This window comes from Burkholderia sp. 9779_493, assembly GCF_015712215.1.
In the GTDB taxonomy this organism is placed as follows: Bacteria; Pseudomonadota; Gammaproteobacteria; order Burkholderiales; family Burkholderiaceae; genus Burkholderia; species Burkholderia cenocepacia.
In genome coordinates, this window is record NZ_JACCQA010000016.1 from 54,557 (window position 1) to 110,453 (window position 55,897).

General features: G+C 66.5%; 57 protein-coding genes and 1 riboswitch (2 of these 58 cut by a window edge). Of the genes, 49 read left to right on the forward strand and 8 right to left on the reverse strand.

Features of this window, described 5'->3' with window-relative positions:
• The 10 genes from H0X95_RS18265 to ugpQ all read left to right on the forward strand — a co-directional run.
• On the forward strand, positions 1-34 hold the end of the coding sequence (locus tag H0X95_RS18265; protein ID WP_059723958.1) for a hypothetical protein. The gene continues 833 nt to the left of window position 1, outside the view; the window shows 34 of its 867 coding nt (coding positions 834-867); its start codon lies beyond the left edge, outside the window; it ends in the stop codon at positions 32-34.
• A complete protein-coding gene (gene pilQ / locus H0X95_RS18270) occupies positions 31-1,656 on the forward strand; it encodes a type IV pilus secretin PilQ (protein WP_059723956.1) in 1,626 nt (541 codons plus the stop codon). The genes H0X95_RS18265 and pilQ overlap by 4 nt, the downstream gene beginning before the upstream one ends.
• A 40-nt stretch (positions 1,657-1,696) precedes the next feature.
• Positions 1,697-2,251 carry a shikimate kinase AroK gene (gene aroK / locus H0X95_RS18275; RefSeq protein ID WP_034201082.1) on the forward strand — a complete coding sequence of 185 codons (555 nt, stop codon included), beginning with the start codon at positions 1,697-1,699 and terminating at the stop codon, positions 2,249-2,251.
• Positions 2,248-3,327 carry a 3-dehydroquinate synthase gene (aroB, locus tag H0X95_RS18280; RefSeq protein WP_059723955.1) on the forward strand — a complete coding sequence of 360 codons (1,080 nt, stop codon included), beginning with the start codon at positions 2,248-2,250 and terminating at the stop codon, positions 3,325-3,327. Before aroK ends, aroB begins: the two co-directional genes overlap by 4 nt.
• 41 nt (positions 3,328-3,368) lie before the next feature.
• Positions 3,369-4,577 carry a deoxyguanosinetriphosphate triphosphohydrolase gene (locus tag H0X95_RS18285; protein ID WP_006494444.1) on the forward strand — a complete coding sequence of 403 codons (1,209 nt, stop codon included), beginning with the start codon at positions 3,369-3,371 and terminating at the stop codon, positions 4,575-4,577.
• Positions 4,578-4,665: 88 nt separating this feature from the next.
• Positions 4,666-6,000, forward strand: coding sequence for a sn-glycerol-3-phosphate ABC transporter substrate-binding protein UgpB (gene ugpB / locus H0X95_RS18290; protein WP_006481865.1), 1,335 nt, complete (start codon positions 4,666-4,668; stop codon positions 5,998-6,000).
• A gap of 96 nt (positions 6,001-6,096) precedes the next feature.
• Positions 6,097-6,981, forward strand: a complete 885-nt coding sequence (ugpA, locus tag H0X95_RS18295; protein ID WP_006481867.1) for a sn-glycerol-3-phosphate ABC transporter permease UgpA — start codon at positions 6,097-6,099, stop codon at positions 6,979-6,981.
• Positions 6,978-7,823: a sn-glycerol-3-phosphate ABC transporter permease UgpE gene (ugpE, locus tag H0X95_RS18300; protein WP_006481859.1), complete on the forward strand. Its 846-nt coding sequence runs from the start codon at positions 6,978-6,980 to the stop codon at positions 7,821-7,823. Before ugpA ends, ugpE begins: the two co-directional genes overlap by 4 nt.
• Before the next feature lie 31 nt (positions 7,824-7,854).
• Positions 7,855-8,940, forward strand: coding sequence for a sn-glycerol-3-phosphate import ATP-binding protein UgpC (locus H0X95_RS18305; protein ID WP_006481861.1), 1,086 nt, complete (start codon positions 7,855-7,857; stop codon positions 8,938-8,940).
• A gap of 26 nt (positions 8,941-8,966) precedes the next feature.
• Positions 8,967-9,737, forward strand: a complete 771-nt coding sequence (gene ugpQ, locus H0X95_RS18310) for a glycerophosphodiester phosphodiesterase (protein ID WP_006491785.1) — start codon at positions 8,967-8,969, stop codon at positions 9,735-9,737.
• A gap of 176 nt (positions 9,738-9,913) precedes the next feature.
• Here the strand turns inward: ugpQ and H0X95_RS18315 are convergent, their stop codons facing one another.
• Complete coding sequence (locus H0X95_RS18315; RefSeq protein WP_006490624.1) at positions 9,914-10,645, reverse strand: OmpW/AlkL family protein; 732 nt, start codon at positions 10,643-10,645, stop codon at positions 9,914-9,916.
• Positions 10,646-10,838: 193 nt separating this feature from the next.
• Here H0X95_RS18315 and H0X95_RS18320 point away from each other — a divergent pair, with 193 nt between their 5' ends.
• The 3 genes from H0X95_RS18320 (at position 10,839) to H0X95_RS18330 (ending at position 18,096) form a co-directional block, all read left to right on the forward strand.
• Positions 10,839-11,552 carry a transposase gene (locus H0X95_RS18320; protein WP_006494443.1) on the forward strand — a complete coding sequence of 238 codons (714 nt, stop codon included), beginning with the start codon at positions 10,839-10,841 and terminating at the stop codon, positions 11,550-11,552.
• A 288-nt stretch (positions 11,553-11,840) separates the two neighbouring features.
• Entirely contained in the window at positions 11,841-16,544 is a 4,704-nt protein-coding gene (locus H0X95_RS18325; protein WP_006490631.1) for a glutamate synthase-related protein, read from the forward strand.
• A gap of 85 nt (positions 16,545-16,629) precedes the next feature.
• The gene (locus H0X95_RS18330; protein WP_006494441.1) at positions 16,630-18,096 is read left to right on the forward strand and encodes a glutamate synthase subunit beta; all 1,467 of its coding nucleotides are present in this window, start codon (positions 16,630-16,632) and stop codon (positions 18,094-18,096) included.
• A gap of 60 nt (positions 18,097-18,156) precedes the next feature.
• On the opposite strand, the gene H0X95_RS18335 is transcribed toward H0X95_RS18330, so the two are convergent.
• Positions 18,157-18,555, reverse strand: a complete 399-nt coding sequence (locus tag H0X95_RS18335; protein WP_080403611.1) for a hypothetical protein — start codon at positions 18,553-18,555, stop codon at positions 18,157-18,159.
• 76 nt (positions 18,556-18,631) lie between these two features.
• Positions 18,632-19,765: a lipid II-degrading bacteriocin gene (locus H0X95_RS18340; protein WP_080403610.1), complete on the reverse strand. Its 1,134-nt coding sequence runs from the start codon at positions 19,763-19,765 to the stop codon at positions 18,632-18,634.
• A 979-nt stretch (positions 19,766-20,744) separates the two neighbouring features.
• Here H0X95_RS18340 and H0X95_RS18345 point away from each other — a divergent pair.
• Entirely contained in the window at positions 20,745-22,238 is a 1,494-nt protein-coding gene (locus H0X95_RS18345) for an alanine/glycine:cation symporter family protein (RefSeq protein WP_059723953.1), read from the forward strand.
• A complete protein-coding gene (thpR, locus tag H0X95_RS18350; RefSeq protein ID WP_059723951.1) occupies positions 22,235-22,819 on the forward strand; it encodes an RNA 2',3'-cyclic phosphodiesterase in 585 nt (194 codons plus the stop codon). Before H0X95_RS18345 ends, thpR begins: the two co-directional genes overlap by 4 nt.
• Positions 22,820-22,892: 73 nt before the next feature.
• Here the strand turns inward: thpR and H0X95_RS18355 are convergent, their stop codons facing one another.
• From H0X95_RS18355 to H0X95_RS18370, 4 genes are all read right to left on the reverse strand, one after another.
• Positions 22,893-24,194, reverse strand: a complete 1,302-nt coding sequence (locus H0X95_RS18355) for a D-amino acid dehydrogenase (protein ID WP_059723950.1) — start codon at positions 24,192-24,194, stop codon at positions 22,893-22,895.
• Positions 24,195-24,219: 25 nt separating this feature from the next.
• Entirely contained in the window at positions 24,220-25,482 is a 1,263-nt protein-coding gene (locus tag H0X95_RS18360; RefSeq protein ID WP_059723948.1) for an MFS transporter, read from the reverse strand.
• Positions 25,483-25,610: 128 nt separating this feature from the next.
• Complete coding sequence (locus H0X95_RS18365; RefSeq protein ID WP_059723946.1) at positions 25,611-26,387, reverse strand: SDR family NAD(P)-dependent oxidoreductase; 777 nt, start codon at positions 26,385-26,387, stop codon at positions 25,611-25,613.
• Positions 26,384-28,153: an ABC transporter ATP-binding protein/permease gene (locus H0X95_RS18370; RefSeq protein ID WP_006488528.1), complete on the reverse strand. Its 1,770-nt coding sequence runs from the start codon at positions 28,151-28,153 to the stop codon at positions 26,384-26,386. The genes H0X95_RS18365 and H0X95_RS18370 overlap by 4 nt, the downstream gene beginning before the upstream one ends.
• A 270-nt stretch (positions 28,154-28,423) precedes the next feature.
• Positions 28,424-28,547, forward strand: a riboswitch (TPP riboswitch).
• Between the two features lie 225 nt (positions 28,548-28,772).
• Here H0X95_RS18370 and H0X95_RS18375 point away from each other — a divergent pair.
• From H0X95_RS18375 to tatC, 29 genes are all read left to right on the forward strand, one after another.
• Positions 28,773-29,909 (forward strand): FAD-dependent oxidoreductase, encoded by a 1,137-nt coding sequence (locus tag H0X95_RS18375; RefSeq protein ID WP_006488532.1) that lies wholly within the window; start codon positions 28,773-28,775, stop codon positions 29,907-29,909.
• A gap of 32 nt (positions 29,910-29,941) precedes the next feature.
• The gene (gene thiS / locus H0X95_RS18380; RefSeq protein ID WP_006488534.1) at positions 29,942-30,139 is read left to right on the forward strand and encodes a sulfur carrier protein ThiS; all 198 of its coding nucleotides are present in this window, start codon (positions 29,942-29,944) and stop codon (positions 30,137-30,139) included.
• A gap of 38 nt (positions 30,140-30,177) precedes the next feature.
• Positions 30,178-30,993 (forward strand): thiazole synthase, encoded by an 816-nt coding sequence (locus tag H0X95_RS18385; protein WP_006488530.1) that lies wholly within the window; start codon positions 30,178-30,180, stop codon positions 30,991-30,993.
• A complete protein-coding gene (gene thiE / locus H0X95_RS18390) occupies positions 30,990-32,114 on the forward strand; it encodes a thiamine phosphate synthase (RefSeq protein ID WP_063889505.1) in 1,125 nt (374 codons plus the stop codon). Before H0X95_RS18385 ends, thiE begins: the two co-directional genes overlap by 4 nt.
• A gap of 84 nt (positions 32,115-32,198) precedes the next feature.
• The gene (locus H0X95_RS18395) at positions 32,199-33,020 is read left to right on the forward strand and encodes an ABC transporter ATP-binding protein (RefSeq protein WP_006477138.1); all 822 of its coding nucleotides are present in this window, start codon (positions 32,199-32,201) and stop codon (positions 33,018-33,020) included.
• Positions 33,017-33,784: a lipid asymmetry maintenance ABC transporter permease subunit MlaE gene (mlaE, locus tag H0X95_RS18400; protein ID WP_006486220.1), complete on the forward strand. Its 768-nt coding sequence runs from the start codon at positions 33,017-33,019 to the stop codon at positions 33,782-33,784. Before H0X95_RS18395 ends, mlaE begins: the two co-directional genes overlap by 4 nt.
• A 24-nt stretch (positions 33,785-33,808) precedes the next feature.
• Positions 33,809-34,366 (forward strand): outer membrane lipid asymmetry maintenance protein MlaD, encoded by a 558-nt coding sequence (gene mlaD, locus H0X95_RS18405; protein ID WP_059723943.1) that lies wholly within the window; start codon positions 33,809-33,811, stop codon positions 34,364-34,366.
• Positions 34,367-34,397: 31 nt separating this feature from the next.
• Positions 34,398-35,360 carry an MlaA family lipoprotein gene (locus tag H0X95_RS18410; RefSeq protein ID WP_020979879.1) on the forward strand — a complete coding sequence of 321 codons (963 nt, stop codon included), beginning with the start codon at positions 34,398-34,400 and terminating at the stop codon, positions 35,358-35,360.
• 111 nt (positions 35,361-35,471) lie between these two features.
• Positions 35,472-36,101, forward strand: coding sequence for an MlaC/ttg2D family ABC transporter substrate-binding protein (locus H0X95_RS18415; protein WP_012492305.1), 630 nt, complete (start codon positions 35,472-35,474; stop codon positions 36,099-36,101).
• Positions 36,098-36,373: an STAS domain-containing protein gene (locus tag H0X95_RS18420; RefSeq protein WP_006485329.1), complete on the forward strand. Its 276-nt coding sequence runs from the start codon at positions 36,098-36,100 to the stop codon at positions 36,371-36,373. Before H0X95_RS18415 ends, H0X95_RS18420 begins: the two co-directional genes overlap by 4 nt.
• 192 nt (positions 36,374-36,565) lie before the next feature.
• Positions 36,566-37,492: an ABC transporter ATP-binding protein gene (locus tag H0X95_RS18425; RefSeq protein WP_006485348.1), complete on the forward strand. Its 927-nt coding sequence runs from the start codon at positions 36,566-36,568 to the stop codon at positions 37,490-37,492.
• Positions 37,489-38,310: an ABC transporter permease gene (locus H0X95_RS18430; RefSeq protein WP_006485346.1), complete on the forward strand. Its 822-nt coding sequence runs from the start codon at positions 37,489-37,491 to the stop codon at positions 38,308-38,310. The genes H0X95_RS18425 and H0X95_RS18430 overlap by 4 nt, the downstream gene beginning before the upstream one ends.
• Before the next feature lie 53 nt (positions 38,311-38,363).
• Positions 38,364-38,603 (forward strand): BolA family protein, encoded by a 240-nt coding sequence (locus tag H0X95_RS18435; RefSeq protein ID WP_006477131.1) that lies wholly within the window; start codon positions 38,364-38,366, stop codon positions 38,601-38,603.
• A 14-nt stretch (positions 38,604-38,617) separates the two neighbouring features.
• Entirely contained in the window at positions 38,618-39,967 is a 1,350-nt protein-coding gene (gene murA, locus H0X95_RS18440) for a UDP-N-acetylglucosamine 1-carboxyvinyltransferase (RefSeq protein ID WP_059723941.1), read from the forward strand.
• Positions 39,964-40,617 (forward strand): ATP phosphoribosyltransferase, encoded by a 654-nt coding sequence (hisG, locus tag H0X95_RS18445; RefSeq protein WP_006477129.1) that lies wholly within the window; start codon positions 39,964-39,966, stop codon positions 40,615-40,617. Before murA ends, hisG begins: the two co-directional genes overlap by 4 nt.
• 24 nt (positions 40,618-40,641) lie before the next feature.
• Positions 40,642-41,958, forward strand: coding sequence for a histidinol dehydrogenase (gene hisD, locus H0X95_RS18450; RefSeq protein ID WP_006494431.1), 1,317 nt, complete (start codon positions 40,642-40,644; stop codon positions 41,956-41,958).
• Between the two features lie 97 nt (positions 41,959-42,055).
• Positions 42,056-43,129: a histidinol-phosphate transaminase gene (gene hisC, locus H0X95_RS18455; protein ID WP_006485351.1), complete on the forward strand. Its 1,074-nt coding sequence runs from the start codon at positions 42,056-42,058 to the stop codon at positions 43,127-43,129.
• 65 nt (positions 43,130-43,194) lie between these two features.
• On the forward strand, positions 43,195-43,782 hold the full coding sequence (gene hisB, locus H0X95_RS18460; protein WP_006477126.1) for an imidazoleglycerol-phosphate dehydratase HisB: 588 nt from the start codon (positions 43,195-43,197) through the stop codon (positions 43,780-43,782).
• 61 nt (positions 43,783-43,843) lie between these two features.
• On the forward strand, positions 43,844-44,464 hold the full coding sequence (locus tag H0X95_RS18465; RefSeq protein ID WP_006485349.1) for a YchE family NAAT transporter: 621 nt from the start codon (positions 43,844-43,846) through the stop codon (positions 44,462-44,464).
• Positions 44,461-45,102 (forward strand): imidazole glycerol phosphate synthase subunit HisH, encoded by a 642-nt coding sequence (gene hisH, locus H0X95_RS18470; RefSeq protein WP_034201074.1) that lies wholly within the window; start codon positions 44,461-44,463, stop codon positions 45,100-45,102. Before H0X95_RS18465 ends, hisH begins: the two co-directional genes overlap by 4 nt.
• 163 nt (positions 45,103-45,265) lie before the next feature.
• Positions 45,266-46,021 carry a 1-(5-phosphoribosyl)-5-[(5-phosphoribosylamino)methylideneamino]imidazole-4-carboxamide isomerase gene (gene hisA / locus H0X95_RS18475; protein WP_006477123.1) on the forward strand — a complete coding sequence of 252 codons (756 nt, stop codon included), beginning with the start codon at positions 45,266-45,268 and terminating at the stop codon, positions 46,019-46,021.
• Positions 46,022-46,127: 106 nt separating this feature from the next.
• Positions 46,128-46,901 (forward strand): imidazole glycerol phosphate synthase subunit HisF, encoded by a 774-nt coding sequence (hisF, locus tag H0X95_RS18480; RefSeq protein ID WP_006485327.1) that lies wholly within the window; start codon positions 46,128-46,130, stop codon positions 46,899-46,901.
• The gene (gene hisI / locus H0X95_RS18485; RefSeq protein ID WP_006494429.1) at positions 46,901-47,317 is read left to right on the forward strand and encodes a phosphoribosyl-AMP cyclohydrolase; all 417 of its coding nucleotides are present in this window, start codon (positions 46,901-46,903) and stop codon (positions 47,315-47,317) included. Before hisF ends, hisI begins: the two co-directional genes overlap by 1 nt.
• Positions 47,314-47,679, forward strand: coding sequence for a phosphoribosyl-ATP diphosphatase (locus tag H0X95_RS18490; RefSeq protein WP_006485344.1), 366 nt, complete (start codon positions 47,314-47,316; stop codon positions 47,677-47,679). Before hisI ends, H0X95_RS18490 begins: the two co-directional genes overlap by 4 nt.
• A 70-nt stretch (positions 47,680-47,749) precedes the next feature.
• The gene (locus H0X95_RS18495) at positions 47,750-48,142 is read left to right on the forward strand and encodes a DUF4870 family protein (protein ID WP_006485332.1); all 393 of its coding nucleotides are present in this window, start codon (positions 47,750-47,752) and stop codon (positions 48,140-48,142) included.
• Positions 48,143-48,173: 31 nt separating this feature from the next.
• Positions 48,174-48,539 carry a histidine triad nucleotide-binding protein gene (locus H0X95_RS18500; RefSeq protein WP_006485352.1) on the forward strand — a complete coding sequence of 122 codons (366 nt, stop codon included), beginning with the start codon at positions 48,174-48,176 and terminating at the stop codon, positions 48,537-48,539.
• Positions 48,540-48,632: 93 nt separating this feature from the next.
• Entirely contained in the window at positions 48,633-48,863 is a 231-nt protein-coding gene (tatA, locus tag H0X95_RS18505) for a Sec-independent protein translocase subunit TatA (RefSeq protein WP_006477115.1), read from the forward strand.
• A gap of 26 nt (positions 48,864-48,889) precedes the next feature.
• A complete protein-coding gene (gene tatB, locus H0X95_RS18510) occupies positions 48,890-49,429 on the forward strand; it encodes a Sec-independent protein translocase protein TatB (RefSeq protein WP_058902245.1) in 540 nt (179 codons plus the stop codon).
• A 41-nt stretch (positions 49,430-49,470) separates the two neighbouring features.
• Positions 49,471-50,259: a twin-arginine translocase subunit TatC gene (tatC, locus tag H0X95_RS18515; protein ID WP_006485341.1), complete on the forward strand. Its 789-nt coding sequence runs from the start codon at positions 49,471-49,473 to the stop codon at positions 50,257-50,259.
• A 209-nt stretch (positions 50,260-50,468) separates the two neighbouring features.
• Here the strand turns inward: tatC and H0X95_RS18520 are convergent, their stop codons facing one another.
• Entirely contained in the window at positions 50,469-51,674 is a 1,206-nt protein-coding gene (locus H0X95_RS18520) for a Do family serine endopeptidase (RefSeq protein WP_006494427.1), read from the reverse strand.
• A 21-nt stretch (positions 51,675-51,695) separates the two neighbouring features.
• Here H0X95_RS18520 and H0X95_RS18525 point away from each other — a divergent pair, with 21 nt between their 5' ends.
• From H0X95_RS18525 to H0X95_RS18545, 5 genes are all read left to right on the forward strand, one after another.
• On the forward strand, positions 51,696-52,442 hold the full coding sequence (locus H0X95_RS18525) for a Nif3-like dinuclear metal center hexameric protein (protein ID WP_006485336.1): 747 nt from the start codon (positions 51,696-51,698) through the stop codon (positions 52,440-52,442).
• Between the two features lie 218 nt (positions 52,443-52,660).
• Positions 52,661-53,281: a ubiquinol-cytochrome c reductase iron-sulfur subunit gene (gene petA, locus H0X95_RS18530; RefSeq protein ID WP_006491868.1), complete on the forward strand. Its 621-nt coding sequence runs from the start codon at positions 52,661-52,663 to the stop codon at positions 53,279-53,281.
• A complete protein-coding gene (locus H0X95_RS18535) occupies positions 53,281-54,663 on the forward strand; it encodes a cytochrome b (RefSeq protein WP_006485333.1) in 1,383 nt (460 codons plus the stop codon). The genes petA and H0X95_RS18535 overlap by 1 nt, the downstream gene beginning before the upstream one ends.
• A 21-nt stretch (positions 54,664-54,684) precedes the next feature.
• Positions 54,685-55,443, forward strand: coding sequence for a cytochrome c1 (locus H0X95_RS18540; protein WP_006477108.1), 759 nt, complete (start codon positions 54,685-54,687; stop codon positions 55,441-55,443).
• Between the two features lie 94 nt (positions 55,444-55,537).
• Positions 55,538-55,897: the 5' portion of a glutathione S-transferase N-terminal domain-containing protein gene (locus tag H0X95_RS18545; protein ID WP_006400565.1), read on the forward strand. It continues 252 nt past the right edge of the window; only the first 360 of its 612 coding nucleotides appear in the window; it begins with the start codon at positions 55,538-55,540; its stop codon lies off the right edge, out of view.

Sequence of the window (55,897 nt, forward strand, 5' to 3'; positions counted from 1 at the left end):
GCGGCTCGTCCTGGACGACGGAGGTCGGCCATGACGAAACACCGTTGTTGGGTGCTTGCCCTCTGGGCCGGCGTGACGGCGGCCGGCGCAAGCGCGTCGTTGCCGCCGCTGCCGGCGGTCTGGCCCGCCGGGTCGACGGATGTGTCGGTGCCGGGTCTGCCGCTGCGTGTGGCCGACGGCGTGGATAGTGCGGCAACGGAAGACGCCGGCCCGCCACCGTTCGATCAGGCGGCGCGCGCGGCACGGCAGACGGAAACCGCCGCACCGGGCCCCGCGCTGGAGGGACCGCCGATCCCGCTGGCGCCGCCGGTCCGGATGAGCGACGCCGCGGCCCGCCAACCGGGCGATGCGGACGACGCACGGCGGATCTCGCTGAATCTGCAGGGCGTCGGGCTCGCGGCGGCATTCGACGCGATCGCGCGGTTCACCGGGCTCAATATCGTCGTCGGCGAGCAGGTGCGCGGCACGGTCACGTTGCGTCTGAACAATGTTCGCTGGCGCGAGGCGTTCGACACGCTGCTCGACATGCACGGGCTTGCGATGTCCCGGCGCGGCAACGTGATCTGGGTCACGCCGGCAGCCGAGCTGGCTGCGCGCGAACGCGAGCGCTTCGACATGCACGCGCGGGCCGCCGATCTCGAGCCGCTGGCGAGCCGTACCTTCATGCTGCACTATCCGCGCGCGCAGGACGTACAACGGCTGCTGGCCGGCGCGACCGGCCAGCGCCTGCTGTCGAAGCGCGGCGCCGCGGCGGCCGATCCGCGTACCAACCTGCTGTTCGTCACCGATCTCGCACCGCGTATCGTGCAGATCGCCGGCCTGATCGACGCGATCGACCGGCCGTCGCGGCAGGTCCGGATCGAGGCCCGCATCGTCGAAGGCGAGCAGGGTTTCTCGCGCAACCTCGGCGCACGTGTCGCGCTGCGTGCGCAGGGGCGGCCGCCGTCAGCCGAGGGCACGTCGTTCACGGCGGACGCGCGCAACGCGCTCGACCTTGCCGCGCGGCCGCTCGGCGGTTTCGACGCGGCCACCGCCGGCTTCACGCTGTTCGCCGCGCCGCTCAGCCGCGTACTCGACATCGAGCTCAGCGCGCTGGAGGCGCAGGGCCGGGGCCAGATCGTTTCGCGTCCGCGGGTGGTCACGGCCGATCGCGTCAAGGCCATCGTCGAACAGGGTTCCGAGCTGCCGTACCAGGCGAAGGTCGGCAATGGCATGAGCGGCGTGCAGTTCCGCCGCGCGACGCTCAAGCTGGAGGTCGAGCCGCAGATCACGCCGGACGGGCGCGTGGTGCTCGATCTCGACGTGACCAAGGACAGCGTCGGCGAGCCGACCGCGGCCGGCCCCGCCATCCATACGAAGCATGTGCAGACGCGCGTCGAGGTCGAGAATGGCGGGACGGTCGCGATCGGCGGTATCTATGAACAACTGAACCGGAACGATGTGACGCGCGTGCCGCTCTTGGGCAAAATACCCATTCTGGGCGCGTTTTTCCGGCACCGCGCGCAGCGCGACCAGCGCAACGAACTGGTCGTCTTCATCACGCCGACCGTCGTCGATCCGCGGTGCGGCGCACCCGGCGCGGGGGACGAGGATGCCGAGAAAACGGGGCCGGAAGCCGCCGACGCAGGCTCGACAAGGCAGCCGCTTTGCCAGTAAGCTGCGCCACACACCAGCAAGATTGAAGCAGAGGAAGCCGTTGCAAGCGCGGGACCCACATGCAAACGTATTTTTCGTCGGCCTTATGGGAGCGGGTAAGACCACCGTGGGCCGTGCGGTCGCGCGTCGTCTCGACAGGACGTTCTTCGACTCCGACCACGAAATCGAGGCCCGTACGGGCGCGCGCATCCCGGTGATCTTCGAACTGGAGGGCGAGGCCGGGTTTCGCGACCGCGAAACGCAGGTGATCGCCGATCTCACGCAGCGCGAGAACATCGTGCTCGCGACGGGCGGCGGCGCGGTGCTGCGCCCGGAAAATCGCGACAGCCTGAAAACCAACGGCATCGTCGTCTACCTGCGCGCCAATCCGCACGATCTATGGCTGCGCACGCGCAAGGACAAGAATCGCCCGCTGTTGCAGACGGACGATCCGAAGGGGCGTCTCGAAGCGCTGTACGAAGTGCGCGACCCGCTGTACCGCGAATGCGCGGATTTCGTCATCGAGACCGGCCGTCCGTCGGTCAACGGTCTCGTCAACATGGTGCTGATGCAACTCGAACTGGCCGGCGTCATCGCCAAGCCGCTACAAGCATGATTACTGTCAACGTCGATCTGGGCGACCGCGCCTATCCGATTCATATTGGCGCCGGCCTGATCGGCCGCACCGAGCTGTTCGCGCCCCACATCAAGGGTTCGTCCGTCACGATCGTCACGAACACGACGGTCGATCCGCTCTATGGCGACGCGCTGCGCGCGGCGCTCGCGCCGCTCGGCAAGCGCGTGTCGACGGTCGTGCTGCCGGACGGCGAGGCGTACAAGAACTGGGAAACGCTGAACCTGATCTTCGACGGCCTGCTGACGGACCACGCCGATCGCAAGACGACGCTCGTCGCGCTCGGCGGCGGCGTGGTCGGCGACATGACCGGTTTTGCCGCCGCGTGCTACATGCGCGGCGTGCCGTTCATCCAGGTGCCGACGACGCTGCTGTCGCAGGTCGATTCGTCCGTCGGCGGCAAGACGGGCATCAACCACCCGCTCGGCAAGAACATGATCGGCGCGTTCTACCAGCCGCAGGCCGTGATCGCGGACATCGGCGCGCTGACGACGCTGCCCGATCGCGAGCTGGCGGCCGGCGTCGCCGAAGTCATCAAGACGGGCGCGATCGCCGATGCCGAGTTCTTCGACTGGATCGAGGCGAACGTCGAGGCGGTGAACCGTCGCGAGCCCGCCGCGCTCGCGCATGCAGTGAAGCGTTCGTGCGAGATCAAGGCGAGCGTCGTCGCGGCCGACGAACGCGAAGGCGGCCTGCGCGCGATCCTGAACTTCGGCCACACGTTCGGCCATGCGATCGAGGCCGGGCTCGGCTACGGCGAATGGCTGCACGGCGAAGCGGTCGGCTGCGGGATGGTGATGGCGGGCGACCTGTCGGTGCGGCTCGGCCTCCTCGACGAAGCATCGCGGCAGCGCCTCGATGCGGTGATCGCGGCCGCACATCTGCCGACCCGCGCGCCCGCGCTCGGCGATGCGCGCTACATGGACCTGATGCGCGTCGACAAGAAGGCCGAGGCCGGCGCGATCAAGTTCATCCTGCTGAAGCGATTCGGCGATACGCTGATCACGCAGGCGCCGGACGAAGCGGTATTCGCTACACTGGCGCAGACGACCCGCTAACGGCGGCCCGGATGCGCCGGCGCCCCTGACATGGAGGAGACGTGAGCGAGACATCCAGCAGCACATTGCCCGAAGCCAGCCGCGCATCCGCTGCGCCGGTGGCCGAGCCGCCGACGCTGGCGGCGCTGGAAGCCCATCTTGCTCCGTATGCCGCGCACGCGTCGCAGTCGCGCGGCCGCCGCCATCCTGAAACGCCGCCGGCGGCGCGCACCGAATTCCAGCGTGATCGCGATCGGATCGTCCACTCGACCGCGTTTCGCCGGCTCGAATACAAGACGCAGGTCTTCGTCAATCACGAAGGCGACCTGTTCCGCACCCGCCTCACGCACAGCCTCGAAGTCGCGCAGATCGCGCGCTCGGTCGCGCGCAACCTGCGCCTGAACGAGGATCTCGTCGAAGCGATCTCGCTCGCGCACGACCTCGGCCATACGCCGTTCGGCCATGCCGGGCAGGACGCGCTGAATGCGTGCATGCGCGAGCACGGCGGCTTCGAGCACAACCTGCAGAGCCTCGCCGTGGTCGACGAGCTCGAGGAGCACTACGGCGCGTTCAACGGGTTGAACCTGTGCTTCGAGACGCGCGAAGGCATCCTGAAGCACTGCTCGCGCGAGAATGCGCGCAAGCTCGGCGCGCTCGGCGAGCGCTTCCTGCAGGGCCGCCAGCCGTCGCTCGAAGCGCAGCTCGCGAACATCGCCGATGAAATCGCGTACAACAACCACGACGTCGACGACGGCCTGCGCTCCGGCCTGATCACGATCGAGCAGCTCGCGGAAGTCGAGCTGTGGCAGCGTCACTACGAAGCGGCGCTCGCCGAATTCCCGCACCTCGAAGGCCGCCGTCTCGTGCACGAGACGGTGCGCCGCATCATCAACACGCTGATCGTCGACCTGATCGACGAGACGACGCGCAATCTTGCCCGCGTCGCGCCCGCATCGCTCGACGACGTGCGCGCCGCGCCGCCGCTCGTGTCGCACAGCCCGGCAGTCGCCGCGCAGGCCGCCGCGCTCAAGCGTTTCCTCTTCAAGAACCTGTATCGCCATTACAAGGTGATGCGCATGGCGAGCAAGGCGCAACGCGTCGTCACGGGGCTGTTCGACGCGTTCATCGACGATCCGCGCCTGCTGCCGCCGCCGTACCAGTCCGACGACGCGGCGCAGCAGCCGCGTCTCGTCGCGCACTACATCGCCGGCATGACCGACCGCTTCGCGCTGAAGGAATATCAGCGCCTGTTCGTCATCAGCGACAACTGACTGTCATAAACGGTCACTAGACTTCGCCGGTTCAATGGCGACGGGAATGTTGCACACGCTGTTGGTAACGTTTTCATAGGAGAGGTCGATGAAGAAGAAGCCTGCGGGGACACTGGTTCGTTCGATCGCGCTCGGCGGCGCGCTGATGTTCGGGGCGCAGCACGTCGCGCTCGCCGCGACGGAAATTCAGTTCTGGCATGCGATGGAGGCTGCGCTCGGCGAGCGGGTCAACGCGATCGCCGACCAGTTCAACGCGTCGCAAAGCGACTACAAGATCGTGCCGGTCTTCAAGGGCACTTACGACCAGGCACTCGCGGCGGGCATCGCGGCCTATCGCAGCGGCAACGCGCCGGCGATCCTCCAGGTCTACGAAGTCGGCACGGCGACGATGATGCAGGCGAAGAAGGCGGTCGTGCCGGTCTACGACGTGTTCAAGCAGGCGGGCGTGACGCTCGACGAGAAGGCGTTCGTGCCGACCATCGCGAGCTACTACAGCGATGCGAAGACGGGCCACCTCGTGTCGATGCCGTTCAACAGCTCGACGCCGGTGCTGTACTACAACAAGGATGCGTTCAAGAAGGCGGGCCTCGATCCGAACCAGCCGCCGAAGACGTGGGCCGACGTGAAGGCCGATGCCGAGAAGCTGCGCAAGGCGGGGATGGCGTGCGGCTTCACGACCGGCTGGCAGGGCTGGATCCAGCTCGAAAACTACAGCGCGTGGCACGGGCTGCCGTTCGCGAGCCGCAACAACGGCTTCGATGGCACCGACGCCGTGCTCGAGTTCAACAAGCCGCAGCAGATCGCGCACCTCTCGTTCCTCCAGCAGATGGCGAAGGACGGCACGTTCACGTACGCGGGCCGCAAGGACGAAGCGTCGGCGAAGTTCTACAGCGGCGACTGCGGGATCCTGACGACGTCGTCCGGCGCGCTCGCGAACGTGCAGAAGTTCGCGAAGTTCAGCTACGGCACGGGGATGATGCCGTACGACGCGAACGTGAAGGGCGCGCCGCAGAACGCGATCATCGGCGGCGCGAGCCTGTGGGTGCTGGCCGGCAAGGATCCGGCGACCTACAAGGGCGTCGCGAAATTCCTCGCGTACCTGGCTTCGCCCGCCGTCGCCGCGAAGTGGCATCAGGACACCGGCTACCTGCCGGTCACGACCGCCGCGTACGACCTGACGCGCCAGCAGGGCTTCTATGCGAAGAACCCGAGCGCCGAAACCGCGATCAAGCAGATGCTGAACAAGCCGCCGCTGCCGTACACGAAGGGGCTGCGCCTGGGCAACATGCCGCAGATCCGCACGGTCGTCGACGAGGAGTTCGAACAGGTCTGGGCGCAGAAGAAGGCGCCGAAGGACGCGCTCGATTCGGCCGCGTCGCGCGGCGACGAACTGCTGCGCCGCTTCGAGAAGTCGGGCGGCTGAGCGCGCATCGCTGCGTGCCGCCGACGGCGCCGCGCGTGAGCGCGTGCCGTCCGGCGGTGCGGTTTCCTTTCCGTTTCGCCTGACCGGATATCCGCGATGCAATCCCGTTCCCGTTTCGGTACGAGCCCGGTGCCGTACCTGCTGATCGCGCCGCAGCTCGCGATCACCGCCGTGTTCTTCCTGTGGCCGGCCGGCGTCGCGCTGTGGCAGTCCACGCAGATGCAGGACGCGTTCGGCACGTCGAGCGAATTCGTCGGCTTCGCGAACTTCACGCACCTGTTCGCCGATCCGCTGTATCTCGATTCGTTCCGCACGACCCTCGTGTTCAGTTCGCTCGTCACGGTGAGCGGGCTCGTCGTGTCGCTGCTGCTCGCCGCGTGCGCCGACCGCGTGATCCGCGGCGCGCGCGCGTACCGCACGCTGCTGATCTGGCCGTACGCGGTCGCGCCGACGATCGCCGCCGTGCTGTGGGCGTTCCTGTTCAACCCGAGCATCGGCCTGATCACGTATGCGCTCGCGAAGGGCGGCATCGTGTGGAACCACGCGCTGAACGGCGGGCAGGCGATGTTCCTCGTCGTGCTGGCGTCGGTGTGGAAGCAGGTGAGCTACAACTTCCTGTTCTTCTACGCGGGGCTGCAGGCGATTCCGCGCTCGCTGATCGAGGCGGCGGCGATCGACGGCGCGGGGCCGGTGCGGCGCTTCTTCAACATCGTGCTGCCGCTGCTGTCGCCGACGAGCTTCTTCCTGCTGGTCGTGAACCTCGTCTACGCGTTCTTCGACACGTTCCCGGTGATCGACGCGGCCACCGGCGGCGGCCCGGCGCAGAGCACCAAGACGCTGATCTACAAGATCTTCGCGGAGGGCTTCCAGGGGCTCGACATCGGCAGTTCGGGCGCGCAGTCGGTCGTGCTGATGATCATCGTCGTGGGGCTTACGGTGATCCAGTTCCGCTTCGTCGAACGCAGGGTGCAATACGCATGATCGAGAATCGCAAGGGCTTCGACCTGTTCTGCCACGCGGTGCTGATCGCGGGCGTCGTGCTGATCGTGTTCCCCGTCTACGTCGCGTTCTGCGCGGCGACGATGAACGCGCAGGAAGTGTTCACGGTGCCGCTGTCGCTGGTGCCGAGCACGCACCTGTTCGAGAACATCGCGTACATCTGGGGGCACGGCAGCGGCGGCACGACGGCGCCGTTCGGCCGCCTGCTCGTGAACAGCTTCGCGATGGCGCTCGGCATCGCGGTCGGCAAGATCGCGGTGTCGATCCTGTCCGCGTATGCGATCGTCTATTTTCGCTTCCCGTTTCGCAACACGGCGTTCTGGCTGATCTTCGTCACGCTGATGCTGCCGGTGGAAGTGCGGATCTTCCCGACCGTGCAGGTCGTGTCGACGCTGCACCTGACGAACACCTACGCGGGGCTCACGATGCCGCTGATCGCATCGGCGACCGCGACGTTCCTGTTCCGCCAGTTCTTCATGACGCTGCCCGACGAGTTGATGGACGCGGCGCGCATCGACGGCGCGGGACCGCTGCGCTTTTTCTGGGATGTGGTGCTGCCGCTGTCGAAGACGAGCATCGCCGCGCTGTTCGTGATCACGTTCATCTACGGCTGGAACCAGTATCTGTGGCCGATCCTGATCACGACGGAGGCGTCGCTGTCGACGGCGGTGGTGGGCATCAAGACGATGATCGCGAGCGGCGACGCCGCGACCGAATGGCAATACGTGATGGCGGCGACGCTGCTGGCGATGATTCCGCCGCTCGTCGTCGTGCTGGCGATGCAGCGCTGGTTCGTGCGCGGCCTCGTCGATTCCGAGAAATGAACGACCGACGTAACCGGGAGAAGGACCAGGTATGGCTGCGCTGAGCTTGAAGGGCGTCAGGAAATCCTACGACGGCAAGCAGCACGTGCTGCATGGCATCGACGTGGAGATCGCCGACGGCGAATTCATCGTGCTGGTCGGCCCGTCGGGCTGCGGCAAGTCGACGTTGCTGCGGATGATCGCGGGTCTCGAGACCGTGACGGACGGCGAGATCGCGATCGGCGACCGGGTCGTCAACACGCTGGAGCCGAAGGACCGCGACATCGCGATGGTGTTCCAGAACTATGCGCTGTATCCGCACATGACGGTCGCGCAGAACATGGGCTACGGGCTGAAGATCCGCGGGATCGAGCGCGCGACGATCGATGCGCGGGTGGCGGCGGCCGCGAAGATCCTCGAGCTCGAACCGCTGCTCGCGCGGCGGCCGCGCGAGCTGTCGGGCGGCCAGCGGCAGCGCGTCGCGATGGGGCGCGCGATCGTGCGCGAACCGTCGGTGTTCCTGTTCGACGAGCCGTTGTCGAACCTCGACGCGAAGCTGCGCGTGCAGATGCGGCTCGAGATCCAGCGGCTGCACGCGCGGCTCGCGACGACGAGCGTGTACGTGACGCACGACCAGATCGAGGCGATGACGCTCGCGCAGCGGGTGATCGTGATGAACCGCGGCTACGCGGAGCAGATCGGCGCGCCGGTCGACGTGTACGAGAAGCCGGCGACCGTGTTCGTCGCGGGCTTCATCGGCTCGCCCGCGATGAACCTGATGCACGGCCGGCTGTCGGAAGACGGCGCGACCTTCACGGTCGCGGGCGGCGGCCCCGCGCTGCCGGTCGCCGGCGCGCCGGGCATCGGCAGCGAGATCGCTACCGGGCGCGACTGGGTACTCGGCGTGCGTCCCGAACACATGACGCCGCAGCCGGGCGTCGCGCAGGCGACGCTGCCGGTCGATTCGTGCGAGCTGCTCGGCGCGGACAATCTCGCGCACGGCCGCTGGGGCAATCACGACGTCGCGGTGCGCCTGCCGCACGCGGACCGCCCGGCGCGCGGCACGGCGCTGGCGGCGGCGCTGCCAGCGCACCGGCTGCATTTCTTCGATCCCGAAACCGGCAAGCGGGCCGGCTGAAACCGTTTGACTGCGGGAGACCGACGATGACGATCCGTACCGACTGGCCCTATCCGCGCGTCGTCGCCCATCGCGGCGGCGGCACGCTCGCACCGGAGAACACGCTGGCCGCGCTCGACGAGGGCGCGCGGCGCGGTCACCGGATGGTCGAGTTCGACGCGAAGCTGTCGGCCGACGACGTGACCTTCCTGCTGCACGACGACACGGTCGACCGGACCTCGAACGGTCACGGAGCGGCGGCGGGCATGCGTTATGCGGCGCTGGCCGCGCTCGACGCGGGCGCGTGGCGCGACGCGCGTTTCGCGGGCGAACGGATGCCGACGCTCGAGGCGGCGGCGGCGCGCTGCATCGCGCACGGGCTGGCCGCGAACGTCGAGATCAAGCCGTGCCCGGGGCGCGAGCGCGAAACCGGGCAGCGCGTGGCGGCCGATGCGGCCGCGTACTGGCGCGATGCCGCCGTGGCGCCGCTGCTGTCGTCGTTCTCGTTCGACGCGCTGCGGCAGGCGCGCGCGACGGCGCCGGCACTGCCGCGCGGGATGCTCTACGAAGTCGTGCCGGACGACTGGCATGCGCAGGTCATCGATGCGCTCGACTGCGTATCGTTGCATGCAGACCACACTCGGCTCGACGAATCCCTGGTGCGTGCGATCAAGGCGGCCGGGTTGCGCATCCTGGTTTACACGGTGAATGACCTCGAACGGGCGCGCGAACTGGCGCGTTGGGGCGTCGACGCGGTCTGCACGGACCGCATCGACCTGATTGCGCCCGACGCGCTGGACGATATCGACGTCGTCTGACGGCCACGGCCGCGGCGGCGTCCGGTAAAACCCTTGCGCCGAACGTGCCTGACGCGAAAAAACGACGCCCCGACGGGATTTCCGCCGGGGCGTTTTGCATCGTGGAGACGTTACGCCAGGAAAAATCCGCTACAAATTGCAGCAGGATTAACCATTCCCCAAATATTCGACTACGCTTAGAAGCGGTAGCCGACGTTCAGGTACGTCACGATCGGGTTCAGCGAGATGTGGGCCTTCGACGTTTCCGTCAGCGTACCGACCGGGGTCCGGCGCGCCGTCGTGAAGGTCGCGGTCACGCTGACCGGGATGTACGACATCGAGAAGCCGGCGAACCAGTGCTTCGTGAAGTTGTACGTGAAGCCGGCGTTGAACACGGGCGCCCACTGGTTGCTGGTCGTGGCGCTGGTCGGGCCGCCGAGCACGCCGTTCTCGAACGTGCTGTTCGTGATCTTCGCGCCGGTGAACCAGATATACGTCGCGCCGACGCCGACATACGGACGGAACTTCGCGTTGGCGTCGTTGAAGTAGTACTTGAGGAGGAGCGCAGGGCTCCACTGGTACGCGCGGCCAAGCGTACCGAACTTCGAGAACTGGCCCTTGCCGGTGATGTCGAACTTCGGCGGGATGCCGGCGATGAACTCGGTGGCGATATGGTCGGTCACGAAGTAACCGGTCGCCAGCGCGAGCGTGTCGGCATCGCTGATGCCGGCGCCGGTGTTGGGAATCGACTGATTGACGGGCGTGCCGCCTACGCCGTAGACGAACAGCGGGTCGCTGCTGTCCTGCGGCGCAAGGTGCAGCCAGCCGGTGCTGACGTAGAAATCACCTGCGGATTGTGCATGTGCCGTACCGCCCGCGAACGTGAATGCGAGCGCTGCGGCCCCCGTAATGGCCAGTTTTCGTTTCATTGTGTCTCCTCCGATCAAAGGCGTGCTCATTATGACGACTGCGTTTAAAACCAAACAAGCTCGTAAGTTAGAGTTTTCTCCCTAGGATTCGCACGACCGTACGCTTACGCGCGCCGCTGGGGCAGGCATTCTACGCAGGTGCGCATTTTCGGACCTCCGGGTATTTCCTAACGCGTTCAAACGGACATTCAGCATGGCACGGTTAGCACGACTCTACGTTCCCGACCAGCCGCAGCACGTGATACTGCGCGGCCTGGATCAGCAACCCGCGTTCGTCGACGACCAGGACTACGAACTCTTCATCGATTGCCTGAAGGCCGCCGCACGCGATCATCACCTGGCGGTACACGCCTACGTGCTGCTGCCGCGCCAGGTGCAACTCCTCGTGACACCGAGCGACGAGGCGAGCCTGCCGAAGGCGATGCAGGCCGTCGGCCGTCGCTACGTCGCGCATTTCAACCGGCGCTATTCGCGGCGCGGCACGTTGTGGGAAGGCCGCTATCGCGCGACCGTGATCGAAGGCGAGCGCTATTTCCTGCTCGCGAGCCGCGTGGTCGAGATGAGCCCGGTCCGCTCGCAACTCGTCGCGACGCCCGAGGCCTATCGCTGGTCGAGCTACCGGCATCACGTCGGGCTCACCGTCGACAGCCTGATCACCGACCATCCGCTCTACTGGGCGCTCGGCAACACGCCGTTCGACCGCCAGCGGGCGTACAAGGAGCTGTGCGAACAGCCGCTCGACGAGCGGCAGGCCGATCAGCTGCAGCAGGCCACGCTGAAGGGGTGGGTGCTCGGCGGCGAGAATTACCGCGAGTGGGCGGCGCGCACCGCGAACCGGCGCGTCTCGCCGTTGCCGCGCGGGCGCCCCAGAAAGGTGCGTGAAAACACGCCGCCGATCCAGCAGTAACGCCGGAAAGGCGGGCCAGAAGCGGCGCGGCGGGCGCCGCTTCTTTTTGCACCAAAACGATACGGCCCCAATAAAACAGCACCAGATCGAGGCATTCGTTTAATTGGGGTTCGATCAAGCGGTTTTTGTTGCTATTCCCTTGATTCGTCGCGTATATTCCGAATTCCGGTGGCCCGGGCGAAGCCTGCCCAACCACTGTCGGCCGTGCCGTCTCCTGTCGGGAGCGGGCTCGACGGCAACAAGAAAACGGTTCAACGGCCTCCAGGCCCCCTTTACGACGGTGTCCCCATGAACGACCACCAGCAGCCGCTCGCCGCGGTGCCCGCCGCACAAGGTCTGTACGACCCGCAAAACGAACACGACGCCTGCGGCGTCGGCTTCGTCGCTCACATCAAGGGCAAGAAGAGCCACGAGATCATCCAGCAGGGTCTGAAGATCCTGGAGAACCTCGATCACCGCGGCGCGGTCGGCGCCGATCCGCTGATGGGCGACGGCGCGGGCATCCTGATCCAGATTCCGGACGCGTTCTATCGCGAGGAAATGGCGAAGCAGGGCGTGAACCTGCCGCCGGCCGGCGAATATGGGGTCGGGATGATCTTCCTGCCGAAGGAGAACGCGTCGCGTCTCGCGTGCGAGCAGGAGCTCGAGCGTACGGTGAAGGCCGAAGGCCAGGTCGTGCTCGGCTGGCGCGACGTGCCGGTCGACCATGCGATGCCGATCTCGCCGACGGTCAAGGCGAGCGAGCCGCTGATCCGCCAGATCTTCATCGGTCGCGGCAAGGACATCATGGTGACGGACGCGCTCGAGCGGAAGCTGTACGTGATCCGCAAGACCGCGAGCCACCGCATCCAGGCGCTGAAGCTCAAGCACGGCAAGGAATACTTCGTGCCGTCGATGTCGGCGCGCACCGTCGTCTACAAGGGGCTGCTGCTGGCCGGCCAGGTCGGCGTGTACTACCGCGACCTGCAGGACGAGCGCGTCGTGTCGGCGCTCGCGCTCGTGCACCAGCGCTTCTCGACCAACACGTTCCCGGCGTGGGAACTGGCTCACCCGTACCGGATGATCGCGCACAACGGCGAGATCAACACCGTGAAGGGCAACGTGAACTGGCTGAACGCGCGTACCGGCGCGATCGCGTCGCACGTGCTCGCCGACGATCTGCCGAAGCTGTGGCCGCTGATCTACCCGGGCCAGTCGGATACCGCATCGTTCGACAACTGTCTCGAACTGCTGGTGATGGCAGGCTACCCGCTCGTGCACGCGGTGATGATGATGATCCCGGAAGCGTGGGAACAGCACACGCTGATGGACGAGAACCGCCGCGCGTTCTACGAATACCACGCCGCGATGATGGAGCCGTGGGACGGCCCGGCCGCGATCGCGTTCACCGACGGCCGCCAGATCGGCGCGACGCTCGACCGTAACGGCCTGCGCCCGGCGCGCTACATCGTCACCGACGACGACCTCGTCATCATGGCGTCGGAAGCCGGCACGCTGCCGATCCCCGAATCGAAGATCGTCAAGAAGTGGCGCCTGCAGCCGGGCAAGATGTTCCTGATCGACATGGAACACGGCCGCATCATCGACGACAAGGAACTGAAGGACAACCTCGCGAACGCGAAGCCGTACAAGAGCTGGATCGACGCGGTGCGCATCAAGCTCGACGAGATCGAGCCGAAGGCCGAGGAAGTCGCGGCCGGCCGCACGCAGGGCGCCGCGCTCCTCGACCGCCAGCAGGCGTTCGGCTATACGCAGGAAGACCTGAAGTTCCTGATGGCGCCGATGGCGGCGCAGGGTGAGGAAGCCGTCGGTTCGATGGGCAACGATTCGCCGCTCGCGGTGATGTCGAACAAGAACAAGACGCTCTATCACTACTTCAAGCAGCTGTTCGCGCAGGTCACGAACCCGCCGATCGACCCGATCCGCGAGAACATGGTCATGTCGCTCGTGTCGTTCATCGGCCCGAAGCCGAACCTGCTCGACACCAACAACATCAACCCGCCGATGCGTCTCGAAGTGTCGCAGCCGGTGCTCGACTTCAAGGACATCGCGAAGATCCGCGCGATCGACCAGTACACGGGCGGCAAGTTCAGCGCGTACGAACTGAACATCTGCTATCCGGTCGCGTGGGGCAAGGAAGGCATCGAGGCGCGCCTCGCGTCGCTGTGCGCGGAAGCCGTCGACGCGGTGAAGTCGGGCTACAACATCCTGATCGTGTCGGACCGCAAGACGGACGCCGAGCACGTCGCGATTCCGGCGCTGCTCGCCACGTCGGCGATCCACACGCACCTCGTGCAGCAAGGGCTGCGCACGAGCACGGGCCTCGTCGTCGAGACGGGTTCCGCGCGTGAGACGCACCACTTCGCGCTGCTCGCGGGCTACGGCGCGGAAGCCGTGCACCCGTACCTCGCGATGGAAACGCTCGCGAAGATGGCCGAAGGGCTGCCGGGCGACCTGTCGCCGGAGAAGGCCGTCTACAACTTCACGAAGGCGGTCGGCAAGGGCCTGCAGAAGGTGATGTCGAAGATGGGCATCTCGACGTACATGTCGTACACGGGCGCGCAGATCTTCGAAGCGCTCGGCCTGTCGAGCGACCTCGTCGAGAAGTACTTCAAGGGCACCGCGTCGAAGGTCGGCGGCATCGGCCTGTTCGAGGTCGCGGAAGAAGCGATCCGCCTGCACCGCGACGCGTTCGGCGACAACCCGGTCCTGCGCGACATGCTCGACGCGGGCGGCGAGTACGCGTACCGCGTGCGCGGCGAAGACCACATGTGGACGCCGGATTCGATCGCGAAGCTGCAGCACGCGACGCGCAGCAACTCGTACCAGACGTACAAGGAATACGCGCACCTGATCAACGACCAGACCAAGCGTCACATGACGTTCCGCGGCCTGTTCGAGTTCAAGGTCGAGCCGACCAAGGCGATCCCGATCGACGACGTCGAGCCGGCGAAGGAGATCGTCAAGCGCTTCGCGACCGGCGCGATGTCGCTCGGGTCGATCAGCACCGAGGCGCACGCGACGCTCGCGATCGCGATGAACCGGATCGGCGGCAAGTCGAACACCGGCGAAGGCGGCGAGGACGAGAAGCGCTATCGCAACGAACTGCGCGGCATTCCGATCAAGTCGGGCGAGACGCTGAAGTCGGTGATCGGCGACGAGATCGTCAGCGACATCGCGCTGAAGGACGGCGATTCGCTGCGCTCGAAGATCAAGCAGGTCGCGTCGGGGCGCTTCGGCGTCACCGCCGAGTACCTGGCATCGGCCGACCAGATCCAGATCAAGATGGCGCAGGGCGCGAAGCCGGGCGAAGGCGGCCAGCTGCCGGGCCACAAGGTGTCGGAATACATCGGCAAGCTGCGTTACTCGGTGCCGGGCGTCGGCCTGATCTCGCCGCCGCCGCACCACGACATCTACTCGATCGAGGATCTGGCGCAGCTGATCCACGACCTGAAGAACGTGAACCCGAGCGCGAGCATCTCCGTGAAGCTCGTGTCGGAAGTGGGCGTGGGCACGGTCGCGGCCGGTGTCGCGAAGGCGAAGGCCGATCACGTCGTGATCGCCGGCCACGACGGCGGCACGGGCGCGTCGCCGCTGTCGTCGGTCAAGCACGCCGGCACGCCGTGGGAACTCGGCCTCGCCGAAACGCAGCAGACGCTGGTGCTGAACCGCCTGCGCGGCCGTATCCGCGTGCAGGCCGACGGCCAGATGAAGACGGGTCGCGACGTCGTGATCGGCGCGCTGCTCGGCGCGGACGAATTCGGCTTCGCGACGGCTCCGCTCGTCGTCGAGGGCTGCATCATGATGCGCAAGTGCCACCTGAACACGTGCCCGGTCGGCGTCGCGACGCAGGATCCGGTGCTGCGTGCGAAGTTCAAGGGCCAGCCCGAGCACGTCGTGAACTACTTCTTCTTCGTCGCCGAGGAAGTGCGCGAGATCATGGCGCAGCTCGGCGTCGCGAAGTTCGACGACCTGATCGGCCGCGCCGATCTGCTCGATACGCGCAAGGGCATCGAGCACTGGAAGGCGAAGGGCCTCGACTTCTCGCGTGTGTTCTACCAGCCGGAAGAGTGCGAGGACGTCGCGCCGCGTCACGTCGACGTGCAGGATCACGGCCTCGAGCGCGCGCTCGACCACGTGCTGATCGAGAAGGCGAAGGCCGCGATCGAGAACGGCGAGCATGTGTCGTTCATCCAGCCGGTGCGCAACGTGAACCGCACGGTCGGCGCGATGCTGTCGGGCGTGATCGCGAAGAAGCACGGCCACGACGGCCTGGCCGACGACGCGGTGCACATCCAGCTGAAGGGCACGGCCGGCCAGAGCTTCGGCGCGTTCCTCGCGAAGGGCGTGACGCTCGACCTCGTCGGCGACGGCAACGACTACGTCGGCAAGGGCCTGTCGGGCGGCCGGATCATCATCCGCCCGACCAACGACTTCCGCGGCAAGTCCGAGGAAAACATCATCTGCGGCAACACGGTGATGTACGGCGCGATCGAAGGCGAAGCGTTCTTCCGCGGCGTGGCCGGCGAGCGCTTCTGCGTGCGCAACTCGGGCGCGACGGCGGTCGTCGAAGGCACGGGCGACCACGGCTGCGAATACATGACGGGCGGCACGGTCGTCGTGCTCGGCGAGACGGGGCGCAACTTCGCGGCCGGCATGTCGGGCGGCCTCGCGTACATCTACGATCCGGAAGGCACGTTCGCGGCCAAGTGCAACAAGTCGATGGTCGCGCTCGAGCCGGTGCTGCAGCAGGCCGAGCAGGAGCGCACGGTCGACCGCGCACTCTGGCACGCCGGCACGACGGACGAAGCGCTGCTCAAGGGGCTCGTCGAGCGTCATTTCCAGTTCACGGGTTCGCCGCGCGCGAAGTCGCTGCTGGAAAACTGGGACGCGGCGCGCCGCCAGTTCGTGAAGGTGTTCCCGCACGAATACAAGCGCGCGCTGGGCGAGATCGGTGCGAAGAAGGCGGCGAAGGAAGTGCTGGCCGCCTGAGCGACGAACGACATAGCGAATGCCGCGCGCGCCTGATGGCCGCGCGCGGCTCCCCCACCCGATACACCGAACAGAAGAGCACCTTATGGGCAAGGCAACCGGTTTTCTGGAGTTCGAACGCCGCCACGAGGCGTACGAAGCACCGCTCACGCGCGTGAAGCACTACAAGGAATTCGTCGCGGCGCTGACCGACGCGGACGCGAAGGTCCAGGGCGCGCGCTGCATGGATTGCGGCATCCCGTTCTGCAACAACGGCTGCCCGGTCAACAACATCATCCCGGACTTCAACGATCTCGTTTACCGCCAGGACTGGCAGCAGGCGATCGAAGTCCTGCACTCGACCAACAACTTCCCGGAATTCACGGGCCGTATCTGCCCGGCGCCGTGCGAAGCGGCCTGCACGCTCGGGATCAACAACGATCCGGTCGGCATCAAGTCGATCGAGCACGCGATCATCGACAAGGCCTGGGCGGAAGGCTGGGTGAAGCCGCTGCCGGCCGAACACAAGACGGGCAAGAAGGTCGCGGTCGTCGGTTCGGGCCCCGCGGGCCTCGCCGCCGCGCAGCAGCTCGCGCGTGCGGGCCACGACGTGACGGTGTTCGAGAAGAACGACCGCATCGGCGGCCTGCTGCGTTACGGGATTCCCGACTTCAAGCTCGAGAAGTGGCTGATCGATCGCCGCATGCGCCAGATGGAAGCGGAAGGCGTGACGTTCCGTACCAGCGTGTTCATCGGCAAGGAGCCGCTGCCCGAGTCGATCGGCAGCCTCGCGAAGGAAACCATCTCGCCGGACACGCTGAAGGAAGAATTCGACGCGGTCGTGATCGCCGGCGGTTCGGAAACGCCGCGCGACCTGCCGGTGCCGGGCCGCGAGCTCGCGGGCGTCCATTTCGCGATGGATTTCCTGCCGCAGCAGAACCGCGTGAACGCGGGCGACAAGCTCGCCGACCAGCTGCTCGCGAAGGGCAAGCACGTGATCGTGATCGGCGGCGGCGATACGGGTTCGGACTGCGTCGGCACGTCGAACCGTCACGGCGCGAAGCAGGTCACGCAGTTCGAGCTGCTGCCGCAGCCGCCGGAAGAGGAAAACAAGCCGCTCGTGTGGCCGTACTGGCCGATCAAGCTGCGTACGTCGTCGTCGCACGAGGAAGGCTGCGAGCGTGACTGGGCGGTCGCGACGAAGCGTCTCGAAGGCAAGAACGGCAAGGTCGAGAAGCTGATCGCGGTGCGTGTCGAGTGGAAGGACGGCAAGATGCAGGAAGTGCCGGGTTCCGAGTTCGAGATGAAGGCCGATCTCGTGCTGCTCGCGATGGGCTTCACGCAGCCGGCTGCGCCGGTGCTCGACGCGTTCGGCGTCGCGAAGGATGCGCGCGGCAATGCGCGTGCGGCGACCGAAGGCGACCGTTCGTACTACACGTCGGTCGACAAGGTGTTCGCGGCAGGCGACATGCGTCGCGGCCAGTCGCTCGTGGTGTGGGCGATCCGCGAAGGCCGCCAGTGCGCGCGCTCGGTCGACGCGTACTTGATGGGGCATTCGGAACTGCCGCGCTGAGCTGAAGCGCGCGAGCGGGTTTCGATGGAAGCCGGGCGTCCGAAAGGGCGCCCGGTTTTTTTATTTTTGAGGCTGCGAGCGAGCGCGAGCTTGTTCGGTTGCGGCGCCCAACGGATCGATGGTTTGCCCGTAGCTTGCAAGCTGCCCGTTGCAATCAATCATCGCGGTGTATCGGGTTTCGTCGACGCGCAGCGGGAATTCCCACACACCCAGCTTCCATGCGTGATACTGCGGCGCGCCGTCGAACCGGATGCTGTCCGGCGGTATTCCATGCTCTTCGAGAAGACGGGCCTGTACATTTTTTCGTAGCGCGTCGACAGACATGTCGGGGCAACTGCCTTCGGTCCGCTCATATCGGGATGTCGCGACGACGATGAACAGTAGTGTATAGGCGCAGATTACTGCGCCAACCAGCCAAAGAACTAGCCTGAGAACGCCTCGCATGGCTTTGGAAATCATGAAGGGCTGGATTGGACGTAAAGAACATGTGTGATTGACTCGGGCAGCCACATTTCCGGAGCCGCCCGGCGGCATGCTAGCGAGGCGGGCGCATCAGTCCACCGAGCGACGGTCTATGGACTGCCTGAGGGGGGTGTGTGCCTGCATTCTTGACCGGCCGTTGGCCTGAGAACGAAAGACTTTTTTCGCCGAAAAAATTGATTTGATAGTCCTTGTGCCCCAGGATAGCGCCGAGCTTGGCCAGAAATGTCGTTGCAGCTTCCTGCAGGAATGGGCGGTTTGAGGGATCTGCATCGAATCTATCGGGATTGAGTGAGTAGTAGCCGTCAAACCGATATGTATCGTCCTCAAGCATCACAAGTGTGCCACGTATCCTGCCGGATACTCGTCCAAAGACTGAGGCGCTCCAGAGGTCCTTTGTTCCGTGATTGAAGATGTTGGTGCTGAAAGCTGTGTCGAACGAGTAGGTGCCGGGGCCATACCCGGGATTCTCAACAGCCTTCGTTACTTCTCTGAAATCGGCGATGCTCATTTTCAAATTAAGAGATTCAATATTGATGGTTTGTTGGGTTCCGTCTCCGTGTATCCAGTGATTAATTGCTTCGACGAACATCAATGGATTTCCATACGATGCAAATGTGCTCGTCGGAGGGATGTCGTGTGACTGACCAATGTATATGCCGAATAATGCAGTGATGTTGGCATATTGCCCCGGCTCGAAGCTAAACCCATATTGGTTGGCGCCGGGTAAATGCTTGTAGCCACCAAGGGCCAGCCACGGAGTGAAGCCACCTACCAGTGTTAGTTGATTTCGCCAGAATGCTGTGTCGTTTTTTCCAAATATATCAAGGTGTTTGAGGAACATCTCGGTGGCGCGGATCATGTTTCCCGTGTTTGCAAAATGCAACATGAAATTCGATGTGCAATGCTGATTGAAGCAAACCGTCGGTGCCGGAATTCCGGCACCAGGATTGGCGCCGGGAATGTCGTTTACCTTGACGCCGAAATCACCGAAATTGAAATCCGGTGGCTTTGGTGTTGTGATTGTGATGGGCGGAAGAACATTGTTCTGAGCCATGGCCGTCGTGTGCTTCAGCAGCGTGCCAAATGGGAGCACTGTTGACGCAACCAGCAAACGTCGTCGCATCAAAGGCTGTTGTTCTTCTTTGGAGGATTGGTTTGTCTGTTTCCAAGGATTACGTGTCGTCATTTCATACCCCGTTCAGTGGTGATTTCGATGATTGATTCGCAGGCCTGAACGTAAGACGGTTATACTTTTTTAAGAAGTTGGCAAGGAATTTTCCCTGTACGTCTTCGTGACGGAGTCGTCTGGATTGATTCTGAGAACCGATATGAAACGAGATTCATGAAGGCATGCGACGGCTCCTCCTTGTCTCGAAATCCCCACGTATGTCGGCTCTGGGCAAGGAACGGCTGAAGATGCATGGTCAGCTGGCTGATCCGTTTCCGTTGCGTAGCCTTCTGACAAGAGTCGAGAAAAATCGAAATGCGGGAACGTTTTTCCTGCGTGTTCTGTTGTGGGGCAATGTGTCTAATAGTTACGGGGTTGTCTAAGGCGAGGGAGTGCATTTGTTCGGGCGATGCACACCTGATGGCGCTTCAACTTGCTGTGGTAAGTGCGGCTCGAGGATTGCTGTCGTATCAGCCGGTCACCCACGAGGCCGCCCGTTTTTTATGGCGCTACCAACTAGACGATTACTTGCGGTTGCCTGAAATCATTGCGCTGGGTTTGCCGAGCGGAAGCATCTGAGTTTCTTTCGAACCCGGTGACGTGATCGTCGCGACGCAGCGGGTCCGATCTCAGATCGAATCTTGACCTGCCGGGCGTGCCGGCATGGCAGCGGAGCGCCGACGAATCCGAGTTCGTCGATGACGATTCCCTGCTTTTCGCGAACGCAAGAATGCCTGTTTCGAGCTTTGTGATCGGTGCATTGGGACAACGTACGATTCATGATGCTCCGGGCATATTGCCCCGCCGGGCTGTTGCACCTGGGACACCCCCGCATTTTCGCGAAGCGTCGTCTAACCTGATGACATCCGGCTCCGATTTTTCGTCATCTCAAATCCTTTCGTTTTGTAATAATCCTTGAGAACTGTCATATCATGTCGCCCCTCGGGCCGCATTCGCGGTCGCCGCACATGACTGACGTTATTTACAAGGACTCTGGATGGAAGCATTCGTGCAAGGGCTGATCGACGCCGTCAACGGCGTGCTGTGGAACTACGTGCTGATCGCGCTGCTGCTGGGCGCCGGCGCGTGGTTCACGTTGCGGTTCCGGATGATCCAGCTGAAGGCGCTGTTCCTCAGCATGAAGCTGGTCGGCAGCAAGGGCGAGCCGGGCAGCATCTCGTCGTTCCAGGCGTTCGCGACCGGGCTCGCGAGCCGCGTCGGCACCGGCAACATCGCCGGCGTCGCGGTGGCGCTGACGGTCGGCGGGCCGGGCGCGATCTTCTGGATGTGGATGACCGCGCTCGTCGGGATGTCGTCCGCGTTCGTCGAAGCGACGCTCGCGCAGATCTTCAAGGTGTCGCACCCGGACGGCAGCTATCGCGGCGGCCCCGCGTACTACATCCAGACGGGGCTGTGCTCGCGCGGCTTCGGCGTGCTGTTCTCGCTGTCGCTGATCCTCGCGTTCGGCTTCGTGTTCAACGCGGTGCAGGCCAACGCGATCGCCGATGCGTTTCATACGTCGTTCGGCTGGCGTCGCGAGACGGTCGGCCTCGGTCTCATGCTGCTTTCCGCGCCGATCATCTTCGGCGGCATCCGCCGCATCGCGACGGTCGCGCAGGTGATCGTGCCGCTGATGGCGATCGGCTACCTCGCACTCGCGGTCTACGCGGTCGCGACGCACATCACGCTGGTGCCCGGCGTGATCGCGTTGATCGTGAAGAGCGCGTTCGGCCTCGAACAGGCGGCCGGCGGCCTGACCGGCTATGCGGTCAGCCAGGCGATCGCGATCGGCGTAAAGCGCGGACTGTTCTCGAACGAGGCGGGCATGGGCAGCGCGCCGAACGCGGCCGCGACCGCCAGCACGCGCCACCCCGTCACGCAGGGGTTGATCCAGATGCTCGGCGTGTTCGTCGACACGATCGTGATCTGCAGCGCGACCGCGTTCGTGATCCTGCTGTCGGGCCAGTACGAACTCGGCACCGGGATGGAGGGCGCGGCGCTCACGCAGCGCGCGATTTCGAGCCACGTCGGCGACTGGGGCGGCATCTACATGGCCGTCGCGATCTTCTTCCTCGCGTTCTCGTCGGTGATCGGCAACTACGCGTATGCGGAAGGCAACGTCGAATTCATCACGAAGCGGCGCGGCGTGCTGCCGCTGTTCCGCATCGCCGTGCTCGGCATGGTGATGTTCGGCAGCGTCGGGCAACTGCCGCTCGTGTGGACGATGGCCGATACGAGCATGGGGCTGATGGCGATCATCAACCTGATCGCGATCCTCGCGCTCGGCAAGTACGCGCACGCCGCGTGGGCCGACTATCGCCGCCAGCGCGCGGCCGGCGTCGCCGATCCGGTGTTCACGCGCAACACGATTCCCGAGCTCGCACTCGTGCTGCCGGCCGACGTGTGGGGCGAGCATGGCCCGCTGCCGCAGCGTCCGGTCGCTTCCGCCGACGCGCCGAATGCGCCGCGGGCCGCCGTGAGCGAATCATGAACGGCGACCGGCTCCGTGCGTTCGTCGCGCTGATGCCCGATGCGGCATCGCGCGACGCGCTGCACGCGTTGCCGGTCACCCGCGGGGCGCGGCGCACGCTGCCCGCGCAACTGCACATGACGCTCGCGTTCATCGGCGCAATCGAGCGGGAGCGGTGCGACGCGCTGGCCGCGCACCTGCCCGCGCTCGCGGCCGCGCATGCGTTGCCGTCGTTGCCGGTCGAGCGGATCGCGTGGTGGCCGAGCCTGCCGCGTGCGCGGCTGATCGTCGCGGAGCTCGCGGCCGATGCCGCTTGCGTCGCGCTGAATGCGGGGCTGGCGGCGCTGTTGCGCGAACTCGGCGTGCCGGCTGACCGGCGGCCGTTCCGGCCGCACGTGACGCTCGCGCGGCTGCCGCACGATGCGATCGGCCAGCCCGCGCACGGCGGCACGCCGGGGCGGCCCGTCGAGGTGCGCGTCGAAGCGCTGACGCTGTTCGAAAGCCGGCTGTCGCAGGAGGGCGTGTCGCATCGGCCGATCGTGTCGGCGCCGATCGCACGCGCGGACGACAGCGTCGGCGCTGAGGAGCGGCCCCACGAATGAATTTTTCCTGAGAGGGGAACGTGCCTTCCCGCCCGCATGGCGGCGTCGTTCGTCGTTATTCGCGCGAACAGGCCTAGCGGCCGTACCGCGCGAGCGTCAACCCCGCCAGATCGATCTCCGGCGTGCGTCCGGTGACGAGATCCGCGACCACTTTTCCCGAACCCATCGACATCGCCCAGCCCGTCGAGCCGTGGCCGACGTTGAGCCAGAGGCCGTCGATGCCGCTCGCGCCGAGCAGCGGCGGCCCGTCGGGCGTCATCGGCCGGCGGCCCATCCAGAAACGCGCCGACGCGCGATCGGCCGCGTGCGGGAACCAGTCGTCGAGCACCTTCATCAGCGTGTCGAGCGCCTGTTGCCGCAGCGCCGCGTGGCGATTGCCGAGCTCCGCGGTGCCGGCGATGCGCAGCGTCGGGCCGAAGCGCGTGATCGCGGTCTTCAGCGATTCGTCCATCAGCGCGGCGCAGGGCGCCTTTTCGTCGTCGACGACCGCGAGCGTGGCCGAGTAGCCCTTCACCGGATACAGCGGCACGTCGATGCCGTGCGGTCGCAGCAGGCCGGCGCTGTCGACGCCGAGCGCGACGACGATCGCGTCGGCGGCGAGTGTCGTGCGGTGTCGCGCGCCGCCGCTACCGTTGCCTTCGTGGTTTCCGCTCACGGCGGCGACGTGGACGCCACGCGCTTTTCCGCCCGCGACATCGAGTGCGCGCAGTTCGGTGTTGAAGCGGAATGCCACGCCGTTCGCTTCGCACAGCACCCGTAGTTCGCGCGTGAAGCGCGCGCAGTCGCCCGCTTCGTCGTCGGGCAGGTAGATGCCGCCGACGGGCGCCTGCCGCGCCCAGCGCAGGCCTGGCTCGATCGCGGTGCAGCCGGCCGCGTCGAGTTCGCGAAACGCGATGCCGGCATCGCGCAGCACCTTCAGCGCGGGCTGCGCCATCTCGACGTCGAACGCGCTGCGCAGCAGTTGCAGGTAGCCGCGGCTCGCGCCGTAGTCGAACGGATAACGGTCGCGAAACGCATGCAGGCACGCGCGGCTGTAATACGCGATGCGCTGCATCCGCTGCTTGTTCACGCGGAACCGCTCGAATTCGCATTCGCGCAGCCAGCGCGCGATCCAGCGCCACTGCGCGGCGTCGAACGTCGGCCGGAAGATCAGCGGCGACGCGGGCTTGAACAGGTATTTCAGGATCTTGCCGGGCATCCCGGGCGCGGCCCACGGCGTCACGTAGCCCGGCGCGATCACGCCTGCGTTGCCGAGGCTCGTCGCCTGCGCGACATCGGCCTCGCGTTCGATCACGGTGACGTCGCAGCCTGCTTCGCGCAGGTGCCAGGCGGTGGTGACGCCGATCACGCCGGCGCCGAGAACGATCACGTGCATGCGGTGTCCGGAACGAAGCGGTGGCTCACGACGCGACCGCCGGATCGTCGACGAGCGACTTGCCGCGCGTTTCCGGCAGCACGAGCGCCGCGACGATCACCAGCAGATAGCCGCCGCCCGCGACGAGGCCGATCGCCTTCACGAGCGACATCGATTGCGACAGCGCGCCGACGAGGATCGGGAAGAACGAGCCGAGCCCGCGGCCGAGGTTGTAGCAGAAGCCCTGGCCCGAGCCGCGGATCGCGCCCGGATACAGCTCCGACAGATACGCGCCGACGCCCGCGAAGATGCCCTGCACGACGATGCCGAGCGGAAAGCCGAGCAGCAGCATCGCGGTATCGGTGATCGGCAGCATCGTGTACGCCATGCCGAGCGAGAACGAGCCGATCGCGAACAGGATGAACGACGCGCGGCGGCCGAGCCGGTCAGAGAGCATCGCGCCGACCACGTAGCCGACGAACGAACCGACGATCAGCACGACCAGATAGCCGCTCGTGTTGAACACCGACAGATGGCGCACGGTTTTCAGATAGGTGGGCAGCCACGTCGTGATCGCGTAGTAGCCGCCGAGCATGCCGGTGCACAGCGCGCTGCCGAACAGCGTCGCGCGCAGGTGCGGCGGCGAAAAGATCTCGAGGAAGTGGCCCGACACGCGGCCTTCGTCGCGCGCGCGGCGGGTGGCCGTATAGATGTCGGGATCGCTGACGTTGCGGCGGATGTACAGGATCCACAAGGCGGGCACGATGCCGATCCAGAAGCACGCGCGCCACGCGATCTGCTCGGGCAGCAGCGCGAAGAACGCCCAGTAAAGGATCGCGGCCGCGCCCCAGCCGAACGACCAGCTGCTCTGCACGGTGCCGACGGCCTTCGCGCGATGCTCGGGCGAGCGGATCGTCTCGGCCATCATGATCGTCACGACCGACCATTCGCCGCCGAAGCCGAAACCCTGCAGCGTGCGCGTCGCAAGGAGCTGCCAGAACGAATGCGTGAAGCCGGACAGGCACGTGAACAGCGCGAACGTCGCGATCGTCCACTGCAGCACGCGCACGCGGCCATAGCGGTCGGCGAGGATGCCGGCGACCCAGCCGCCGATCGCCGACGAGATCAGCGAACTGGTCGCGATCATCCCGGCCTCGCTCTTTGTCATGCCCCAGGTGGCGATCAGCGTCGGAATCAGGAACGAATAGATCATGAAGTCGAACGCGTCGACCGCATAGCCGCCGAATCCGGCGTACAGCGTCCGGCGCTCGCGCGTCGACAATTCGTTGAACCACTGGAATGCCTGCATGCTTGCCGCCCCCTCTCGTCTTGTCTCGTCCCGCGCTGCCGCGTCGCGGTTATTTTACGGGCGCGCTCCGGCATGCCAAAAAGGCGGATGCAGGTTCGTGCTGAAAAGCAGGCAGGAGGGAAGCCGCGTCAGAGCGTCAGGCCGCCGTCGACGTGGATGACCTGGCCGGTGATCTGCCGTGCCGCGTCCGACAGCAGGAACGCGATCAGCGCGGCGACGTCGTCGGGTTCCGCGATGCGGCCGAGCGGCGTCGCCTGTTCGGCCTGCGCCCACGCGGCGGCGTTGCCGGCGCTCGGCCCGTGGTCCTTGCGCGTGAAGCCCGGCGCGACCGCATTGACGGTGATGCCGTGCGCGGCGAATTCGGCGGCCGCGCTACGCACCAGCGATTCGAGCGCGGCCTTCGCGGCGGCGGTCGCCGCGAACGGTGCATCGGCGCGGTAGCGGTGCGCGACGAACGAACTGACCGCGACGATCCGCGGCGTGGCCGACGTTTCGAGCAGCGGCCGCGCGTGGCCCGCGAGCGCGGAGAACGCCCCGGGCATCGTCGCGAAGGCGGACGCGAGTGCGTTCGCGGAGAGCTCGGAAAAGGATTGCCGCGCGGCGAAGCCGGCGTTCGCGACGAGCTGGTCGAGCCCGCCGAAGCGGGTGGCGACGGCATCGACGAGCGTGGCAGCCACGCCGGGCTCAGCGAGATCGCCGGTCAACGTCACGCATTCCGCGCCGGCCGCCGTGCACGCCTGGGCGACTGCTGCGAGCCGCGCGCGTGCCGCATCGTCCGCGCCGCGCGCATGCAGCGCCAGCGCGACGCCGGGCGCCGCGAGCCGCCGCGCGAGCGCCGCGCCGATCCCCGACCCCGCGCCGGTGATCAGCGCGATCCGGGCGACGTGCGCGGCGCGTGCGTTCACGCGGCGACCTTGTCGTCGCTGCTCACGCGCTCGACGTTGATCGTGCCGACGTGGAACGCGGCCAGCGATTCGCGGTGCGCGATGCTGACGATCGCGGCCTTCGGCAGCCGTTCGGCGAACAGGTGATAGAGGCGGGCTTCGTTGTCGGCGTCGAGCGCGCTGGTCGCCTCGTCGAGGAACAGGAAGTCGGGCTTGTGCAGCAGCACGCGCGCGCCGGCCAGACGCTGCTGTTCGCCCGGCGACAGCACGCGGGTCCAGTGCGCGGTTTCGTCGAGGCGCTCGACGTAATCCTCGAGACGGCACGCGCGCAGCGCATCGCGGCATGCTTCGTCGCTGAACGTGTCGGGCGTCGCCGGGTAGGTGAGCGCGGCCTTCAGCGTGCCGATCGGCAAATAGCTGGTTTGCGGCACGAACATCATCCGCGCACCGACCGGCGCGTCGATCGCGCCGTCGCCGAACGGCCACAGCCCCGCGAGCGCGCGCATGAACGTGCTCTTGCCGGAACCGGACTTGCCGACCACGAGCCAGCGCGAGCCGGGCTCGATCGTGACGTCGCCGATGTTCGCGAGCGCGTTGCCGTTCGGCAGCGCGAGCTTGAGCGACGACGTGGACAGCTTCGCGGCGTCGATGTAGTGCAGGTTGATGCCGCCGTGCTCGGTCGCGGGCGACAGGCTTTCCTTCAGGTGCGACGTGCCCATCACGCGCTTGAATTCGCGCAGACGGTTGACGGTGGCGCGCCATTCGACGAGGGTCGAGTAGCTGTTGATGAACCACGAGAACGAATCGCTGACGGTGCCGAACGCGGACGAGATCTGCATCAGCACGCCGAACGAGAACGCACCGGCAAAGTAGCGCGGCGCGGCGACGACGAGCGGGAAGATGATCGCGATCTGCCCGTAGAAGCTCAGCACGAACGTGAGCCGCTTCGTGTACTTCATCACGCGCCACCAGTTGTCGCGGATGCGCATGAAGAGGCTCTGCGCGTTGCCGGCCTCGGTCTTCTCGCCGTCGTAGAACGCGATCTGCTCGGCGTTCTCGCGCACGCGGATCAGCCCGAAGCGGAAATCGGCCTCGACGCGCTGCTGCTGGTAGTTGATCGACACGAGCGGATGACCGACCTTCTGGATGATCAGCGAGCCGATCACCGCGTACAGCGCGGCCGCCCACACCATGTAGCCGGGAATCGCGATCGGCGTCGCGCCGAGCGTGAACGTCAGCGCGCCGGCGAGCGACCACAGGATCGTGATGAACGACACGAGCGTGACGACCGTCGACAGCAGGTCGAGCGACAGCGCGAGCGTCGTGGTCGCGAACGACTGGAGGTCGTCGGTGATCCGCTGGTCGGGGTTGTCGGCGAGGCGGTCACGCTCGATCCGGTAGAACGCGCGATCGCCGAGCCACTGGCCGAGAAAGCGGTCGGTGAGCCACTGGCGCCAGCGGAAGCCGAGCATCTGGCGCAGGTAGCGGCCGTAGACGGCGAGGATGATGAAGCCGAACGCGAGCGCGGAGAACTGCATCAGCAGGTTCGGGAAGTCGTGGACGTCCTTCGACTGCAGCGCGTTGTAGAACTGCGCGTTCCACTTGTTCAGCTTGACGTTGATCCAGACCACGCAGAGGTTGATCGCGATGATCGTGACCAGCAACCCCCACGCGATTTTCCATTCGGACGATACCCAGTAGGGCTTGATGAGGCTCCATGCGGATACCGGGCGCTCGTCCTGCGGCGCGTCGGAGGCGGAGCGGACGGGATCGATCGATTGGGTCATGTGCTTCCTGATGATGAGCCGGCGCGCGGGCCGGGCGAAACCGGGCGCGCGCCGCGATACGGCATGCCGGGGCGCGGCGCCGACGGACGGCGGGCGTCCGGATGGTCGCCCGTGCGTCTTAAACGGCACTTAAAAACCGGCGGTGACGCGGCAACCGGCCGCTCGCGCGGCCGGCCTGCGGGCATTGTGCCAGAGCGGCGCGGCGCGCCGGCGAATTTGCCGCAAGGGGGACAGTTTGCGGCGCTTTCCGCTTTTATGGTCTAATGGCCGACGACGAAACAGGGGTGCTTCGTGGCGCGGCCGGCAGATGTTCCGGGCAGCGCGGCGAGGCTGAGAAAGACCCTTCGCACCCGATCCGGGTAATACCGGCGAGGGAAGTTTCTGATCCCGCCGGGCCGCGCTGGCCGCCATCCCATATGGTCAGCGCCCGAGTCCCGCCCGGCCGGCCTTTGCTGCCGGTTTCGTCCTTTTGGGTACGCGCATTGCGCGTTACGGAAGGAATGATGACCGCACAATCTTCAGTCTTTTGCATGGTTCCCGGCCCGATGTCGCGTGCGTTCGCATGCGGTGGCGCGTGCACGTCGACGCTCGTCGCGCGTGACCGCGCGGAGGGCGCGCGATGAACGTCCGGGATGCACGACCCGATTTCGCGGTACTCGGCGGCGGCCTCGTCGGCCGCCTGATCGCGTGGCGGCTCGCGGGTGACGGGCATCGCGTCGCGCTCTACGAGCGCGGCGGGCCGGACGGCGAGCAGTCGGCCGCGTGGATCGCGGCCGCGATGCTCGCGCCGCTCGCGGAAGCGGCGAGCGCGGAGCTGCTGATCACCGAGCTCGGCGCCGCGTCGCTCGCGCGCTGGCCGCAGTGGCTCGCGGAACTGCCCGAACCCGTCTTCTTCCAGCATCGCGGCACGCTCGTCGTCTGGCATCACGCGGACCGCGCGGAGGCGCCGCTGTTCGAGCGGCGCGTGCGCGCGAACGCGCCGGCCGAGTTGTTCGACGGCGGTTTCGTGACGCTGGCCGGTGCGCAGGTCGACGCGGCCGAACCCGCGCTCGCGGGCCGCTTCGCGCGCGGGCTGATGCTGCCGCGCGAAGGCCAGCTCGACAACCGCCAGGCGCTGCGCGCGCTCGCCGCGGGCCTCGCCGAACGCGGCGTCGCGCTGCACTGGCACGCGGCGGTCGACGACGCGAACCTGCCCGCCGCGCATGTCACGATCGATTGTCGCGGGCTCGGCGCGAAACCCGCGCTGCCCGCGTTGCGCGGCATCCGCGGCGAAGTCGCGCGCGTGCACGCGCCCGGCATCGGGCTCACGCGGCCCGTGCGGCTGCTGCATCCGCGCTACCCGCTGTACATCGCACCGAAGCAGGACGATCTCTATGTGATCGGCGCGACCGAGGTGGAGGGCGAGGACATGTCGCCCGTGAGCGTGCGTTCCGCGCTCGAACTGCTGAGCGCGGCGTTCTCCGTGCATCCGGCGTTCGGCGAGGCGCGCATCCTCGAACTCAACGCGCAGTGCCGGCCGACGCTGCCCGATCATCGTCCGGCGGTGATCTGGGACGGCGCATCGACGCTCGCCGTCAACGGCCTGTACCGGCACGGCTTCATGATCGCGCCGGAAGTCGCGCAGGCGGCCGTCGCGTGCGCGCAGGCCGCGCTCGGCGGCACGCTCGGCGATCCCGACGCATTTGCCGCATGGCGCGCCACCGCGCGCTGGCCGACGCTTCTCCATCACCGCAACGACGCGCACCAGCCGGCCTGACGCGCGCCGCCGACCGAATTCGACCCAGCCTCATGGATATCCAGATCAATCAACAGACCCTGACGTTGCCCGACGGCGCGACGGTGGCCGACGCGCTCGCCGCGTACGGCGCGCGTCCGCCGTACGCGGTGGCGCTGAACGGCAATTTCGTCGCGCGTACGCAGCATGCGGCGCGCGCGCTCGCGGCGGGCGACCGGCTCGACGTCGTGCACCCCGTCGCGGGCGGCTGAGCGCCGCCGGTTCGTCCCCGCTCTTCCAGGAAAACGACATGACGTCCCCCACCTCCGCCGACACGCTGACGCTGTACGGCGAAACCTTCGCAAGCCGCGTGCTGCTCGGCACGTCGCGCTATCCGTCGCTGCAGTCGCTGTCCGATTCGATCGCCGCGTCGCGCCCCGGGATGGTGACGGTCGCGCTGCGCCGCCAGATGACGGGCGGCACGGCCGAAGCCGGCTTCTTCGACCTGCTCAAGCGCCACGCGGTGCCGCTGCTGCCGAACACGGCCGGCTGCCAGACCGTCGCCGAAGCCGTGACCACCGCGCACATGGCGCGCGAGGTCTTCGGCACCGACTGGATCAAGCTCGAGCTGATCGGCGACGACTACACGCTGCAGCCCGACCCGGTCGGGCTGATCGATGCCGCCGCGCAACTGGTCAAGGACGGGTTCAAGGTGCTGCCGTACTGCACCGAGGATCTCGTGATCGGCCGGCGCCTGCTCGACGTCGGCTGTGAGGCGCTGATGCCGTGGGGCGCGCCGATCGGCACCGGCAAGGGCGTCGTGAATCCGTACGGCCTGCGCGTGCTGCGCGAACGGCTGCCGGACGTGCCGCTGATCGTCGACGCGGGGCTCGGCGTGCCGTCGCACGCGTGCCAGGTGATGGAGTGGGGTTTCGACGGCGTGCTGCTGAATACGGCCGTGTCGCAGGCGACGCACCCGGAGATCATGGCGCGCGCGTTTGCGCAGGGCGTCGAGGCCGGCCGTGCCGCGTATCTCGCCGGCCCGATGGATGCGCGCGAAACCGCGCACGCGAGCACGCCGGTCGTCGGGATGCCGTTCTGGCACCAGGACGGAGGCGGCGCATGAGCGCGCGCTTCGCCGATGCGTTCTGGCCGCCGGCCGACGAGCTGGCCGAAGCGGCCGAGCGGATTCGCGCGCGGCTCGGCGACTGGCCGGACGGCGCGGCGCCGTGGCGGCTCTGCGTGGCGGCGCCCGACGTGCCGGCCGATGGCGACGTGCTGATCGTGTCGGCCGGCGATCGCGCCGCGCAGGCGCGTGCGTCGGCCGTGTCGCGGCCAGCGTCGCCCGATGCGGTGGCGATCGAATTCGACGAGCGCAGCGCCGTGCTGCATGCGGCGGGCGTGCGCTACGCGCTGGACGCCGCGCATCCGCTCGCGGACGACTGGATCGCGGCGCTTGCCGCATTCCTCGATTGCGGCTTCGCACCGGTCGACGCGCTGGTTCTCGCGCTGGCGTGGCGCGACGGCGACGAGACGCACGCCGCCGACGCATGGCCGGTCGATGCCGAGCGATTCCCGCGCGTCGCCGGGCTGCCGCCCGCGCCGGAGCCGGCGTTCCCGCCGTGCCCCGCGCAACTCGGCCTCTATCCGGTCGTGCCGAGCGCCGAATGGGTCGAACGCGTGCTCGATGGCGGCGCGCGAACCGTGCAATTGCGCGTGAAAGATGCGACGCCGGACGCACTCCGTCAAGAAATCGCGCGCGCGGTCGCGGCCGGGCGCCGCTATCCCGATGCGCGCGTGTTCATCAACGATCACTGGCAGATCGCCGCAGAAGAGGGGGCGTACGGGGTACATCTCGGTCAGGAGGACCTCGAAACGGCCGATCTGGCCGCGATCGCGCGCGCGGGCCTGCGGCTCGGACTGTCGAGCCACGGTTATTACGAGATGTTGCGGGCGCTGCACGAACGGCCGAGCTACCTCGCGCTCGGCCCCGTGTACGCGACCGCGACCAAGGCCGTCGCCGCGCCGCCGCAGGGTTTGGCGCGGATTGCCCGCTACGCGCGCTTCGCCGGCGCGCGGGCGCCGCTGGTCGCGATCGGCGGGGTGGGGCTCGACGCGCTGCCGGCCGTGCTGGCGACGGGCGTCGGCAGCGTCGCGGTGGTCAGCGCGGTCACGGGCGCGGCCGACTATCGGACGGCGCTTATTGCACTGCAGCAGTGCTTTGCCGGACAATTTGACAATCGTTGACCGGAGGGCCCGGAACGGCGTCACGACATCATTCCAATGCAGGCCCTATAATTCGGCGTTCTGCGTAAAAGGACTGTCAGCTCCGTGAGCCCCACTCCTACCGAGACCCTGCTGGAACTTCGCGACGTCGACTTTGGCTACGGCGACCGCCTCGTCCTGTCCAACCTGAACCTGCGCTTCGGGCGCGGGCAGGTCGTCGCGGTCATGGGCGGCTCGGGTTGCGGCAAGACCACCGTGCTGCGCCTGATCGGCGGCCTCGTGCGCGCACGCCGCGGCCAGGTGCTGTTCGACGGCGCCGATGTCGGCGCGCAAACGCGCGACGGGCTGTATGCGTTGCGCCGCAAGATGGGCATGCTGTTCCAGTTCGGCGCGTTGTTTACCGACATGTCGGTGTTCGAGAACGTCGCGTTCGCGCTGCGCGAACATACCGATCTGCCCGAAGACCTGATCCGCGACCTCGTGCTGATGAAGCTCAACGCGGTCGGGCTGCGCGGCGCGCGCGACCTGATGCCGTCCGAGGTGTCGGGCGGGATGGCGCGCCGCATCGCGCTGGCACGCGCGATCGCGCTCGATCCGCAGCTCATCATGTACGACGAGCCGTTCGCGGGCCTCGATCCGATCTCGCTCGGCATCACCGCGAACCTGATCCGCACGCTGAACCAGGCGCTCGGCGCGACGTCGATCCTCGTCACGCACGACGTGCCGGAATCGTTCGCGATCGCCGATTACGTGTATTTTCTGGCCAATGGCGGCGTGCTCGCGCAGGGTACGCCCGACGAGCTGCGCGCGTCGACCGATCCGAGCGTGCGGCAATTCATCGACGGCGCGCCGGACGGCCCGTTCAAATTTCATTACACGAGCCCGCCGCTCGCGGCGGATTTCGGGCTCGGCGGAGGGCGCGCATGATCAGCGCGATCGGACGTTACGTCATCGGCGGCCTCGAGCGTGCGGGCTACGGCACGCGCCTGTTCGTGCGCCTCGTGCTGGAATTCTTCCCGCTGCTGCGCCGGCCGCGGCTGGTCACGAAGCAGATCCACTTCCTCGGCAACTATTCGTTCGTGATCATCGCCGTGTCGGGGCTGTTCGTCGGCTTCGTGCTCGGGCTGCAGGGCTATTACACGCTGAACCGCTACGGTTCCGAGCAGGCGCTCGGCCTGCTGGTCGCGCTGTCGCTCGTGCGCGAGCTCGGGCCGGTCGTCACCGCGCTGCTGTTCGCGGGCCGCGCGGGCACGTCGCTCACGGCCGAGATCGGCCTGATGAAGGCCGGCGAGCAGCTCACCGCGCTCGAGATGATGGCGGTCGACCCGATCAAGAACGTGATCGCGCCGCGCATGTGGGCGGGCATCATCGCGATGCCGCTGCTGGCCGCGATCTTCAACGCGGTCGGCGTGCTCGGCGGTTATTTCGTCGGCGTCGTGCTGATCGGCGTCGATCCGGGCGCGTTCTGGTCGCAGATGCAGGGCGGGGTCCAGGTCTGGGCCGACGTCGGCAACGGCGTGATCAAGAGCATCGTGTTCGGCTTCGCCGTGACCTTCATTGCGCTGTACCAGGGGTATGAAGCGAAGCCCACGCCCGAGGGCGTGTCGCGCGCGACCACCAAGACGGTCGTGTTCGCGTCGCTCGCCGTACTCGGCCTCGATTTCCTGCTGACCGCGCTGATGTTCAGCTAAGCCTCAGCCAAGCCAAATTTTGGGATGACGATGAAAAAGACTGCTCTCGACTTCTGGGTCGGCCTGTTCGTGGTGGTGGGCTTCCTTGCGGTGCTGTTCCTGGCGCTGAAGGTCGGCAACATGAGCTCGCTGTCGTTTCAGCCGACCTACTCGGTGAGAATGAAATTCGACAATATCGGCGGACTGAAGCCGCGCGCGGCCGTGAAGAGCGCCGGCGTCGTGGTCGGCCGCGTGAAGTCGATCGGCTTCGACACGAACACGTACCAGGCGCTCGTCACGATCGACGTCGACGGCCAGTACCAATTCCCGAAGGATTCGTCGGCGAAGATCCTGACGTCGGGCCTGCTCGGCGAGCAATATATCGGCCTCGATCCGGGCGGCGACACCGAAATGCTGAAGGCGGGCGATACGATCACGATGACGCAATCGGCGATCGTGCTCGAGAACCTGATCGGCCAGTTCCTGTACAGCAAGGCCGCCGATGCGGGCGGTGCGAAGCCGGCGGCCGGCGCATCGGCCGCGCCTGCGCCTGCGCCGGTGGCGGTGCCGGCGTCGGCGGTGTCCGGTTCAGCCGGCCAATAACCACACGAGAGAAAACAAGAGGGTAATGACCATGCACACGATCCGCATCAGGCACGCCGCGCTGGCGGTAGCGGCAGTCGCCGCGTTGAGCGGCTGCGCGACCGTGCAGACGCCGACCAAGGGCGATCCGCTCGAAGGCTTCAACCGGACGATGTACAAGTTCAACGACACGGTCGACACGTACGCGCTGAAACCGGTCGCGAAGGGCTACCAGTACGTGGTGCCGCAGCCGGTGCGCGACAGCGTGACGAACTTCTTCTCGAACATCGGCGACGTCTACATCGCGGCGAACAACATCGTGCAACTGCGCATCGCGGACGGCGTCGGCGACATCATGCGCGTCGTGATCAACACGGTGTTCGGCGTCGGCGGTCTGTTCGACGTCGCGACGATCGCGAAGCTGCCGAAGCACACGGCCGACTTCGGGATCACGATGGGCCGCTACGGCATGCCGTCGGGCCCGTATCTCGTGCTGCCGCTGCTCGGCCCGAGCACGCTGCGCGACACGGCCGGCCTCGGCGTCGACTACGTCGGCAACCCGCTTACCTACGTGAAGCCGGATGGCCTGAGCTGGGGCCTGTTCGGCGTGAACCTCGTCAACACGCGTGCGAACCTGCTCGGCGCGGGCGACGTGCTGGACGCCGCGGCGCTCGACAAGTATTCGTTCGTGCGCAACGCGTACCTGCAGCGCCGTCAGGCGCTGATCAGCAACGCCCGCGGCGAGGCCGCCGTAACGTCGAACAACGACGCGCTGCCGAAGTACGACCTGCCGGAAGACGGCGCGGCACCGGCGGCAGCCGGCGCGGCCGGTACCGCGGGTGCGGCGGCGGTGGGCGGTGCGGCGCCGGCGGGCGCATCGGGCGCGGCGGTTGCTGCGCCGGCGTCGGGCACGGCCGAATCGCCGAACCCGGCCAGCGAGACGAACGTGCCGGCGATGCAGGTGGCGCCGCCGTCGCCGGGCGGGTTCCGGTTCCCGAGCATCCGGCTGCACTGACGGACTTACATTCGTTACAGCCGGAAACGATTCAGTCGGTAGCGTACGCGAACTTGCGCGTAAGCTACCTGCTCCAACCTTCGCATCGACTCATTCATGCAGGCCACTATGATGAAAAAACTGTTCCTGATCCCCGTTTTCGCGGCGCTGTTCTCGTTCGGCAGCGCAGCTCACGCGCAAGTCGACCAGTCGAACCCGCAGGCGCTGATCAAGACGGCGACCCAGCAGGTGCTCGACGAAGTCAAGCAGCAGACGATCAAGCAGGGCGACACCAACCGCATCATCTCGATCGTCAACAAGGACATCCTGCCGTACACCGATTTTCGCCGCACCACGCAGCTCGCGATGGGCCGCAACTGGCGCACGGCGACGGCCGAGCAGCAACAGCAGGTTCAGGAGCAGTTCAAGCTGCTGCTGATCCGCACGTATTCGGGCGCGCTCGCGCAGCTGAAGCCGGACCAGCAGATCCAGTACCCGCCGTTCCGCGCGGATCCGGCCGATACCGACGTCGTGGTCAAGACGGTCGCGATGAACAACGGCCAGCCGGTCCAGATCGACTACCGCCTGTACAAGACGGCGAACGGCTGGAAGGTGTATGACCTGAACGTGCTCGGCGCATGGCTGATCCAGACCTACCAGCAGCAGTTCAACGAGAAGATCCAGCAAAGCGGCGTGGAAGGGCTGATCCAGTTCCTGACGCAGCGCAACCAGCAACTTGCCGCCGGCAAGCAAGCGTCGTGAGCGGCTTCGAAGCCGGCTCCTCGCTGACCGTCGCGAGCGCGAAGTCCGCGCTCGCGGCCGGTCTTGCGCGCATCGGTGCGGGCGCAACCGCCGTCGATTGCGCGGCGCTGACGCAGTTCGACTCGTCCGCGCTCGCCGTGCTGCTCGCATGGCAACGTGCCGCCAAAGCGCGCGGCGCGACCCTCGACATCCTCAATCTCCCTCCGAAGCTCGCCAGCCTCGCGCACGCCTACGGCGTCGACGCGCTCATCGAAGGCACCGGGCGACATTGACCCTGTCCGACCGAAGCCTGCCGCGCCAGCCGGCGCGCGCACGCTTCAGGCCGCGCGCCCTCGGCGCCGGCTCCCCCAGCCGGTTTGCCCTATAATCAAGCGTTTTGCGGGGCAGCCAATCGGCGTCCGGCCCCCATTTTCTTTCGCAGCAAGCACAGAATAGGCGTCGCGGCCCTGGCGTCGCGCACAGTCATGTCAGCCATAGAAATCCGTCACGTCAAGAAGCGCTACAAGTCGCTTCAGGCGCTCAAGGGCGTCAGCCTGTCGGTCGAGGAAGGCGAGTTTTTCGGTCTGCTCGGCCCCAACGGCGCAGGCAAGACCACGCTCATCAGTATCCTCGCCGGGCTCGCCCGGGCCGACGAAGGCAGTATCTCGGTGCGCGGTCACGACGTCGTCCAGGACTTCCGCAATGCGCGCCGCGCGCTCGGCGTCGTGCCGCAGGAACTCGTTTTCGACCCGTTCTTCACCGTCCGCGAGACGCTGCGGATCCAGTCCGGCTACTTCGGGCTGCGCCGCAACGACGACTGGATCGATGAAGTGATGGCCAATCTCGATCTCACCGAGAAAGCCGACGCGAACATGCGCGCGCTGTCGGGCGGGATGAAGCGCCGCGTGCTCGTCGCGCAGGCGCTCGTGCACCGGCCGCCGGTGATCGTGCTCGACGAGCCGACCGCCGGCGTCGACGTCGAATTGCGCCAGACGCTGTGGAAATTCATCTCGCGCCTGAACCGCGAGGGTCACACGATCGTGCTGACCACCCATTACCTCGAGGAAGCCGAGTCGCTGTGCGACCGCATCGCGATGCTGCGCCGGGGCGAAGTCGTCGCGCTCGACCGCACCGACGCGCTGCTGCGCCGGTTCGCGGGCCTGCAACTGTACCTGCGGTTCGCGACCGGTGCGCTGCCGGCCGAGCTGCGCGGGCTGGAGACCGATCCGGCCGCGCGCGCGCCGGGCGAGCACCTGCTGCGTCTCGGGAGCTACGACGAGGTCGAACGCATCCTCGCGCAATGCCGCGCGGCCGGTTGCACGTTCGACGAGATCGAGGTCCGCAAGGCCGACCTCGAGGATGTGTTCGTCCAGGTGATGAACGGGGCCGAGGTGATCGAGGGGCTGGCATGAATCAACACTCCCCACGCGAACTGCGTTCGCTGACGTCCGAGGGGACGGCCCGGCGCGTGCCGGGAAGCGGGTTTCGCACGCTGTTCTACAAGGAACTGCTGCGTTTCTGGAAGGTGTCGTTCCAGACGGTGCTCGCGCCGATCGTCACCGCGCTGCTGTATCTGACGATCTTCGGCCACGCGCTGTCGGGCCGCGTCGAGGTCTATCCGGGCGTCGAGTACGTGAGCTTTCTCGTGCCGGGCCTCGTGATGATGAGCGTGCTGCAGAACGCGTTCGCGAACAGCTCGTCGTCGCTGATCCAGTCGAAGATCACCGGCAACCTCGTGTTCATGCTGCTGCCGCCGCTGTCGTACCGCGACATCTTCGGCGCGTACGTGCTCGCGTCCGTGGTGCGCGGGCTCGCGGTCGGCACCGGCGTGTTCGTCGTGACGATCTGGTTTATCCCGATGCACTTCGCGGCGCCGCTGTTCATCATTGCGTTCGCGCTGCTCGGCTCGGCGATCCTCGGCACGCTCGGCCTGATCGCCGGGATCTGGGCCGAGAAGTTCGACCAGCTCGCCGCGTTCCAGAACTTCCTGATCATGCCGCTGACGTTCCTGTCCGGCGTGTTCTATTCGACGCACTCGCTGCCGCCCGTGTGGCGCGAAGTGTCGCGTCTCAACCCGTTTTTCTACATGATCGACGGCTTCCGTTTCGGGTTCTTCGGCGCGTCCGACATCAACCCGTTCGCGAGCCTCGCGATCGTCACCGGTTTCTTCGTGCTGCTCGCGCTGATCGCGATGCGGCTGCTCGCGACCGGCTACAAACTGCGTCATTGATATCGTCAGGCCGCGGCCGCCCAAGGCGGCGCGCGCCACAGGAGCCTTACACCATGTTGCCGACTCCCGAACAGGTCAAGCAATACATCGCCGGCGGTCTCGCCTGCACGCATCTGGAAGTCGAAGGCGACGGCCAGCATTTCTTCGCGACGATCGTGTCGGCGGCCTTCGAGGGCAAGCGGCCGATCCAGCGGCACCAGCTCGTCTATGCGGCGCTCGGCGATCGCATGAAGCAGGAAATTCACGCGCTCAGCATGAAGACGCTGACGCCCGCCGAATGGCAGAACGCATAAACGGAAATCACTGAGTGCAAGTCACCGTCAACGAGCGCGACGCCGTCCAGAGCGTCGCCACGGCACACCCGGCCGCCAACGGGGAATCGCAGGGACAGGGGATGGACAAACTCGCGATCGAAGGCGGTCGCCGCCTGTCCGGCGAGATCGTCGTGTCGGGCGCGAAGAACGCCGCGCTGCCGATCCTGTGCGCGGGTCTGCTCACCGCCGACCCGGTCGATCTCGACAACGTGCCGAACCTGAAGGACGTGCGCACGACGCTGAAGGTGCTGAACCAGATGGGCGTGAAGAGCGAGACCGACGGCTACCGCGTGCAGCTCGACGCGTCGCGCGTCGACAACCTCGTCGCGCCGTACGAGCTCGTGAAGACGATGCGCGCGTCGATCCTCGTGCTCGGGCCGCTGCTCGCGCGTTTCGGCGAGGCGAAGGTGTCGCTGCCGGGCGGCTGCGCGATCGGCGCGCGACCGGTCGACCAGCACATCAAGGGCCTGCAGGCGATGGGCGCCGAAATCAGCATCGAGCACGGCTTCATCGAGGCGCGCGCGAAGCGCCTGAAGGGCGCGCGCATCGTGACCGACATGATCACGGTGACGGGCACGGAAAACCTGCTGATGGCCGCGACGCTCGCCGACGGCGAGACGGTGATCGAAAACGCCGCGCGCGAGCCGGAAGTGAGCGATCTCGCACACTTGCTGGTCGCGATGGGCGCGAAAATCGACGGCATCGGCACCGATCGCCTCGTGATCCAGGGCGTCGAGCGGCTGCACGGCGCGCGTCATTCGGTGATCCCCGACCGGATCGAGGCCGGCACGTTCCTGTGCGCGGTCGCGGCGGCCGGCGGCGACGTGATGCTGACGGGCGTGCGCCCGCACATCCTCGACGCGGTGATCGACAAGCTGCGCGAAGCCGGCGTGTCGATCGAGGAAGGCGACAGCTGGCTGCGCGTGAAGATGGATCGCCGCCCGTCGGCGGTGACGATCCGCACGTCGGAATACCCGGCGTTCCCGACCGACATGCAGGCGCAGTTCATGGCCCTCAATACGGTCGCGACGGGCACCGCGCAGGTCGTCGAGACCATTTTCGAGAACCGCTTCATGCATGTGCAGGAGCTGAACCGGCTCGGCGCGAACATCACGATCGACGGCAACACGGCGCTCGTGACGGGCGTCGACAAGCTGTCGGGCGCGAACGTGATGGCGACCGACCTGCGTGCGTCGGCGAGCCTCGTGATCGCCGGGCTGCGCGCCGACGGCGAAACGCTCGTCGACCGCATCTATCACCTAGACCGCGGCTACGACCGCATGGAAGCCAAACTGACCGCCGTCGGCGCGAACGTGCGCCGCCTTTCCGGGAGCCAAGCATGACCGCGCCGCTGACCCTCGCCCTGTCGAAGGGCCGGATTTTCGAGGAAACCCTGCCGCTGCTGGCCGCCGCCGGCGTGCAGGTGGCCGAGGACCCGGAAACGTCGCGCAAGCTGATCCTGCCGACGACCGATCCGAACCTGCGCGTGATCATCGTGCGCGCGAGCGACGTGCCGACCTACGTCGAATACGGCGCGGCCGATTTCGGCGTGGCCGGCAAGGACGTGCTGGTCGAGCACGGCGGCTCGGGCCTGTACCAGCCGATCGATCTGAACATTGCGCGCTGCCGGATGTCGGTGGCCGTGCCGGCCGGCTTCGACTACGCGAACGCAGTGCGCCAGGGCGCGCGCCTGCGGGTCGCGACCAAATACGTCGAAACGGCGCGCGAACACTTTGCCGCGAAGGGCGTGCACGTCGACCTGATCAAGCTGTACGGCTCGATGGAGCTCGCGCCGCTGGTCGGGCTGGCCGACGCGATCGTCGACCTCGTCAGCTCGGGCGGCACGCTGAAGGCGAACAATCTGGTCGAGGTCGAGGAGATCATGGCGATCTCGTCGCGCCTCGTCGTGAACCAGGCCGCGCTGAAACTGAAGCGCGCGGCGCTCAAGCCGATCCTCGACGCGTTCGAACGCGCGTCGCAGAATGGCGGTTGAGCGCATCACCGTAACGGAACTCCCATGTCCATCACCATCCGCAAGCTCGATTCGACGAACGAAGGCTTCGGCGCCGCGCTGCGCGCCGTGCTCGCGTTCGAGGCGAGCGAAGACGAAGCGATCGAGCAATCGGTCGCGAAGATCCTCGCCGACGTGAAGTCGCGCGGCGACGCCGCGGTGCTCGAGTACACGAACCGCTTCGACCGGCTGAGCGCGAACAGCGTCGCCGCGCTCGAATTGCCGCAGGATGCGCTGCAGACGGCGCTCGACGGCCTCGCGCCGAAGGCGCGCGCGGCGCTGGAAGCGGCCGCGGCGCGGGTGCGCGCGTACCACGAGAAGCAGAAGATCGAGTGCGGCACGCATAGCTGGCAGTACACGGAAAGCGACGGCACGGTGCTCGGCCAGAAGGTCACGCCGCTCGACCGCGTCGGCCTGTACGTGCCGGGCGGCAAGGCCGCGTATCCGTCGTCGGTGCTGATGAACGCGATTCCCGCGCGCGTCGCGGGGGTCGGCGAGATCGTGATGGTCGTGCCGACGCCGGACGGCGTGAAGAACGACCTCGTGCTGGCCGCAGCGCTGCTCGGCGGCGTCGATCGCGTGTTCACGATCGGCGGCGCGCAGGCGGTCGGCGCGCTCGCATACGGCACCGAGACGGTGCCGGCCGTCGACAAGATCTGCGGCCCCGGCAACGCGTACGTCGCGTCGGCGAAGCGCCGCGTGTTCGGCACGGTCGGCATCGACATGATCGCCGGGCCGTCGGAAATCCTCGTGCTGTGCGACGGCACGACCGATCCGAACTGGGTCGCGATGGACCTGTTCTCGCAGGCCGAGCACGACGAACTCGCGCAGTCGATCCTGCTGTGCCCGGACGGTGCGTTCCTCGATCGCGTCGAAAAGGCGATCGACGAGCTGCTGCCGACGATGCCGCGCCAGGACGTGATCCGCGCGTCGCTCGAGGGCCGCGGCGCACTGATCAAGGTGCGCGACATGGCCGAGGCGTGCCGGATCGCCAACGACATCGCGCCGGAACACCTCGAAATCTCGGCGCTGGAGCCGCAGCAATGGGGCCAGCAGATCCGCCACGCGGGCGCGATCTTCCTCGGCCGCTACACGAGCGAGAGCCTCGGCGACTACTGCGCGGGCCCGAACCACGTGCTGCCGACGTCGCGCACCGCGCGCTTCTCGTCGCCGCTCGGCGTGTACGACTTCATCAAGCGCTCGAGTCTGATCGAGGTCAGCGCGGAAGGCGCGCAGACGCTCGGCGAGATCGCGTCCGAGCTCGCTTACGGCGAAGGACTGCAGGCGCACGCAAGGAGCGCCGAGTTCCGGATGAAGGGCTGACCGCGCATTTTTGGAGCGGGCAGGAGACGAGTGCAGGGCGGCAGCCGCCGCCCTGCCGACCCTTTGACGCCGGCGCGACGCACGCCGGCTTGAGACCATGACGACGCCACAAGACATCATCCGCCGCGACGTGCTCGCGATGACCAGCTATCCGGTGCCGGACGCGAGCGGGTTCGTGAAGCTCGACGCGATGGAGAACCCGTATCCGCTGCCGGCGCCGCTCGCCGCGGCGCTCGGCGAGCGGCTCGCGCAGGTCGCGCTGAACCGCTACCCGGCGCCGCGCCCGGCCGCGCTGCTCGACAAGCTGCGCCACGCGATGCGCGTGCCGGCCGGCTGCGACGTGCTGCTCGGCAACGGTTCCGACGAAATCATCAGCATGATCTCGGTCGCGTGCGCGCAGCCGGGCGCGAAGGTGCTCGCACCGGTGCCGGGCTTCGTGATGTACGAACTGTCGGCGAAGTTCGCGCAGCTCGAATTCGTCGGCGTGCCGCTGCAGGCCGACCTGACGCTCGACGTCGACGCGATGCTCGCGGCGATCGCCGAGCACCGGCCGGCGATCGTCTATCTCGCGTACCCGAACAACCCGACCGGCACGCTGTACGACGATGCCGACGTCGAACGGATCGTCGCGGCCGCGCGCCACAGCCTGATCGTGATCGACGAGGCGTACCAGCCGTTCGCCGAGCGTTCGTGGCTGCCGCGCGCCGCCGAGTTCGACAACGTCGTCGTGATGCGCACGGTGTCGAAGCTCGGCCTCGCGGGCATCCGCCTCGGCTATCTCGTCGGCTTGCCCGCGTGGCTGAACGAGTTCGACAAGGTGCGCCCGCCGTACAACATCAACGTGCTGACCCAGGCGACCGCCGATTTCCTGCTCGACCACCTCGACGTGCTCGACGCGCAGGCGGCCGAATTGCGTGCGGAGCGCGCGCGCCTCGCGCAGGCGGTGGCCGCGCTGCCCGGGGCGACGGTGTTCCCGAGCGCCGGCAATTTCCTGCTGGTACGTGTGCCGGACGCGGCTGCCGTGTTCGATGCGCTGCTCACCGAGCGGGTGCTGGTCAAAAACGTGAGTAAAATGCATCCATTACTGGCCGAATGCGTGCGGCTGACCGTCGGTTCTCCCGACGAAAACGCCCGCCTGCTGGCCGCCTTGAAACTCGCGCTGCCCGGTTGAGCCCAGGGCGCGGCGGCGCGCGACGATCAATCCCCATTTACATCAGACTCGATCAAGGAATTGCCATGCGTGTGGCGGAAGTCGTTCGCAATACCAGCGAAACGCAGATCCGTGTGAAGCTCGATCTCGACGGCACCGGCCAGCAGAAGCTGGCCACCGGCGTGCCGTTTCTCGACCATATGCTCGACCAGATCGCGCGACACGGTCTGGTCGATCTCGAGGTCGAAGCGCATGGCGACACGCATATCGACGATCACCACACGGTCGAGGATGTCGGCATCACGCTCGGTCAGGCCGTCGCGAAGGCGATCGGCGACCGCAAGGGCATCCGTCGCTACGGCCATTCGTACGTGCCGCTCGACGAGGCGCTGTCGCGCGTCGTGATCGACTTCTCGGGCCGGCCGGGCCTCGAATTCCACGTGCCGTTCACGCGCGCGCGGATCGGCACGTTCGACGTCGACCTGTCGATCGAGTTCTTCCGCGGTTTCGTGAACCACGCGGGCGTCACGCTGCACATCGACAACCTGCGCGGAATCAACGCGCACCACCAGCTCGAGACGGTGTTCAAGGCCTTCGGCCGGGCGCTGCGCGCGGCGGTGGAGCTCGACGAGCGGGCGGCGGGGCAGATTCCGTCGACGAAAGGCAGCCTCTGAACGTCCGGACGGACTGCGCTCGGGACAACCTCACGGCTTCGGCGCGCGGCGCCGGCTTGCGATGGATCTGCTCAAATCGTTCATTTCGCTGCTCGCGCTGATCAATCCGGTGGGCGCGGTGCCGTTCTTCCTGAGCCTGACGGCGCAGCAGACGGACGACGAGCGGCGGCGCACGATCCGGATCGCATCGGTGTCGGTGTTCTGCGTGATGACGGTGACCGCGCTGCTCGGGCAGCAGATCATCAACTTCTTCGGCATTTCGGTCGGATCGCTCGAAGTGGGCGGCGGGATCATCATGCTGCTGATGGCGATCAACATGCTGAACGCGCAGATCGGCAACACCCGATCGACGCCGGAGGAGCGCCACGAAGCCGAGCTGAAGGACAACATCGCGGTCGTGCCGCTGGCGATTCCGCTGCTCACGGGCCCCGGCTCGATCAGCACGGTGATCATCTATGCGGCGAACGCGCATCACTGGTATGAGCGGGCCGGACTGGTCGCGATCGGCGCGGTCCTGGCTTTTCTGTGTTTCGTCGCGATGCGGCTCGCCGAGCCGATCGCGAACTGGATCGGCCGCACCGGCATCAACATCGCCACGCGGCTGATGGGTCTGATGCTGTCGGCGCTGGCGGTGGAATTCATCGTCAATGGACTGAGGGCGCTACTGCCTGCACTGAGATGAAAACTTCGATTGCGATTGTGGATTATGGGATGGGCAACCTGCGCTCGGTCGCGCAGGCGCTCAGGAAGGCCGAACCGGCCGCCGACGTGGCGATCGTCGACACGCCGGCCGCGATTCGCGCGGCCGACCGCGTCGTGCTGCCCGGCCAGGGTGCGATGCCGGACTGCATGCGCTGCCTCGGCGAATCGGGCCTGCAGGAGGCCGTGATCGAGGCGTCGCGCACGAAGCCGCTGCTCGGCGTATGCGTCGGCGAGCAGATGCTGTTCGACTGGAGCGCGGAAGGCGACACGAAGGGCCTCGGCCTCCTGCCCGGCAAGGTCGTGCGTTTCGAGCTCGACGGCCGCGTGCAGGACGACGGCTCGCGCTTCAAGGTGCCGCAGATGGGCTGGAACCGCGTGCGCCAGGCGCAGCCGCACCCGCTGTGGGACGGCGTGCCCGACGACGCGTATTTCTACTTCGTGCACAGCTATTACGTGACGCCGGACAACCCGGCGCACACGGTCGGCGAAACGGCCTACGGCGCGCCGTTTACGTCCGCGGTCGCGCGGGACAACCTCTTCGCGACCCAATTCCACCCGGAGAAAAGCGCGGAGGTCGGGTTGCGTCTGTATCGCAACTTCGTACACTGGAAACCGTAAACGTGGTGCGCGAGCCACAGTCGCCCTGGCCGAAAGGCCTGTCGCACGGGGCTTGCCCGCCTAAGCGCCGAAAGAGTTGTACTAAACTAGCGAGACGGCGCGGCACCGGTTTGGCCGGTACGCGCCGGATTCTTTTCTTTTTCCACGACGACACCCGATTGCTATGTTGCTGATTCCGGCCATCGACCTCAAAGACGGTCAGTGTGTGCGCCTCAAACAGGGCGATATGGACCAGGCCACGATTTTTTCCGAGGACCCGGCGGCGATGGCCCGCAAGTGGGTCGATCTCGGCGCCCGGCGGCTCCATCTCGTCGACCTGAACGGCGCATTCGCCGGCAAGCCGAAGAATCTCGAGGCGATCGAAGCGATCCTCGACGAAGTCGGCGACGAAATTCCCGTCCAGCTCGGCGGCGGCATCCGCAGCCTCGAGACGATCGAGAAGTATCTCGACGCCGGCCTGTCCTACGTGATCATCGGCACGGCGGCCGTGAAGAACCCGGGCTTCCTGCAGGACGCGTGCACCGCGTTCTCCGGCAGCATCATCGTCGGGCTGGACGCGAAGGACGGCAAGGTCGCGACCGACGGCTGGAGCAAGCTGACCGGTCACGAGGTGATCGATCTCGCGAAGAAGTTCGAGGATTACGGCGTCGAATCGATCGTCTACACGGACATCGGCCGCGACGGGATGCTGCAGGGCATCAACATCGACGCGACCGTGAAGCTCGCGCAGGCGGTCGGCATCCCGGTGATCGCCAGCGGTGGCCTGTCGAACCTCACGGACATCGAGAGCCTGTGCGAAGTGGAAGAGCACGGCGTCGAAGGCGTGATCTGCGGCCGTGCGATCTACTCCGGCGATCTCGATTTCGCGGCCGCGCAAAAGCGCGCGGACGAACTGAACGGCGAACTCGACAACGCGTAACCGCGGTTGTCCCGTTCGCCGGGGCTGCCCGCAGGCGGCCCCGACCGGAAGCCTCGCGCGAGGCTTCCGCAACCGGCCGTCCCAGCGCGGCATTTGGCGCAACATCATGGCTCTAGCTAAACGCATCATCCCCTGCCTGGACGTGACCGCCGGGCGTGTCGTCAAGGGCGTCAATTTCGTCGAGCTGCGCGACGCCGGCGACCCCGTCGAAATCGCCCGCCGCTACGACGACCAGGGTGCCGACGAACTGACCTTCCTCGACATCACCGCGACGTCCGACCAGCGCGACCTGATCCTGCCGATCATCGAAGCCGTTGCGTCGCAGGTGTTCATTCCGCTGACCGTCGGCGGTGGCGTGCGCGCCGTCGAGGACGTGCGGCGCCTGCTGAACGCGGGCGCGGACAAGGTCAGCATGAATTCGTCGGCGGTCGCGAACCCGCAGCTCGTGCGCGACGCGGCCGACAAGTACGGCTCGCAGTGCATCGTCGTCGCGATCGATGCGAAGCGCGTGTCGGCCGACGGCGAGGCGCCGCGCTGGGAAGTGTTCACGCACGGCGGCCGCAAGAACACGGGCCTCGACGCGATCGAATGGGCGCGCAAGATGGCCGAACTCGGCGCCGGCGAGATCCTGCTCACGAGCATGGACCGCGACGGCACGAAGTCGGGCTTCGACCTCGCGCTCACGCGCGGCGTGTCGGATGCGGTGCCGGTGCCGGTGATCGCGTCGGGCGGCGTCGGTTCGCTGCAGCACCTGGCCGACGGCATCAAGGACGGCCGCGCCGACGCGGTGCTGGCCGCGAGCATCTTCCACTACGGCGAGCACACGGTCGGCGAGGCGAAGCGCTTCATGTCCGACCAGGGCATCGCGGTGAGGCTGTGATGAATACGGAAACGAAATCCCTGCCCGCGTGGCTCGACAAGGTCCGCTGGGACGACAACGGCCTCGTGCCGGTGATCGCGCAGGAAGCGTCGACCAACGACGTGCTGATGTTCGCGTGGATGAATCGCGAGGCGCTCGCGAAGACGGTCGAGACGCAGCGCGCGGTCTACTATTCGCGTTCGCGCAAGCGCCTGTGGTTCAAGGGCGAGGAATCGGGCCACGTGCAGCACGTGCACGAAGTGCGGCTCGACTGCGACGAAGACGTCGTGCTGCTGAAGGTCGAGCAGGTGTCGGGCATCGCATGCCACACCGGCCGGCATTCGTGCTTCTTCCAGAAATTCGAAGGCAACGTGGACAGCGGCGACTGGGTCGCGGTCGAACCGGTGCTGAAAGACCCCGAACACATCTACAAATGACGCAATCGACCGAAGACACGCTGCTGCGCCTCGCGGCGGTGATCGATAGCCGCAAGGGCGGCGACCCCGACCAATCGTACGTGTCGCGCCTGTTCCACAAGGGCGACGACGCGGTGCTGAAGAAGATCGGCGAAGAGGCGACGGAAGTCGTGCTGGCCGCGAAGGACGTGCGCCAGGGCGGCGCGCCGACCGCGCTCGTCGGCGAGGTGGCCGACCTGTGGTTCCACTGCCTCGTGATGCTGTCGCATTTCGACCTGAGCCCGGCTGACGTGATCGCCGAACTCGAGCGTCGCGAAGGCTTGTCGGGCATCGAGGAAAAGGCGCTGCGCAAGCGTCGCGAGCGCGAGGAAAACGGCGGGTGACGGGCATGCCCCGCCGCGGTGGCAACAGTGCGGTAAGCTGTAAGAATTGTCATCTAACGGGGGTAGCATCATGAACGATACGTCGAACCAGTTTCCGACGCCGGCGGTGCCGGGAGCCGCGGATGCCGAACGCCTGAACGGGCTGCGCACGCTGACCCACGTGCTGTACGGCCTCTATGCGATTCACTGGCTGACGGGTGGCGTCACGGGCATCATCGCGATCATCATCAACTACGTGAAGCGCGGCGACGTGGCCGGCACGCCGTACGCCGATCACTTCGAGTGGCAGATCCGCACGTTCTGGCGCGCGCTGATCGCATACGTGATCGGCATCGCGCTGCTGTTCGTGGGGGTGGGATTCGTGATCATGTTTGTCACATGGATTTGGACGCTGTACCGTATCATCAAGGGTTGGCTGTACCTGAACGACAACAAGGCGCTCGATCCGCAGGCATGGTTCTGACCGGCCGCGCGCGGGCGTCTGCAGGAGCAACATGAGTCACGATCCGAATTGCCTGTTCTGCAAGATCGCGGCAGGCGAGATCCCGAGCACGAAGGTGCACGAGGACGACGAATTCGTCGCGTTCCGCGACATCCGCCCGGCGGCCGACACGCACGTGCTCGTGATTCCGCGCCAGCACCTGCCGACGCTGTCGGCGGCGAGCGACGCCGATGCGCCGATGCTCGGCCGGCTGATGCTGCTCGTCGCGCGTCTGGCCGACCAGCTCGGCGTCGCGTATACGGGCGGCGAAACCGGTTTCCGTACGGTGATCAACACGGGCCCGGGCGGCGGGCAGGAGGTCTACCACCTGCACGCGCATATCCTGGCCGGCCCGCGCCCGTGGCAGCGAATGGGTTGACGCAGCGGGGCGTTTCCCCGCATCGATAGTCGAAGCCGGCGTGCCGCCGGCGATTTGCGCCGCGACGCGGCGTGGTTGAGGAGAGGTTTCATCATGGGTGGATTGAGCATTTGGCACTGGCTGATCGTGCTGCTGATCGTCGCGCTGGTTTTCGGTACGAAGAAGCTGCGCAACATCGGCAACGACCTCGGCAGCGCCGTGAAGGGTTTCAAGGACGGCATGAAGGAAGGCGAAACGCCGGCGGATGCGCAGCAACTGCCGCGTTCGGGTGCGGTCGACGTCAACGCGAAGGAAACGACGCGTTCCGATTCGAACAAGGCGTAACGCCGGCACGCTGACAGGCATTCGCGATGCTGGATCTCGGTCTTTCGAAGATGGCGCTGATCGGCGTCGTCGCGCTCGTGGTGCTCGGCCCCGAGCGCCTGCCGCGCGTCGCGCGCACGGCAGGCGCGCTGTTCGGCCGCGCGCAGCGGTACATCAACGACGTGAAGGCCGAGGTCTCGCGCGAAATCGAACTCGACGCGCTGCGGACGATGAAGACCGATTTCGAATCGGCCGCGCGCAATGTCGAGACGACGATTCACGACAACTTGCGCGAGCACGAGAAGGCACTGAACGACACGTGGCATTCCGCGGTCGGCGGTCTTGACGGGGCTGCCGGCGACGCCGGGTCCGTCGGCTCCGCTGGTTCCGATACGCCCGCGGCGCCGTCGTGGCGCGGCAGTTCGGCCGCGCTTGCGCCGAAGCGTCGCAACTGGCGCATCAAGCAGGCGGCGGCGCCCGTCTGGTACAAGCGCGCGACGACCCGTCGCACGCACGTGCAGTCGGGCGCCGCGCGTGTCGCGCGTCATCAGCCGGCCAGCCTGCGCCGGCCGACGCGCTTCTTCTGAGTCGAGCGCATGCTCGCTCGTCAATCCTACCGAGGGCCGGTGTGAGCGACCCCCAGCAGAACCCGGGCGACGCCCCGGAAGAAACCTTCATTTCCCATCTCGTCGAGCTTCGCGATCGCATCATTCGCGCGGGGTTGGCCGTGATCGTCGTGTTCCTCGGGCTCGTCTACTGGGCGCCGGACATCTTCAAGCTGCTCGCGCGGCCGCTGATGGACAACCTGCCGAAAGACGGCAAGATGATCGTCACCGACGTCACCGGCTCGTTCTTCGTGCCGATGAAGGTCACGATGCTCGTCGCGCTCGTGATCGCGCTGCCGATCGTGCTGTACCAGATCTGGGCGTTCGTCGCGCCGGGGCTGTACCAGCACGAGAAGAAGCTCGTCGCGCCGCTCGTCGGCAGCAGCTACTTCCTGTTCCTGTGCGGGATGGCGTTCGCGTACTTCCTCGTGTTCCCGACGATCTTCCGCGTGATGGCGCACTACAACGCGCCGCTCGGGGCCGAGATGACGACCGACATCGACAACTACCTGAGCTTCGTGCTCGGGATGTTCATCGCGTTCGGGGTCACGTTCGAGGTGCCGATCGTCGTCGTGCTGCTCGTCCGGATGGGCGTGCTGTCCCTGAAGAAGCTGAAGGAGATGCGGCCGTACGTGATCGTCGGCGCATTCGTGGTCGCGGCGGTCGTCACGCCGCCAGACGTGTTTTCGCAACTGATGCTGGCGCTGCCGCTCGTCGTGCTGTTCGAGATCGGGCTGCTGGCCGCACGGTTCTTCGTGCCGAAGAAGCCGGCCGAAGAGGGCGAGGCGGGGAACGGCGAAGCCGCGGGTTGACGGCGCGGCGCCGGGCGGCTTTCCGGTCAAGCTGGAGGGGCCGGTACCTGCTGCGGTTGGCTCCGGCCAGCGCGTGCCCACGCCGCCTTCGCGGCACCCGACATCGTTTTGAAGCAAAGCAAAAGGGCAGCCAGCCGGCTGCCCTTTTCCATTTCCGCGGCGCATCACGACGCGTCGCAACCGGCAGGCGGCGCGCCGCCTGCCCAGCCTCATTCGCTATCGCTGTCCTGCTCGTCGAGCGTCTGCTTCGGCGGCGGCGGGCGCTTGCCGATCACGACGTTCACGTCGAACTGCTTGCCCTTGCGTACGACGTGCACCTTGGTCGGTGTGCCCGGCTTGATCTGCGCGACGACGTTCAGCAGCTTCGTGGTGTCGGTGATGTCCTCGCCGTTGACGCTCACCAGGATGTCGCCCGGCTTGATGCCGGCCTTGTCGGCCGGGCCGCCCTGCAGCACGCCCGCGACGATCGCGCCCGATTTCTGCTGGAGCCCGAACGACTCGGCGATCTCCGGCGTGACGTCCTGCGGCTCGACGCCGATCCAGCCGCGCGTGACCGAGCCCGTCGTGATGATGCTTTCGAGCACCGTGCGCGCGGTCGAAACCGGAATCGCGAAACCGATGCCGAGCGAGCCGCCGGAGCGCGAGTAGATCGCCGTGTTGATGCCGAGCAGGTTGCCGTTCACGTCGACCAGCGCGCCGCCGGAGTTGCCGGGGTTGATCGGCGCGTCGGTCTGGATGAAGTTCTCGAACGTGTTGATGCCGAGGTGGTTGCGGCCGAGCGCGCTGATGATCCCCATCGTGACCGTCTGGCCGACGCCGAACGGGTTGCCGATCGCAAGCACGACGTCGCCGACGCGCGACTGGTCGGAGCGGCCGAGCGTGATCGTCGGCAGGTTCGTCATGTTGATCTTGAGCACGGCGAGATCGGTTTCGGGATCGCTGCCGATCACCTTCGCGGTGGCCGTGCGGCCGTCGGCGAGCGCGACTTCGATCTGGTCGGCGCCGTCCACGACGTGCTGGTTCGTTAGAATGTAACCTTCCGGGCTCACGATAACGCCCGAGCCGAGGTTGGCGGCCGGCTCGTCCTGCTGCTTGCGGGCGTTGCGGTCGCCGAAGAAGTAACGGAACAGCGGATCCTTCGCGCGCGGGTCGGGCGGCAGCGAGCCGTCCTTGCTGGAGAACACGTTGACGACGGCCGGCATCGCCTTCTGCGCGGCTTCGGCATACGACGTGGTCGCCGGTGCGCCGCCGATGCCCGGCGCGACTTCCCGCAGCGCGACGATCGGCGTGGCAAGCTGCTTGCCGAGCTGTCCTTGCCGTTGCAGCCATTGCGGCTTGAGCGTCACGACGATGAACATCAGCGCGAGCAGTACGGTCACCGCCTGCGCGAAGAACAGCCAGAAGCGTCTAAGCATCTGAATGGATTAGAGGTTTATATGGATCGGATCGAACTTGAATTGTACTTGAACAATACCCTTGAAACCGCGCGCTTCAAGGACTATTGCCCGAACGGCCTGCAGGTCGAGGGGCGCCGCAAGATCGAGAAGATCGCCACCGGCGTGACGGCGTCGGTCGCCTTCCTCGAAGCCGCGCTCGAATGGGGTGCGGATGCCGTGCTCGTCCATCACGGCTATTTCTGGCGCAACGAGGCGCCGCAGATCACCGGCCGCAAGTATCAGCGCCTGAAGCTGCTGCTCGCGAACGACCTGAACCTGTTCGCGTTCCACCTGCCGCTCGACGCGCATCCCGAATTCGGCAACAACGCGCAGCTCGGCGAAAAGCTCGGCCTGATCGGCGAGCAGCGGTTCGGCGAAGGCGATCTCGGCTGGATGGCGACGCTGCCGATGCCCGTCACGCTCGAGCACTTCGTCGCGAAGGTCGAGAACACGCTGGGCCGCACGCCGCTCGTGCTCGGCGATCCGGACACGCAGTTGCGCCGCATCGCGTGGTGCACGGGCGCCGCGCAGAGCTATTTCGACGCGGCGATCGACGCCGGCGCGGACGTGTTCCTGACCGGCGAGGTGTCCGAGTCGACCACCCACGCGGCGGCGGAGAGCGGCGTCGCGTTCGTTGCGGCGGGGCACCATGCGACCGAGCGCTACGGGATCCAGGCGCTTGGGCGCCACTTGTCCGAAGAATTCGATCTCGAACACCTTTTTATCGATATTCATAATCCGGTCTGAGCACCGGATTTGCGGCAGTGCATCGAAATTTCACAATGTAGCATCCGCTTAAAAGTGAAATGATTTAATCGCTCCGATAGTGCGGGATAACCCTTAACTATCAATCACTTCGAAGGGATTTTCATCTCCGGGCCTTGTAAATGGCGACTCCATTCGAGCAAACTAGCGGCGGAATGGAAAGTCGTGACGGAAAATCCAACTCAGAAGTGGGGCGTGTGATGCGAGACAAGGAAGAGAAACGCGTCGACAGCGGCCGCCGTACCTGGCTGATTGCGACATCCGTAGCAGGTGGCGTAGGAGGCGTAGCCACCGTCATACCTTTCGCGGCGTCGCTTGCGCCGTCCGCGAAAGCGAAAGCGGCCGGTGCGCCGGTCGAGGTCGACATCAGCGGCCTGAAGCCCGGCGAAATGGTCACCGTGCCGTGGCGCGGCAAGCCGGTCTGGATCCTGAATCGCACCGATTCGATGCTGGCCGACGTGGTCAAGGCCGACAAGGAAGTGGCCGATCCGGCCACGAAATCCCCGTATTCGATGCCGTTGCCCGCGTATTGCGCCAACGAATATCGGTCGCGGGCCGATCGCAAGAACATTCTCGTCGTGATGGCCGTGTGTACGCACCTCGGCTGCACGCCTAGCCAACGCTTCACGCCGGGTCCGCAGCCGAACCTGCCGGACGACTGGCCGGGCGGTTTCCTGTGCCCGTGCCACGGTTCGACCTACGACCTCGCCGGCCGTGTGTTCAAGAACAAGCCGGCGCCTCAGAATCTCGACATCCCGCCCTACATGTTCACGTCGGCGACGACCCTCGTGATCGGCAAGGACGAGAAAGGAGAAGCGTGATGGCCGCCGACAACAAGGAAGTCTCCACCACAGGTTTCACCGGCTGGATCGACCAGCGCTTCCCGCTCACGTCCACCTGGAAGAAGCACGTATCCGAGTATTACGCGCCGAAGAACTTCAACTTCTGGTACTTCTTCGGCTCCCTCGCGCTGCTGGTGCTCGTCAACCAGATCGTCACGGGCATCTTCCTGACGATGAACTACAAGCCCGACTCGATGCTCGCGTTCGCGTCGGTCGAGTACATCATGCGCGAGGTGCCGTGGGGCTGGCTGATCCGCTACATGCACTCGACCGGTGCATCGATGTTCTTCGTGGTCGTCTACCTGCACATGTTCCGCGGGCTGCTGTACGGTTCGTACCGCAAGCCGCGCGAGCTCGTGTGGATCTTCGGCTGCGCGATCTTCCTGTGCCTGATGGCCGAAGCGTTCTTCGGCTACCTGCTGCCGTGGGGCCAGATGTCGTTCTGGGGCGCGCAGGTGATCGTGAACCTGTTCTCGGCGATTCCGTTCGTCGGCCCGGACCTGTCGCTGTGGATTCGCGGCGACTACGTCGTGTCCGACGTCACGCTGAACCGCTTCTTCGCGTTCCACGTGATCGCGATTCCGCTGGTGCTGGTCGGCCTCGTCGTCGCCCACCTGGTTGCGCTGCACGAAGTGGGGTCGAATAACCCCGACGGCATCGAGATCAAGGCGAAAAAGGACGAGAACGGCATTCCGCTCGACGGCATCCCGTTCCACCCGTACTACTCGGTCCACGATTTCCTCGGCGTGTGCGTGTTCCTGATGGTGTTCGCGCTGATCGTGTTCTTCTCGCCGGAGATGGGCGGCTACTTCCTCGAGGCGAACAACTTCGTCCCGGCGAACCCGCTGCAGACGCCGCCCGAGATCGCGCCGGTCTGGTACTTCACCGCGTTCTACGCGATGCTGCGCGCGACCACCGACCCGTTCAAGATCGTGCTGATGATCGTGATCGCGCTGCTCGGCGTGCTCGCGCTGATCCGCGCGCGCGGCAAGTGGAAGGTCGGGCTGCCGGTGCTGGCGGCCGCGATCGTCGTGTTCATGTACCTGACGGAGTCGAAGTTCTGGGGCGTCGTCGTGATGGGCTCGGCGGTGATCTCGCTGTTCTTCCTGCCGTGGCTCGACCGCAGCCCGGTGAAGTCGATCCGCTACCGGCCGCTGTTCCACAAGGTGTTCCTCGGGATCTTCGTCGCGGCGTTCCTGACCCTCGCGTTCCTCGGCACGCGGCCGCCCTCGCCGGCGGCGACGCTGATCGCGCAGTTCTGCGCGTTGATCTACTTCGCGTTCTTCCTCGGCATGCCCGTCTGGACGCCGCTTGGCACGTTCAAGCAGCCGCCGGAGCGGGTGCGCTTCAAGCCCCATTAACGTGAGCGAGGAGAGAACGACATGAAGAAACTGCTTTCGACACTCGCGCTGATCGGGGCGACCGCCTGTGCGCTGCTGGCGGCGCCGGCCGTGCGGGCGGAAGGTAATTTTCCGCTCGACCGGGCGCCCGATAACACGGAAAATCTCGTTTCGCTTCAGCACGGCGCGCAATTGTTTGTAAACTATTGCCTGAACTGCCACAGCGCGAACCTGATGCGCTACAACCGTCTGACGGATCTGGGCATATCCCAGAAGGAGATCGAAACGAATCTCCTGTTCACGACCGACAAGGTCGGGAACACGATGTCCGTTGCGATGCGGCCCGACGACGCGAAGAACTGGCTCGGCACCACGCCGCCCGACCTGTCGGTCGAGGAGCGCGCGCGCGGCCGCGACTGGCTGTACACGTATCTGCGGAGCTTCTACCGCGACGATACGCGGCCGACCGGCTGGAACAACGCGGTGTTCGAGAACGTCGGCATGCCCCATGTGTTGTGGCAGCTGCAGGGGCAGCGCGTTGCCAAATTCGAAGACAAGACGGACGAGGAGACGGGCGAGAAGGCCCACGTGCTCGTCGGCTTCCAGCAGGTCACGCCGGGCACGCTCTCGTCGCCCGACTACGATGCTGCGGTCGCCGACCTGGTGGCCTATATGACATGGATGTCCGAGCCGGCCCAGCAGACCCGCAAGCGCCTCGGCGTGTGGGTGCTGATCTTTCTCGGTGTCCTGACTTTCCTGGCCTGGCGGCTGAATGCCGCGTACTGGAAAGATATCAAGTAAACACGCCTGACCGGCGTGGGGCCGGCGCAAGGCGGAACCCGTGAAAGGGGTTGCGCCGCGTGCCGGCCCTCAGCTTTTTTGAGGAAACGCAAATATGATGGTTCTGTATTCCGGCACAACTTGCCCGTTCTCCCAGCGTTGCCGGCTGGTGCTGTTCGAGAAGGGCATGGACTTCGAAATCCGCGACGTCGACCTGTTCAACAAGCCGGAAGACATTTCGGTGATGAACCCGTACGGTCAGGTGCCGATCCTGGTCGAGCGCGACCTGATCCTGTACGAATCGAACATCATCAACGAGTACATCGACGAGCGCTTCCCGCATCCGCAACTGATGCCGGCCGACCCGGTGCAGCGCGCCCGTGCGCGCCTGTTCCTGCTCAACTTCGAGAAGGAACTGTTCGTCCACGTCAGCACGCTCGAGAACGAGAAGGGCAAGGCGGCGGAGAAGAATCAC

What these genes read in the sequence shown, in the direction of transcription:
- H0X95_RS18535 (WP_006485333.1), top strand. Translation starts at nt 53,281, where the DNA reads ATGGCCGCCGACAACAAGGAAGTCTCCACCACAGGTTTCACCGGCTGG.
- hisD (WP_006494431.1), top strand. Translation starts at nt 40,642, where the DNA reads ATGTCCATCACCATCCGCAAGCTCGATTCGACGAACGAAGGCTTCGGC.
- hisF (WP_006485327.1), top strand. Translation starts at nt 46,128, where the DNA reads ATGGCTCTAGCTAAACGCATCATCCCCTGCCTGGACGTGACCGCCGGG.
- hisH (WP_034201074.1), top strand. Translation starts at nt 44,461, where the DNA reads ATGAAAACTTCGATTGCGATTGTGGATTATGGGATGGGCAACCTGCGC.
- H0X95_RS18325 (WP_006490631.1), top strand. Translation starts at nt 11,841, where the DNA reads ATGAACGACCACCAGCAGCCGCTCGCCGCGGTGCCCGCCGCACAAGGT.
- ugpB (WP_006481865.1), top strand. Translation starts at nt 4,666, where the DNA reads ATGAAGAAGAAGCCTGCGGGGACACTGGTTCGTTCGATCGCGCTCGGC.
- H0X95_RS18315 (WP_006490624.1), bottom strand. Translation starts at nt 10,645, where the DNA reads ATGAAACGAAAACTGGCCATTACGGGGGCCGCAGCGCTCGCATTCACG.
- mlaD (WP_059723943.1), top strand. Translation starts at nt 33,809, where the DNA reads ATGACGATGAAAAAGACTGCTCTCGACTTCTGGGTCGGCCTGTTCGTG.
- H0X95_RS18320 (WP_006494443.1), top strand. Translation starts at nt 10,839, where the DNA reads ATGGCACGGTTAGCACGACTCTACGTTCCCGACCAGCCGCAGCACGTG.
- H0X95_RS18410 (WP_020979879.1), top strand. Translation starts at nt 34,398, where the DNA reads ATGCACACGATCCGCATCAGGCACGCCGCGCTGGCGGTAGCGGCAGTC.
- H0X95_RS18340 (WP_080403610.1), bottom strand. Translation starts at nt 19,765, where the DNA reads ATGACGACACGTAATCCTTGGAAACAGACAAACCAATCCTCCAAAGAA.
- tatB (WP_058902245.1), top strand. Translation starts at nt 48,890, where the DNA reads ATGCTGGATCTCGGTCTTTCGAAGATGGCGCTGATCGGCGTCGTCGCG.
- petA (WP_006491868.1), top strand. Translation starts at nt 52,661, where the DNA reads ATGCGAGACAAGGAAGAGAAACGCGTCGACAGCGGCCGCCGTACCTGG.
- H0X95_RS18305 (WP_006481861.1), top strand. Translation starts at nt 7,855, where the DNA reads ATGGCTGCGCTGAGCTTGAAGGGCGTCAGGAAATCCTACGACGGCAAG.
- H0X95_RS18345 (WP_059723953.1), top strand. Translation starts at nt 20,745, where the DNA reads ATGGAAGCATTCGTGCAAGGGCTGATCGACGCCGTCAACGGCGTGCTG.
- H0X95_RS18435 (WP_006477131.1), top strand. Translation starts at nt 38,364, where the DNA reads ATGTTGCCGACTCCCGAACAGGTCAAGCAATACATCGCCGGCGGTCTC.
- aroB (WP_059723955.1), top strand. Translation starts at nt 2,248, where the DNA reads ATGATTACTGTCAACGTCGATCTGGGCGACCGCGCCTATCCGATTCAT.
- ugpE (WP_006481859.1), top strand. Translation starts at nt 6,978, where the DNA reads ATGATCGAGAATCGCAAGGGCTTCGACCTGTTCTGCCACGCGGTGCTG.
- H0X95_RS18335 (WP_080403611.1), bottom strand. Translation starts at nt 18,555, where the DNA reads ATGATTTCCAAAGCCATGCGAGGCGTTCTCAGGCTAGTTCTTTGGCTG.
- H0X95_RS18465 (WP_006485349.1), top strand. Translation starts at nt 43,844, where the DNA reads ATGGATCTGCTCAAATCGTTCATTTCGCTGCTCGCGCTGATCAATCCG.
- hisG (WP_006477129.1), top strand. Translation starts at nt 39,964, where the DNA reads ATGACCGCGCCGCTGACCCTCGCCCTGTCGAAGGGCCGGATTTTCGAG.
- H0X95_RS18495 (WP_006485332.1), top strand. Translation starts at nt 47,750, where the DNA reads ATGAACGATACGTCGAACCAGTTTCCGACGCCGGCGGTGCCGGGAGCC.
- tatA (WP_006477115.1), top strand. Translation starts at nt 48,633, where the DNA reads ATGGGTGGATTGAGCATTTGGCACTGGCTGATCGTGCTGCTGATCGTC.
- hisI (WP_006494429.1), top strand. Translation starts at nt 46,901, where the DNA reads ATGAATACGGAAACGAAATCCCTGCCCGCGTGGCTCGACAAGGTCCGC.
- H0X95_RS18425 (WP_006485348.1), top strand. Translation starts at nt 36,566, where the DNA reads ATGTCAGCCATAGAAATCCGTCACGTCAAGAAGCGCTACAAGTCGCTT.
- hisB (WP_006477126.1), top strand. Translation starts at nt 43,195, where the DNA reads ATGCGTGTGGCGGAAGTCGTTCGCAATACCAGCGAAACGCAGATCCGT.
- H0X95_RS18370 (WP_006488528.1), bottom strand. Translation starts at nt 28,153, where the DNA reads ATGACCCAATCGATCGATCCCGTCCGCTCCGCCTCCGACGCGCCGCAG.
- H0X95_RS18540 (WP_006477108.1), top strand. Translation starts at nt 54,685, where the DNA reads ATGAAGAAACTGCTTTCGACACTCGCGCTGATCGGGGCGACCGCCTGT.
- H0X95_RS18520 (WP_006494427.1), bottom strand. Translation starts at nt 51,674, where the DNA reads ATGCTTAGACGCTTCTGGCTGTTCTTCGCGCAGGCGGTGACCGTACTG.
- thpR (WP_059723951.1), top strand. Translation starts at nt 22,235, where the DNA reads ATGAACGGCGACCGGCTCCGTGCGTTCGTCGCGCTGATGCCCGATGCG.
- hisC (WP_006485351.1), top strand. Translation starts at nt 42,056, where the DNA reads ATGACGACGCCACAAGACATCATCCGCCGCGACGTGCTCGCGATGACC.
- pilQ (WP_059723956.1), top strand. Translation starts at nt 31, where the DNA reads ATGACGAAACACCGTTGTTGGGTGCTTGCCCTCTGGGCCGGCGTGACG.
- mlaE (WP_006486220.1), top strand. Translation starts at nt 33,017, where the DNA reads ATGATCAGCGCGATCGGACGTTACGTCATCGGCGGCCTCGAGCGTGCG.
- H0X95_RS18500 (WP_006485352.1), top strand. Translation starts at nt 48,174, where the DNA reads ATGAGTCACGATCCGAATTGCCTGTTCTGCAAGATCGCGGCAGGCGAG.
- H0X95_RS18490 (WP_006485344.1), top strand. Translation starts at nt 47,314, where the DNA reads ATGACGCAATCGACCGAAGACACGCTGCTGCGCCTCGCGGCGGTGATC.
- thiE (WP_063889505.1), top strand. Translation starts at nt 30,990, where the DNA reads ATGAGCGCGCGCTTCGCCGATGCGTTCTGGCCGCCGGCCGACGAGCTG.
- H0X95_RS18360 (WP_059723948.1), bottom strand. Translation starts at nt 25,482, where the DNA reads ATGCAGGCATTCCAGTGGTTCAACGAATTGTCGACGCGCGAGCGCCGG.
- H0X95_RS18330 (WP_006494441.1), top strand. Translation starts at nt 16,630, where the DNA reads ATGGGCAAGGCAACCGGTTTTCTGGAGTTCGAACGCCGCCACGAGGCG.
- H0X95_RS18415 (WP_012492305.1), top strand. Translation starts at nt 35,472, where the DNA reads ATGAAAAAACTGTTCCTGATCCCCGTTTTCGCGGCGCTGTTCTCGTTC.
- H0X95_RS18430 (WP_006485346.1), top strand. Translation starts at nt 37,489, where the DNA reads ATGAATCAACACTCCCCACGCGAACTGCGTTCGCTGACGTCCGAGGGG.
- H0X95_RS18525 (WP_006485336.1), top strand. Translation starts at nt 51,696, where the DNA reads ATGGATCGGATCGAACTTGAATTGTACTTGAACAATACCCTTGAAACC.
- ugpQ (WP_006491785.1), top strand. Translation starts at nt 8,967, where the DNA reads ATGACGATCCGTACCGACTGGCCCTATCCGCGCGTCGTCGCCCATCGC.
- H0X95_RS18385 (WP_006488530.1), top strand. Translation starts at nt 30,178, where the DNA reads ATGACGTCCCCCACCTCCGCCGACACGCTGACGCTGTACGGCGAAACC.
- ugpA (WP_006481867.1), top strand. Translation starts at nt 6,097, where the DNA reads ATGCAATCCCGTTCCCGTTTCGGTACGAGCCCGGTGCCGTACCTGCTG.
- H0X95_RS18355 (WP_059723950.1), bottom strand. Translation starts at nt 24,194, where the DNA reads ATGCACGTGATCGTTCTCGGCGCCGGCGTGATCGGCGTCACCACCGCC.
- thiS (WP_006488534.1), top strand. Translation starts at nt 29,942, where the DNA reads ATGGATATCCAGATCAATCAACAGACCCTGACGTTGCCCGACGGCGCG.
- H0X95_RS18375 (WP_006488532.1), top strand. Translation starts at nt 28,773, where the DNA reads ATGAACGTCCGGGATGCACGACCCGATTTCGCGGTACTCGGCGGCGGC.
- hisA (WP_006477123.1), top strand. Translation starts at nt 45,266, where the DNA reads ATGTTGCTGATTCCGGCCATCGACCTCAAAGACGGTCAGTGTGTGCGC.